Annotated in this window: 48 protein-coding genes (2 of these 48 cut by a window edge); 20 read left to right on the top strand and 28 right to left on the bottom strand. The window is 61.9% G+C overall.

The genetic code is table 11. From position 1 onward, the window contains the following. On the bottom strand, positions 1-433 hold the 5' portion of the coding sequence (locus MJQ68_RS13400) for a class I SAM-dependent methyltransferase (RefSeq protein WP_238751635.1). The gene continues 362 nt to the left of window position 1, outside the view; only the first 433 of its 795 coding nucleotides appear in the window; its start codon is at positions 431-433; the stop codon falls past the left edge of the window. Positions 434-455: 22 nt separating this feature from the next. Beyond that, a complete protein-coding gene (locus MJQ68_RS13395) occupies positions 456-1,247 on the bottom strand; it encodes a phosphatase PAP2 family protein (protein WP_238751634.1) in 792 nt (263 codons plus the stop codon). Between the two features lie 186 nt (positions 1,248-1,433). On the opposite strand from MJQ68_RS13395, the gene MJQ68_RS13390 reads away from it, so the two are divergent. The 5 genes from MJQ68_RS13390 to MJQ68_RS13370 all read left to right on the top strand — a co-directional run bounded on the left by MJQ68_RS13390 (position 1,434) and on the right by MJQ68_RS13370 (position 7,832). After that, positions 1,434-2,390 carry an alpha/beta fold hydrolase gene (locus tag MJQ68_RS13390; protein WP_238751633.1) on the top strand — a complete coding sequence of 319 codons (957 nt, stop codon included), beginning with the start codon at positions 1,434-1,436 and terminating at the stop codon, positions 2,388-2,390. Between the two features lie 251 nt (positions 2,391-2,641). Continuing rightward, positions 2,642-3,277 carry a peroxiredoxin gene (locus MJQ68_RS13385; protein ID WP_238751632.1) on the top strand — a complete coding sequence of 212 codons (636 nt, stop codon included), beginning with the start codon at positions 2,642-2,644 and terminating at the stop codon, positions 3,275-3,277. A gap of 111 nt (positions 3,278-3,388) precedes the next feature. Continuing rightward, positions 3,389-5,791, top strand: a complete 2,403-nt coding sequence (locus tag MJQ68_RS13380; protein ID WP_238751630.1) for a zinc-dependent metalloprotease — start codon at positions 3,389-3,391, stop codon at positions 5,789-5,791. A 50-nt stretch (positions 5,792-5,841) separates the two neighbouring features. Then, positions 5,842-6,474: a GTP cyclohydrolase II gene (gene ribA / locus MJQ68_RS13375; RefSeq protein WP_238751629.1), complete on the top strand. Its 633-nt coding sequence runs from the start codon at positions 5,842-5,844 to the stop codon at positions 6,472-6,474. A 299-nt stretch (positions 6,475-6,773) separates the two neighbouring features. Beyond that, positions 6,774-7,832, top strand: coding sequence for an App1 family protein (locus MJQ68_RS13370; protein ID WP_238751627.1), 1,059 nt, complete (start codon positions 6,774-6,776; stop codon positions 7,830-7,832). A 123-nt stretch (positions 7,833-7,955) separates the two neighbouring features. Here MJQ68_RS13370 and MJQ68_RS13365 read toward each other — a convergent pair whose 3' ends face one another. Genes MJQ68_RS13365 through MJQ68_RS13345 form a run of 5 tightly spaced genes read right to left on the bottom strand, consistent with a single transcriptional unit; the run spans position 7,956 to position 13,725 of the window. Continuing rightward, the gene (locus MJQ68_RS13365) at positions 7,956-10,325 is read right to left on the bottom strand and encodes an alpha-ketoacid dehydrogenase subunit alpha/beta (protein ID WP_238751625.1); all 2,370 of its coding nucleotides are present in this window, start codon (positions 10,323-10,325) and stop codon (positions 7,956-7,958) included. A 60-nt stretch (positions 10,326-10,385) separates the two neighbouring features. Further along, positions 10,386-11,204 carry a UDP-2,3-diacylglucosamine diphosphatase gene (locus tag MJQ68_RS13360; protein WP_238751624.1) on the bottom strand — a complete coding sequence of 273 codons (819 nt, stop codon included), beginning with the start codon at positions 11,202-11,204 and terminating at the stop codon, positions 10,386-10,388. Positions 11,205-11,235: 31 nt separating this feature from the next. Further along, a complete protein-coding gene (locus MJQ68_RS13355) occupies positions 11,236-12,264 on the bottom strand; it encodes an NAD-dependent epimerase/dehydratase family protein (protein ID WP_238751623.1) in 1,029 nt (342 codons plus the stop codon). Then, positions 12,254-13,324 (bottom strand): anhydro-N-acetylmuramic acid kinase, encoded by a 1,071-nt coding sequence (locus MJQ68_RS13350; protein WP_238751622.1) that lies wholly within the window; start codon positions 13,322-13,324, stop codon positions 12,254-12,256. The genes MJQ68_RS13355 and MJQ68_RS13350 overlap by 11 nt, the downstream gene beginning before the upstream one ends. A gap of 41 nt (positions 13,325-13,365) precedes the next feature. Further along, positions 13,366-13,725: a c-type cytochrome gene (locus MJQ68_RS13345; RefSeq protein ID WP_238751621.1), complete on the bottom strand. Its 360-nt coding sequence runs from the start codon at positions 13,723-13,725 to the stop codon at positions 13,366-13,368. A gap of 192 nt (positions 13,726-13,917) precedes the next feature. Between MJQ68_RS13345 and MJQ68_RS13340 the strand changes: the two genes are divergently transcribed. The 6 genes from MJQ68_RS13340 (at position 13,918) to MJQ68_RS13315 (ending at position 19,279) form a co-directional block, all read left to right on the top strand. Then, a complete protein-coding gene (locus MJQ68_RS13340) occupies positions 13,918-14,550 on the top strand; it encodes a 50S ribosomal protein L25 (RefSeq protein ID WP_238751620.1) in 633 nt (210 codons plus the stop codon). Between the two features lie 169 nt (positions 14,551-14,719). Beyond that, a complete protein-coding gene (locus tag MJQ68_RS13335) occupies positions 14,720-15,409 on the top strand; it encodes a hypothetical protein (RefSeq protein ID WP_238751619.1) in 690 nt (229 codons plus the stop codon). A 14-nt stretch (positions 15,410-15,423) separates the two neighbouring features. Beyond that, positions 15,424-16,188, top strand: coding sequence for a DUF92 domain-containing protein (locus MJQ68_RS13330; protein ID WP_238751618.1), 765 nt, complete (start codon positions 15,424-15,426; stop codon positions 16,186-16,188). Between the two features lie 14 nt (positions 16,189-16,202). Continuing rightward, complete coding sequence (gene gpmI / locus MJQ68_RS13325) at positions 16,203-17,756, top strand: 2,3-bisphosphoglycerate-independent phosphoglycerate mutase (protein WP_238751617.1); 1,554 nt, start codon at positions 16,203-16,205, stop codon at positions 17,754-17,756. A gap of 52 nt (positions 17,757-17,808) precedes the next feature. Then, positions 17,809-18,531 carry a peptide-methionine (S)-S-oxide reductase MsrA gene (gene msrA / locus MJQ68_RS13320; RefSeq protein WP_238751616.1) on the top strand — a complete coding sequence of 241 codons (723 nt, stop codon included), beginning with the start codon at positions 17,809-17,811 and terminating at the stop codon, positions 18,529-18,531. A 166-nt stretch (positions 18,532-18,697) separates the two neighbouring features. After that, entirely contained in the window at positions 18,698-19,279 is a 582-nt protein-coding gene (locus tag MJQ68_RS13315; RefSeq protein ID WP_238751615.1) for a hypothetical protein, read from the top strand. Between the two features lie 12 nt (positions 19,280-19,291). On the opposite strand, the gene MJQ68_RS13310 is transcribed toward MJQ68_RS13315, so the two are convergent. Beyond that, positions 19,292-19,738, bottom strand: a complete 447-nt coding sequence (locus tag MJQ68_RS13310; RefSeq protein WP_238751614.1) for a hypothetical protein — start codon at positions 19,736-19,738, stop codon at positions 19,292-19,294. A gap of 64 nt (positions 19,739-19,802) precedes the next feature. Here MJQ68_RS13310 and MJQ68_RS13305 point away from each other — a divergent pair, with 64 nt between their 5' ends. Together MJQ68_RS13305 and trhO are read left to right on the top strand one after the other, a co-directional pair. Continuing rightward, positions 19,803-21,299 carry a DUF5691 domain-containing protein gene (locus tag MJQ68_RS13305; protein ID WP_238751613.1) on the top strand — a complete coding sequence of 499 codons (1,497 nt, stop codon included), beginning with the start codon at positions 19,803-19,805 and terminating at the stop codon, positions 21,297-21,299. A 17-nt stretch (positions 21,300-21,316) separates the two neighbouring features. Further along, positions 21,317-22,348, top strand: coding sequence for an oxygen-dependent tRNA uridine(34) hydroxylase TrhO (gene trhO, locus MJQ68_RS13300; RefSeq protein ID WP_238751612.1), 1,032 nt, complete (start codon positions 21,317-21,319; stop codon positions 22,346-22,348). Position 22,349: 1 nt separating this feature from the next. Here the strand turns inward: trhO and MJQ68_RS13295 are convergent, their stop codons facing one another. The 12 genes from MJQ68_RS13295 to MJQ68_RS13240 all read right to left on the bottom strand — a co-directional run bounded on the left by MJQ68_RS13295 (position 22,350) and on the right by MJQ68_RS13240 (position 37,970). Continuing rightward, entirely contained in the window at positions 22,350-23,717 is a 1,368-nt protein-coding gene (locus tag MJQ68_RS13295) for an alkaline phosphatase family protein (RefSeq protein WP_238751611.1), read from the bottom strand. A 40-nt stretch (positions 23,718-23,757) separates the two neighbouring features. Continuing rightward, positions 23,758-24,921: a metabolite traffic protein EboE gene (eboE, locus tag MJQ68_RS13290; protein WP_238751610.1), complete on the bottom strand. Its 1,164-nt coding sequence runs from the start codon at positions 24,919-24,921 to the stop codon at positions 23,758-23,760. Positions 24,922-24,934: 13 nt separating this feature from the next. Further along, entirely contained in the window at positions 24,935-25,810 is an 876-nt protein-coding gene (eboC, locus tag MJQ68_RS13285) for a UbiA-like protein EboC (RefSeq protein WP_238751609.1), read from the bottom strand. A gap of 3 nt (positions 25,811-25,813) precedes the next feature. Continuing rightward, complete coding sequence (locus tag MJQ68_RS13280) at positions 25,814-26,704, bottom strand: TatD family hydrolase (protein WP_238751608.1); 891 nt, start codon at positions 26,702-26,704, stop codon at positions 25,814-25,816. A gap of 196 nt (positions 26,705-26,900) precedes the next feature. Next, a complete protein-coding gene (locus MJQ68_RS13275) occupies positions 26,901-27,722 on the bottom strand; it encodes an EboA domain-containing protein (RefSeq protein WP_238751607.1) in 822 nt (273 codons plus the stop codon). Positions 27,723-27,855: 133 nt separating this feature from the next. Further along, complete coding sequence (uvrB, locus tag MJQ68_RS13270) at positions 27,856-29,901, bottom strand: excinuclease ABC subunit UvrB (RefSeq protein ID WP_238751606.1); 2,046 nt, start codon at positions 29,899-29,901, stop codon at positions 27,856-27,858. 52 nt (positions 29,902-29,953) lie between these two features. Further along, positions 29,954-30,637 (bottom strand): tRNA (guanosine(37)-N1)-methyltransferase TrmD, encoded by a 684-nt coding sequence (trmD, locus tag MJQ68_RS13265; protein ID WP_238751605.1) that lies wholly within the window; start codon positions 30,635-30,637, stop codon positions 29,954-29,956. Positions 30,638-30,684: 47 nt separating this feature from the next. Beyond that, positions 30,685-31,728 carry an MBL fold metallo-hydrolase gene (locus MJQ68_RS13260; RefSeq protein WP_238751604.1) on the bottom strand — a complete coding sequence of 348 codons (1,044 nt, stop codon included), beginning with the start codon at positions 31,726-31,728 and terminating at the stop codon, positions 30,685-30,687. Between the two features lie 4 nt (positions 31,729-31,732). Further along, positions 31,733-33,250 (bottom strand): M20/M25/M40 family metallo-hydrolase, encoded by a 1,518-nt coding sequence (locus MJQ68_RS13255; RefSeq protein WP_238751603.1) that lies wholly within the window; start codon positions 33,248-33,250, stop codon positions 31,733-31,735. A gap of 21 nt (positions 33,251-33,271) precedes the next feature. Next, positions 33,272-34,621, bottom strand: coding sequence for a putative oxidoreductase C-terminal domain-containing protein (locus MJQ68_RS13250; RefSeq protein WP_238751602.1), 1,350 nt, complete (start codon positions 34,619-34,621; stop codon positions 33,272-33,274). A gap of 23 nt (positions 34,622-34,644) precedes the next feature. Further along, the gene (locus MJQ68_RS13245) at positions 34,645-36,039 is read right to left on the bottom strand and encodes a Gfo/Idh/MocA family protein (protein WP_238751601.1); all 1,395 of its coding nucleotides are present in this window, start codon (positions 36,037-36,039) and stop codon (positions 34,645-34,647) included. Between the two features lie 11 nt (positions 36,040-36,050). After that, positions 36,051-37,970 carry a ThuA domain-containing protein gene (locus MJQ68_RS13240; RefSeq protein WP_238751600.1) on the bottom strand — a complete coding sequence of 640 codons (1,920 nt, stop codon included), beginning with the start codon at positions 37,968-37,970 and terminating at the stop codon, positions 36,051-36,053. Between the two features lie 168 nt (positions 37,971-38,138). Between MJQ68_RS13240 and MJQ68_RS13235 the strand changes: the two genes are divergently transcribed. Then, positions 38,139-39,437, top strand: a complete 1,299-nt coding sequence (locus MJQ68_RS13235; protein ID WP_238751599.1) for a hypothetical protein — start codon at positions 38,139-38,141, stop codon at positions 39,435-39,437. Between the two features lie 35 nt (positions 39,438-39,472). On the opposite strand, the gene MJQ68_RS13230 is transcribed toward MJQ68_RS13235, so the two are convergent. Then, on the bottom strand, positions 39,473-40,231 hold the full coding sequence (locus tag MJQ68_RS13230; protein WP_238751598.1) for a bestrophin-like domain: 759 nt from the start codon (positions 40,229-40,231) through the stop codon (positions 39,473-39,475). A 9-nt stretch (positions 40,232-40,240) separates the two neighbouring features. Then, positions 40,241-40,999, bottom strand: a complete 759-nt coding sequence (locus MJQ68_RS13225) for a bestrophin-like domain (protein WP_238751597.1) — start codon at positions 40,997-40,999, stop codon at positions 40,241-40,243. Between the two features lie 151 nt (positions 41,000-41,150). On the opposite strand from MJQ68_RS13225, the gene MJQ68_RS13220 reads away from it, so the two are divergent. Continuing rightward, positions 41,151-41,894, top strand: coding sequence for a DUF3891 family protein (locus MJQ68_RS13220; RefSeq protein WP_238751596.1), 744 nt, complete (start codon positions 41,151-41,153; stop codon positions 41,892-41,894). Here the strand turns inward: MJQ68_RS13220 and MJQ68_RS13215 are convergent. From MJQ68_RS13215 to MJQ68_RS13200, 4 genes are all read right to left on the bottom strand, one after another. Next, a complete protein-coding gene (locus MJQ68_RS13215) occupies positions 41,891-42,100 on the bottom strand; it encodes a hypothetical protein (RefSeq protein ID WP_238751595.1) in 210 nt (69 codons plus the stop codon). The genes MJQ68_RS13220 and MJQ68_RS13215 overlap by 4 nt on opposite strands. 435 nt (positions 42,101-42,535) lie before the next feature. Continuing rightward, on the bottom strand, positions 42,536-42,973 hold the full coding sequence (locus MJQ68_RS13210) for a Dabb family protein (RefSeq protein WP_238751594.1): 438 nt from the start codon (positions 42,971-42,973) through the stop codon (positions 42,536-42,538). Positions 42,974-43,006: 33 nt separating this feature from the next. Next, a complete protein-coding gene (locus MJQ68_RS13205; protein WP_238751593.1) occupies positions 43,007-44,158 on the bottom strand; it encodes a hypothetical protein in 1,152 nt (383 codons plus the stop codon). A gap of 109 nt (positions 44,159-44,267) precedes the next feature. Continuing rightward, positions 44,268-47,225, bottom strand: coding sequence for a CotH kinase family protein (locus tag MJQ68_RS13200; RefSeq protein ID WP_238751592.1), 2,958 nt, complete (start codon positions 47,223-47,225; stop codon positions 44,268-44,270). A gap of 170 nt (positions 47,226-47,395) precedes the next feature. Between MJQ68_RS13200 and MJQ68_RS13195 the strand changes: the two genes are divergently transcribed. Genes MJQ68_RS13195 through MJQ68_RS13180 form a run of 4 tightly spaced genes read left to right on the top strand, consistent with a single transcriptional unit; the run spans position 47,396 to position 52,871 of the window. Next, positions 47,396-49,759, top strand: a complete 2,364-nt coding sequence (locus MJQ68_RS13195) for a hypothetical protein (RefSeq protein ID WP_238751591.1) — start codon at positions 47,396-47,398, stop codon at positions 49,757-49,759. An 11-nt stretch (positions 49,760-49,770) separates the two neighbouring features. Further along, a complete protein-coding gene (locus MJQ68_RS13190) occupies positions 49,771-50,496 on the top strand; it encodes a hypothetical protein (RefSeq protein WP_238751590.1) in 726 nt (241 codons plus the stop codon). A 3-nt stretch (positions 50,497-50,499) separates the two neighbouring features. Continuing rightward, positions 50,500-51,822, top strand: a complete 1,323-nt coding sequence (locus tag MJQ68_RS13185) for a cation:proton antiporter domain-containing protein (protein WP_238751589.1) — start codon at positions 50,500-50,502, stop codon at positions 51,820-51,822. A 14-nt stretch (positions 51,823-51,836) separates the two neighbouring features. Continuing rightward, positions 51,837-52,871 (top strand): alpha/beta hydrolase, encoded by a 1,035-nt coding sequence (locus MJQ68_RS13180; RefSeq protein ID WP_238751588.1) that lies wholly within the window; start codon positions 51,837-51,839, stop codon positions 52,869-52,871. Here the strand turns inward: MJQ68_RS13180 and murQ are convergent. Both murQ and MJQ68_RS13170 read right to left on the bottom strand, forming a co-directional pair. Beyond that, the gene (gene murQ / locus MJQ68_RS13175; RefSeq protein ID WP_238751587.1) at positions 52,827-53,627 is read right to left on the bottom strand and encodes an N-acetylmuramic acid 6-phosphate etherase; all 801 of its coding nucleotides are present in this window, start codon (positions 53,625-53,627) and stop codon (positions 52,827-52,829) included. The two genes, MJQ68_RS13180 and murQ, sit on opposite strands and share 45 nt — an antisense overlap. A gap of 102 nt (positions 53,628-53,729) precedes the next feature. Continuing rightward, positions 53,730-55,961, bottom strand: coding sequence for a T9SS type A sorting domain-containing protein (locus tag MJQ68_RS13170; RefSeq protein ID WP_238751586.1), 2,232 nt, complete (start codon positions 55,959-55,961; stop codon positions 53,730-53,732). A gap of 138 nt (positions 55,962-56,099) precedes the next feature. Here MJQ68_RS13170 and MJQ68_RS13165 point away from each other — a divergent pair, with 138 nt between their 5' ends. Beyond that, positions 56,100-57,671, top strand: partial view of a Na+/H+ antiporter NhaC family protein gene (locus MJQ68_RS13165; RefSeq protein WP_238751585.1) — the 5' portion only. The gene runs 381 nt beyond the window's last position; only the first 1,572 of its 1,953 coding nucleotides appear in the window; it begins with the start codon at positions 56,100-56,102; its stop codon lies off the right edge, out of view.

Here is a 57,671-nt window from a genome sequence, read left to right as displayed (position 1 = left end):
GCAGGTAGCGCCCTACGATGGCCGCCCAGCGGTCGAGGTCTGGCAGCCAGCCGATGGTGCCGTAGCTAGTGTACACCAGGTCGAAGGGTTCGTCGAGGTGGTCCGGTAGACTGTACAGATTGCAGCAGATGAAGCGGGCCGCGAGGCCGGTCTGCCGGGCCAGGTCCTGTGCAGCAGCAATGGCAGCGTCACTCAGGTCAACTCCGGTAACTGTAGCTCCCCGGCGGGCCAGCGAGAGGGTATCCTGACCGAAGTGACACTGCAGGTGAAGGATGCGTAGGCCCGTCAGGTCGGGGGGCAGGAGGGCGAGCTCGATTTCCCGCAGACTCTCCTCACCCTTCAGCCAGCCGGCTACATCATAAAAGGCGCTGTGCAGGTGAGCGGCCGTGCGGGCATTCCAGTGCGCGCGGTTGTGCTGCAGGTAGTCGTCCATACCGGCAAAGTACGGAATGGCTTTACCAGCGCAGACTCAGCCCCAGTCCGTCGCCAGCCATGCCTACGCTCCAGCCGGGCTGCGTGGGGGATTTGTGCCACTGCGGGATCAGGATACCGAGGGCGGCACCCAGGGCGTAGCCGGCGGCGATGTCAGTGGGGAAGTGCTTGCCGGCCCGATACCGGGCGTAACCCGTGGCCAGCGGCACGATGGCCGCGCCGGCCCAGATCGCTGGCCGCCAGGGGCTGTCGGGGTACAGGTCGTGAAAGACCTTGGCGGTAAAGAAGCTCAGGGCGGCGGCATTGGAGGTATGGCCGGAGACGAAGGACTGACGCGCATCGCTACCCATCTTCGCCCCGCTATCGACCTGCTCGTTGAAGGTCAGGGGCCGGTCGCGGCGGATCAGTACCTTGGTCATCTTGGTGAAGCCGTCGTTGAGCAGCATGGTCTGGGCGAGCATCGTGGCTAGGACTAGGCCCTTGCGGCGACCGCGCCGGCTGATGGCCAGCGTGGCGGGCAGTAGCATGGCGCCGCGCAGTAGCTCGTCCGATAGTACGCGGGCTACATCACACTCATTGCGGGTAGCCCCGCGGTCCAGAAACCAGACCTTGTGCCGCCGCTGCCCGACCAGCTGATCGAGCGTCAGCGGCCGGATGCGCGATTCAAGCAGGTGGCTACCGACGCTGAGTCCGCCGCCCAGACTGAGTAGCGAGACTTCCCGCTTCCACTCCAGGGCGTAGGGAAATTCCTGCGCGCCCACGCCGAGCGTGAGGAGCAGTAAAACGAATATAAACAGGTTTCTTACGGACAGCATGCACTACGGTAGTTTAGGGCCAAGGCATGCTGGGTTGTTGGCTATGTCGCTCCAATGATACGCATTTATTCGGTGTTTATCCGGTCTGACGGGATAAACCGTACAGCAGTTGACACATTAAACCCACGGTATGCGACTCGCTTTTGGTGTTGCACCACTAAATATATAGTGATACGTTTACCGCCCATGACCCTAAAACGCCTGACCTACCGCAGCATCGCCGCCGCGATCAATGGGTTATCGTACCTGCACCCCCGCCTGGCCGGTCGCTCCGCCTTCCACCTGTTCGCTACCCCACCCCCACCGCACATCCGCCCCAAGGAGCAGGCCTTCCTGGATACAGCGCGCCGCAACGATCAGCCTAGCGGCGACCACCTGATCCCCGTCTACGAATGGGGACCGGAGGACGGCCCCGTGGTCTTCTGCGCCTACGGCTGGGGCTATAACGTGGGTCGCTGGCGCCACTTCGTACCCCGGCTGGTCGCGGCAGGCTACCGGGTGGTGGCCTTCGACCTGCCCGGACACGGGCACTGCGCGGGTAGTCGCCAGCTGACCTACTTACGGGCCGCGGAGGTGGAAATGGACCTCATCCGCTGGCTCGGCGGCACCGACCTGATCCTGGCCCACAGCTTCGGCGGCAGCTGCCTGGTCGAATCGCTCGCGCTGCTCCCCCCGCAGCTGCGGCCGCGCCGGATCTGCCTGCTGGCGATCGTGTCGGAGGTCCGCTGGTTGTTCGCCGGCTTCGTACGCTTCATGGGTCTGCGGGACGTAGTGTACCGGCAGATGCAGGCCCGCATCGAGCAGTTGTCCGGCCGGTCACTGGATGAGTTCGACGTAGCTACCGTAGCCGCGCAGTTACACGCCATCCCTACCCTGCTGGTGCACGATCCCGAGGATGCCGTCACGGCCTACCGCAACGCACGGCGCAACCACAGTCACTGGCGCGGGAGCTGGTTGTACAGTCCGGTCGGAGCGGGCCATCATCTGGGTACCGCGGAGGTGACGGCGGCGGTGCTAGACTGGCTCATCGAGGGGGCGGTGCCCGCCGGTGCGGTGCAGAATACCGGGGAGTTGCAGCCACTACCCGCAGTGGTGGATGCTGCGGCGATGGAGGTGAACGGGGTGACTGATTTTTATGCGTAGGTGGGGGCTCGGTCGAGGGCTTGCAACCCGAGCGTCCGGGCCGTGGAGATTAGGCTAGTGTGAAGTGTGGCTTCTTGCGCTACTCCGGTCGCCGCTGAAGCGGCTCTCGCGCTCGGAGAGCGCCTCGGGACTGCGCTGCCGGAGGCAGCATCTTACTACCACCCCGATAGCTATCGGGGGAGACCGCTGCGTACTGTCAACCCGCTTCGGCCTGCCGCGTTACTTTATCTTTTACTCCAACCTAACTAACTATGCCACTCCGACTCGGCGAAACCGCCCCCAACTTCAACGCCCAGACCACCGAGGGCGAGATCAATTTCTACGACTGGTCCGACGGTAAGTGGATCGTGCTGTACAGCCATCCCAGTGATTACACCCCGGTCTGTACTACGGAACTCGGCCGCACCGCCGCCCTGAAGGAGGACTTCGAGCAGCGCAACGCCAAGGTGATCGCCCTGAGTGTAGATGATCTGGACAGCCACATGGGCTGGGTCAAGGACATCGAAGACACGCAGAACGTGACGATGAACTTCCCCATCATCGCCGATGCCGACCGCAAAGTCGCCCAGGCCTACGACATGATCCACCCCGAGGCCGATGAGCTCTTTACGGTGCGCTCGGTGTTTATCATCGACCCCCAGCACAAGGTGCGGCTTACCCTGACCTACCCCCCTTCCACGGGACGCAACTTCCAGGAGATCCTGCGCGTGCTCGATTCCCTGCAGCTGACCGACAACTACAGCGTCGCCACCCCCGTAGACTGGAAGGACGGCGAGGACGTAGTCGTAAGCCCCAGCATCAAGACTGAAGACATACCCGATAAATTCCCCAAGGGCCACAAGGAGATTCGCTCGTACCTGCGCACCACTCCCCAGCCTAACCGGTAACACGCTTTGCGTGATAGTTCTGTAGTATTGTGGTACTGTAGTCGTGCCCCGTGCCCGCTACAGAACTACAGAACTACCTACTACAGAACTACCCCGAACCAACCCCAGATTATGTTTCCAAAGCACCTACTGCTACTAGTGTTCCTTTGCACCTGCGTACCCGCCCTCAGCCCCCTGTACGGACAGGAGGAAGAGAAAGAGGATAAAAAAGAAAAGAAGGACAAAGACGCCTACAAAGATCTGCTCAAGGACGCGCAGCGGCAGACGGGTCTGTTCAACGTGATCCAGAAGGAAGGGAAGACCTACTTCGAGTTGCCGACGGCCCTGCTGGAGGAGGAGATTCTGGTCGTGAGCCGCATCAGCGGGCATGTGAAGGGCCTCAACTTCGGTGGAGCGGGTATGCGTAGTAGGCCGCAGCAGGTGGTACGCTGGCAGCGGCACGGGGAGAAGGTGCTCCTGCGCAGCGTGAGCTACAATAGCGTGGCGAGCGAGGACCTGCCGGTCTACCAGTCGGTCAAGAACAACAATTTCGAGCCCATCGTGGCCGCCTTCGAGGTGCAAGCTTACGGGCCCGATAGTGCGACGGTGGTGGTGGACGTGACGCCCTTTTTTACCAACGACGAGCCGATGATCGGTGCGCTGGGAGACGAGGACCGTAAGAAGTTCGGCATTAAGGGATTGGATAAGGAGCGCAGTCTGATCATGTCGGTCAATGCCTTCCCCAGCAACGTAGAGGTACGGCACGTACTGACCTACCAGGGCGACGAGCTACCCGACAATGCCGTGACCGGTACCCTGAGCGTAGAGATGAACCAGAGCTTCATCCTGCTGCCCGCCGAGAAGATGATACCCCGGAAGTACGACCCCCGCGTGGGCTACTTCAGCATCCAGCAGACGAACTACGGTCTGGACGCCCAGCGCGCCGAGACCGAACGCTTCATCACCCGCTGGCGCCTGGAGCCGGTCGACATGGCCGCCTGGCAGCGCGGCGAACTGGTGGACGTCAAGAAGCCCATCGTGTACTACATCGATCCCGCCACCCCCGCCGAGTGGGCCCCCTACATCAAGCAGGGCGTGGACGATTGGCAGAAGGCCTTCGAGGCCATCGGCTTCAAGAACGCCATCATGGCCAAGGATGCACCGACAAAAGAAGAGAACCCCGACTGGAGCCCCGAGGACGTGCGCTACAGCGTGATCCGCTACGTGACTACCGAGATCCAGAACGCGATGGGCCCGCACGTACACGACCCCCGCACCGGCGAGATCCTGGAGAGCGACATCATCTGGTACCACAATGTGATGAACCTGCTGCGCAACTGGTACCTGATCCAGACCGCAGCGGTGAACCCCGCGGCCCGCACCCCCAAGTTCGAGCAGGAGGTGATGGGTAAGCTCGTGCGCTTCGTGGCCGCCCACGAGGTAGGACATACACTGGGACTGCCCCACAATATGGGGAGCAGTCCGGCCTACACCGTAGAGCAGTTGCGCACCCCTGGCTTTGTCCAGGAGAACGGCGTGGCGCCTAGCATCATGGACTATGCCCGCTTCAACTACGTAGCTCAGCCCGAAGACGTAGGTGTAGGTCTGGACCCTAAGATCGGGGTGTACGACTACTACGCGATCCGCTACGGCTACCTGCCCATCCCCCAGGGCAACGAAGACAGCGTACTCAACGCAATGGTGAAGGAAAAGGCGGACGACCCCGTCTACCGCTACGGCCGTCAGACGCGCAATGGCCACGATGCCAGTGCCCAGACCGAAGACATTGGCGACGATGCCGTACTGGCCTCTACCCTGGGCATCGCCAACCTAAAGCGGATCGTGCCCGAACTACAGGGGTGGACGGCCGAGGAGGGCGGTGACTTCGACGACCTGGAGGAGCTGTACGACAACGTCATCGGCCAGCTGCGCCGCTACGCCAATCACGTAGCCAGCAACGTAGGCTCGGTGTACGAGTGGCAGCGCACCAGCGACGAAAACAAGATCGTGTACAAAACCGTGGGCAAGGAGCAGCAACAGGCCGCCGTACAGTTCATCAATCAGCAGGTGTTCACCACCCCCCGGTGGCTGATCAACGAGGATATCCTGCAGCGCATCTCCGCCAGCGGCGTAGCTGCTAAGATCGCCGGACTACAGCAGAGTGCCCTCAATACGCTGATGAACACCGACCGCCTGAATCGCCTGGCCGAGCAGCGCGCCCGCGGCACCGAAGCTTACGGCGTGATGGACCTGATGAACGACACCCGCAGCGGCGTCTTCACGGACGTCAACTTCGAAACCACCTACGGCCGTACCCTACAGGCTGCCTACGTAGACGCGCTGACCGGTCTGCTGACTAATGAAGATGTCACCGCCGACGTACGGGCTGGCGCCCGCGCGAATTTGGACGCCATCGAGCAGCAGCTCACGACCGGACAATCGGCCGAGAACGCACTGGTGAACGGTCACCGCGCGGCGCTGGGTCAGCAGATCCGTGTAGCCCTGACCGGGCTAGAGGTGATGCGCGGCAAGTAAAACCCCCCGGGGTCGCAGGCGTTAACCCGGTAGTATTCCAAGTAATTCTTATGCCCGAGCACGGCGACCCCATCCTACTCCCCCCCGCCGAACTGGCGGACGCTACCCGCCGCGCCGAGGCCCTGATCCCCACGCCCTACGGGACGTTCCGGATGCTGGCCTATGCCGGAGACGCCGAAGACTACACCCCCCACCTGGCCCTGGTGCATCCGGATATGGACCCCAGCGGCGAAGTCATTGTACGTCTGCACTCCGAGTGCATTACGGGTGATCTGTTCGGCAGCAAGCGCTGCGACTGCGGCGAGCAGCTCGATCGGGCCATGAAGGTCGCCGCTGCCGGCCGGGGCATTGTAGTATACCTGCGCCAGGAAGGTCGCGGCATCGGCATCATCAACAAGCTCAAGGCCTACCAACTGCAGGACCAGGGCATGGACACCATCGAAGCCAACCTCCACTTAGGTCTGGAGGTAGATGCACGCCACTACGGCATCGCCCAGGGCATCCTGCAGGACCTGGGTATCGGTAAGATCCAGCTACTGACCAACAACCCCCTCAAAGTAGACTCCTTCGACGACGGACCCATCGAAGTGGTGCGGCGACTGCCCATCATCGTCGACCCGGGCAAGGAGAACCTGCAGTACCTGCGCACCAAGGCCCTGGATATGGGCCACTGGCTGGGATGATGCATCCGGTAAAGGTGTATATCTATGGCTTGCGCAGTCTGAGTGGCACAGATAGCAGCAGTATACACATCTAACAGGACAGGGCAATTGGGGGAGGCATATTTCTGGAATAAGGTCGGTTATACACGCTATTAGCGATCGTCAAGCACGGTCGCATCTAGGGTTAGGTGCATGGGTCAGCGAAGTAGTGGCACGGGCTAAGGGCGCGGGGTCGCCACTACCAACGAAGTTATGGTAGAGGATGGCCGAACAAATCGGAGCGCCCCATCGCTAAACCGAGTACACGCTAAAAACTACATATGGCCCTCACCACGCTCACCAAAACACTTCACCGCAACTGGGACAACCTCGTCGACCGCCTCCGCTGGGGCCACGACAAACCCATCGACGTAGCCAACTACATCGGCTTCGGACGGCCCGATTACCTCTACCTCACCGGCCGGGTCTTGCGCGACCGCGGTATCGGCCGCGACGAACGCGATCAGCTGTTTCATAACCTGGTCAACAACTTTAAGCGGTTCAACAGTCGTGAGATCGACGATGCAGAAGTGGAGATCACCTGGGGCAACGAAGTGTTCAAGCGTACGACGGACAGCGAAGGCTACTTCCATATTGAGCATAGGTGCGAGCCCGATAACGCGCCGCACTTCGACGATCTGCTCTGGCAGGAAGCATCGGTGCGGGTAGTACGTACCCCCCTCAATGGAAGGGTCGACCACCTCAGCCACTCCGACGTGATCGTACCCCGCGAAGCCGAGTTCGGCATCATTAGCGACATCGACGACACCATCCTGAAAACTGACGTGACCAGCCGCTTCAAACTGAAGACCATGGTGCACACCCTGCTCAAGAACGCTGGTAACCGCCACGCCTTCGAGGGAGTAAGTGACTTCTACGAGGCGCTACAGGGCGGGCCCGACGCGAAGGGCTCTAACCCCTTCTTCTACGTCTCCAACAGCCCCTGGAACCTCTACGACCTACTGCTAGATTTCCTACACCTCAACCACCTCCCCCGCGGCCCGGTGCTGCTGCGCGACTTCGGACTGCCGGCCGAAGACACCGTACAATCCTACCAAACCCATAAGGCCGATATGGTCGATAAGATCCTGTCTACCTACCCCCACCTCCCCTTCATCCTCCTGGGCGACAGCGGCGAACACGACACGGACATCTACCTGGAAGCCGCCAAGAATAACCCCGACCGCATCCTCTGTATCTACATCCGCGACGTACAGCACGAAAAGCGCGCGCAGCGCATCGAAGACCTGATCGAGGATATCAGTACCATTAATGTAAAACTCGTTAGCAGCTACGAAGAGGCCGCGGAGCATGCCCGGGCTAATGGGTGGATCGTGTAGTTTTAAACACAGATTACACGAATTGGGGCACGGATTAAGCACAGATTATTTGTTGTACCAGGCGGCACGCCCTATACTCTGTGAAGTAATCCGTGCAAAGAATCCGCGTAATCCGTGTTTAACCTAAAACCCAACCAGCTCCACCACAGCTTCCACCACGTCCATCACCTGCGGCTTACTTTCGTAGTTGCCATCGTCGGCATAGGCGGGGCGGTGTACGGCGGCCGTGAGCGTGCGCACCGGGGCGTCCAGGTACTGGAATCCGCCCTGGGTTTCGATGATCTGCCGCTCGATGTAGGCCGAGGTAGCTCCGGGGGCGTCCTCATCCACGATCAGTAGGCGGTTGGTGTGCTTAAGGTGGTTGACGATGCGGTGCTCCAGGTCGAAGGGGAGCAGGGTCTGCACGTCGATGATCTCTACGCTGATCTCTGATTTTTCTAGTAGCTCAGCGGCCTCCAGACAAACGCGTACGCAGGCCCCGTAGGTGACCAGCGTGACGTCCGTCCCGCTACGCAACCGCTCGGGTACGCCTAGGGGTACGCGGAACTCCAGCAGGTTAGTAGGCTCCTTTTCGCGGAGCCGGTAGCCATTGAGTACTTCGATCACGATGGCCGGATCGTCGCCCTCCAGCAGCGTGTTGTACATGCCTGCCGCCTGTACCATATTGCGGGGAACGCAGAGGTGCATACCGCGCAGACTACCGATGAGGGGCGACAGGTAGGAACCGCTGTGCCAGACCCCCTCCAGGCGGTGGCCGCGGGTGCGGATGATGAGCGGACAGGCCTGCATGCCGTTCGTACGCCAGCGCAGCGTGGCTACGTCGTCGGTCAGCATCGGTAGGGCGTAGAAGATGTAATCCAGGTACTGGATCTCGGCGATGGGGCGCAGTCCGCGCATGGCCATACCCATGGCTTGACCCACGATGGTCCACTCCCGGATACCAGTGTCGAAGATGCGGTGCTTACCGAAGCGGTCCTGCAATCCGGCAAAACCCTGATTAACATCTCCGATCTCCCCAACGTCCTCCCCGAAGGCAAACAGTTCGGGCCGCTCGGCAAATTTGGCGTTGAAGTAATGCTGCAATATCTCATAGCCGGGTAGGGCCTTGGTAGTGTCCCCGTAGGCCGCAGCTATTCCACCCAGGCGCAGGGGGGAGCGGGGCGTATTGCTGAGCAGGTTACCGCCTACCGTAGCGGTGAGGTCCTGCTGGGCATCGCGCAGCCAGTCGCGTAGCTGGTCGGGAAAGTCTGCGCCCGACTGGAAACGTAAACGGCGCACGGCATCGATGAGCTCCGAGACGGGCAGGTTGTCACCGGTGATTTCCTTCGCCAGGGCGGTGAGTTCGGGGCTGCGCTGCCCCTCGGCGGGCAGTAGGGCGAGCAGTGCGTCACGGCGTGCCTGCCGGGGTACAGTGAGTTGTTCCCAGGCGCGGCGGCGGGCGGCGGCGATCTCCTTCTTAGCGCGGCGGTCTAGCTCGTCTAGCTCCGCGGCATCAGCTATACCGGCACCCAGTAGGTAGTGGCGGAACTGTAGCAGACAGTCCCAGGTCTTTTCCCACTCCAGGCGTTCGGCCGGCTTATAGCGCTCGTGGCTGCCACTGGTGCTGTGTCCGTTGGGCTGGGTTAGTTCGCTGACGTGTACCAGGGCCGTCCGGTGCAGCTCACGTACCCGCTTAGCTACCCGGGGGTAGAGCTCTACCAGGGCGGGATAGTCCCAACCCTTGACGGCGTAGATCTCGATACCGTTGCTGTCTTCTTCGTAAGTCAATCCGGCCAGTGCCTTGCTGATGCTACCCTTGGTGGTCTGTAGTTCTACGGGTACGGAGATGCCATAGCCGTCATCCACCACCGTGCAGAGCATGGGTACGCCCGTTACACCGGCCGCATTCATGGTCTCCCAGAACACCCCCTCGGAGGTGGAGGCATCGCCGATCTCGGTCCAGGCGATCTCGTTGCCATTGGTGCTTAGTCCTGCAGTGGGCAGCTCCCCCTGCTGCTGCCGGAACACCTTACTGGCGAAGGCTAGCCCGAGGCCGCGCGCCATTTGTCCGGCCGTGGGCGAGGTGGCGCTGCTCAGGTTGAAGCGCTCCGTCGTATCGATCCACTCGCCGTTTTCATCGATGGTGCGGCTGGCGTAGTGCCCACCCATTTGCCGGCCGCCACTGAAGGCGTCGTGGGCTGGATCGGAGTACAACTGGGCCAGCAATTGCTCGGGGGTGGCCAGATCCAGGGCCAGGAGAAGGGTGTGGCCGCGGTAGTAGTCTGCGCGCCAGTCGCCGTTCTGAATGGCGCGGGCCATGGCGATCTGGTAGAGCTCCTTGCCGTCGTCGCTGACACCGAACTTGGCCCGGCCGCTAAGGACGTCCTTGCGGATAATATTGCTAAGCTCGCGGCTGAGCCGACAGATGTAGTAATCGTGCAGCGCACGTTCGTAGTCCGATTCCGGAATTTTTCGAAAATCGGCGGGTCGTAGTTCCGGTTCTTTTAAAGCCAAGACAATAGGTTTATAGCGCGGTGGTTAGTCGCTGGTTAGGGCTGTCAAGATAGGCCTTTTTTACCGCCCGGGGCCGACCGACGGCAGGGGTGCGCGCGCCCGATTGGTGGTGGGGTTGCCGGGGGCAGGTGCGGCGGATTGCCAGGAGAGCAGCTCGGCCTGCTGTGGGTCCATACGCAAGTAGGTGTAGGCGTTGAGCCACTCCCCGAGGTTGATGTAGCGGGCTTTGTTGTCGGAAAGCGTGTAGTCAATGGGCAGGTGGCGGTGGCCGAAGATACAGTAGGCTAAGTCCGGATATTCGCGCAGTTTGCGCTCGCTGTAGGCCACCAGCCACTCGCGGTCCGGCCCCAGGAACACCTCTCTGGACGGCTGGCTTTCGCGGCTCTTGCTACTGAAGTACATGGCTAGCTGCACGGCCAGGTTGGGATGCAAGCGGCCGTAGAGCCACCTGGCCCAGGGTGCGTTGATGACTTTTTTCAGCCGCTTGTAGCCCCGATCTCCGGGTCCTAGCCCGTCACCGTGCCCGATAAGGACTCGCCGGCCGTAGATCTCGTGGATCACCGGTTCGCGGTACAGGGTAACGCCCGTTTCCTGCTCCAGATAGTCGTGCATCCACATGTCGTGGTTGCCGGTGAATACGTACACCAGTAGGCCCCGGTCGGTCAGTTCGGCCAGCTTACCCAGGAAGCGTACGTAGCCGCGCGGCACCGCCTGCTGCCACTCGAACCAGAACTCGAAGAGGTCTCCGACCAGGTAGATGGCGTCCGCCCCCTCGGCCACACAGTGATCGAGCCAGGCTACCAGCTTGCGTTCCCGCACCAGACTCGTGTCGCGGGCATCGGTCCCAAGGTGAAAATCGGAGGCGAAGAAGGTCGGCATAGGCAGCACAAAGAAACGGCTTAGCCCGCAGTCACCGCAGCGGCAGGTAGGTAGCCGGTAGCCCCTCCCCCATCCGCTGACTCATCCGAAAGGCCTGCCCCGTCTCCCTGATCGTCTCCGCAAGGGGGATGTAGTCGTGGCCGGTAACGGCAGGATAGTGACTCCCGTCGTAGCGGAATACCGCCTGTGCATTGCGGTGGGTCGCCTGGGTGATGAGGGGTGTGCCATCGGTCACCTTTGCCCGTAGGTGCTCCAGGGGCCAGAGCATGGCTGACTGCCAGGCCGCCAGGCCGTAGCGCGGCGGCGTCCCCCCTACGCTACCGGCAATGGCCGCGAGTACCTCCCGCCAGCTGCTGTTTTCGGCAGACAGTAAGAAGCGCTCCCTATCTACGTCACGATCCAGCAGCGAGAGGATGCCGTAGGCCACGTCGCGCACGTCGACGAAGCCAGCCGTGCCCCCGGGGTACAGGCTGGCACCATCCGCGGCGCGTCGCCATAGGGAGGGGGTGTTCGATCCGTTCCAGTCACCGGCACCGAGTACGGTAGACGGATAGGCGGCCGCGACCGATAGTCCCTCGGCCTGCCCGCGCCAGGCCTCACGCTCCGCGGCAAACTTCGAGCGGGCGTAGGGGGTATTGGGCTCTTCCAGGGGCCAGTGGTCGGCCAGTCCGGTAATGGGTCCGCCATCTACACGTTGTAGCGCGGCTACGGAACTGAGGTAGACCAGCCGCCGGGTACCCGCCTCTAACATCATATTGACCACATTGGCCGTGCCCTCCGCGTTGACCCTCATCAGCCGGTCTTCATCGCCGGATTGAAAGGACACCAGGGCGGCCGCGTGAATGACCGTGTCTATCCCGTTCAGCGCGTCGTACACGCTCTCGGGGTCGTTCACATCACCCTCAACCAGGGTACACCACTCTCCCAGTTCACGGAGTATGGCGGTGTCGGAGGTAGTCCGCACCAGGGCCCGAAAGGGTCGGCCAGCTGCTGCCAGGGCATGGGAGAGGTAGTACCCGATGAAGCCGGTCGCGCCGGTGAGCAGGAGCTTAGGCGGCATGCAGGGCGCCGTTGATGGTGTCGTGGCGTGCTCCGGTAGCGGAGGCCAGACTGTTGGGCAAGCCCTGCTGCCGCAGCAGAGCACAGAGCGCGATCAGGGCTGCTTCTTTGTAGTCGCCGGCCAGCCCGTCGGCTACCGCGACGCGCATCGGCTGGAGCGCCGCAGTAAGTTGATCGACGAGGAACGTATTGCGGGCCCCGCCTCCGCTCACCAGCAATTGCTGCGCACCGGCGGCCGCGCCCGCACTTACTTGTAGCAGGTCGTGGGCGATCGTACGGGCCAACCAGGTGGTAAATGTGTGGAGCCGGTCCGGCACGGACGCCTGGGTGTCACGTACAAGCGGCCAGAGCTGCTGCACGACCCACTGGTTGCTGAGCGACTTGGGGTAGGGCTGCCGGTGGTACGGCAGGGTGTCGAGGGAATCTGCTAGCTGCGGTAGCCAGTTTCCACTGCGGGCCAATGCGCCACCTGCATCGTAGGCCAGACCCCGTTCGGCGGCCAGCCGGTCCAGGATTTGACAGCAGCCGGTCACGTCGCCGGCGACGAACTGATCGCCGGCCGTACGAATGCTGAAGTTGGCGATGCCCCCTAGGTTGAGGAAGGCCTGGTGGGTAGGAAAGAGGTAGCGATCGGCTACGGGGGCGAGGGGTGCGCCCTGTCCGCCCGCCGCGATATCGGCACTGCGCAGCTCAGTGACTACGGGCAGCTGTAGCTGGCGGGCGATGTGTGCCCCGTCACCCAGCTGGATGGAATAGCCCTGGGCTGGATCATGATGGGTCGTGTGGCCGTGACAGCCCACGAGGGTAGGGCGTAGCTCAGGATGTTGGGTCAGGAAGGTAGCGGCCTGCTGGCCGATATAGGTACCCAGCGCAGCATGTAGCTCGCAGGTCTGGGGAGTGGTAAGTGTGGTAGCCTGCCGTAGCCGCTCCTTCCACTCAGGGGGGTAGGCAATGGTAGTGGCGGCGTCGATAGACCAGTCGGCAATATGCAGCGGTGGGCGGGCGGCAAGCGTGAAGCTGCAGCAGGCCAGATCGAGTCCGTCGAGGGAGCTGCCCGACATGATGCCGAGCACAGTATACCGGACGGGACGCACCGGCCGGACTACTTCAGGTTTTCGTTGAACGACATGGTGTACTTGGCCATGGCCTCGATCTCGTCGGCGTCGAGGATCTCCCCGAAGGCGGTCATAACGCCATTCTCACTGCCGTTGGTGATGATGTTGATGCGGTAGTCCAGGCTGGAGGTAGCCTCCTGTAGGTTGGCCGCGCCATTGGTGCCCATATCACCGTACAGGCCGTGGCAGGCGATACAGCGGATCTTCCAGATTTTTTTGGCGTCGATATCCTTAGCCTCAGCTACGGCGGGGGTGGTGCCGGGGGCTTCGGAGGCGGTGGCTTCTTCTCCGCCGCCGCAGGCAGCCAGGATGATAGCGAATACAAAGAGGGGGATGAGCCTTTTCATGATCGGAGGGTCTTTTGCCGGATATGTACCGGTCGGAAAGGTAAGTTAAGGGGTTGGTAAGTAGAAACGCCAGGGGGCCGCAATGTTGTAAAATCGTGCTGCGGGAAACTTTTTGGCCCCGGCCCTTCGCTAGCTTCGGTCTACAACGTATCTTTGCGGGCCGTAAGCGCAACTGCGCCAAAGTTATATCGTATGGAAACCATCAAAGTAAGCGGCGAGCTCCGCGAGACCGTAGGCAAAAAGTCATCTAAGGAATTGCGTCGTGCAGGACTCGTCCCCGCCGTAGTTTACGGTATCGGCGGCCCGAAGCACTTCACCGTCAAGGCCCTGGATCTGCGGGACCTGATCTACACCCCCAACTTCAAGCTGGCCGAGGTGAGCGTAGGCGGCGATACCTACCGGTCCATCGTCAAGGACTACCAGTTCCACCCCGTCACGGACGAGCTGCGCCACATCGACTTCCTGGCCCTGGAAGACGGCCGCAGCATCAAGGTACAGGTACCCGTCACCTTCAAGGGCACCAGCCCGGGCGTACGCGGTGGTGGTAAGCTGCAAGTCTCGGTCCGCCGGATCAAGATCAAAACCACCCCGGAGCACCTGGTCGACAACCTAACCCTCGACATCAGCGAGCTCGAGCTCGGCGACAGCATCCGGGTACGCGACATCGCGCCCATGGAAGGCGTCGAGATCATGAACCCGGGTGGACAGCCCGTCGCTACGGTAGAAGTACCCCGCGCCCTGCGTTCCGCCGCTACGGCCGAGAAGAAGGCTACGGAGCAGGAGGCCAAGGTGGCCGCCAAAGCGCCCGCTACCGAGGAGGCTTAGACAACTATTCGCTCCCCCAGGGAGCCATTCAGCCAGGGCTGGTATCCACGCGGGTGCCGGCCCTGGTTCGTTTATCCCCTTAAGCTGGTATACTCAGGATCATGATAAACACAATTTGTTTTATTCATCTGCGTAGCTTACTTTTGGTTTCTTACTGCGTGCCACTCCGATGAAAAAGCAAAAAGTAAACCGGAAGTATAACTTCCCGGACGCCGACCTCTACCAGATGGCCATGGACGCGATCCGCCTGGCCAAGCGCGACCTCGAGCACTTCAAGGCCGGCTACGAGTACGACTCCCACCGCCTGAAGGGCTTCCACGACCGCTGCCAACGCTTCGTGGGTATGCCGGACGACGACGAGCTGCTCGGCGACCAGATGGTCGTCACCGACAAGAAGTACGAAGCGGCGGAAAAACTGCAGCACGCCATCCGCTCCGTCATGACCCGCGTGCGCATGGCCTTCAGCAACCGCACGGGCCGCTACCGCAAGTTCGGCACCGCCAAAATGGGTGATATGACCGACGCCCAGCTGCTGTTCTGCGGCCGCCGCGTCATCCGCGTAGCCCGCGCGCAGTGGGATTTCCTGGCCGATACCGGTCTCAACGAGACTCACCTCGAACGCCTCGCCCAGGCCTGCAAGGCCTTCGAGCTGTCCATGAACATCCAGCAGGATAAGGTCGCCGACCGCGACATCAGCGTAGAATCCCGCATCGATCTCGGCAACCTGATCTACGACGAGCTCATCAAGGTCTGCGACATCGGCAAGGACATCTGGGCCGAAACCGACCGCGCCAAGTACGACGCCTACTGCATCTACGACAGCAATATGGAGCAGAAGCGGATCGCCAAGGGCAGCTAGGCCTACCTTTAGGCATGAGCAGCCACCTACTGATCGTACTGAGCTGGCTCACCGGCAGCACGGCATTCTACTACCTGACGGTCCGGCGCGGCAGCCTGACCGGGCCGGGCGCACTGGCCGCACTGGCCCTCGGCACCCTGGTCGCTACACGGGTAGGTCCGGCCTGGCTCCTCCCCCTCTTCGTTTTCTTCCTCAGCAGTGTAGTGATCGGTCGCCTACTACCCGTTGCAGCAGATGCCGGGGATAGCAAGGACAAGCAGCCCCGCGACCTGGTGCAGGTGCTCTGCAACGGTGGAGTCTACGGCCTCATCGCCCTGCTCGATCTGCACCCCGCCCTGCTGCTCGTGAGCATGGCCGTGGCCACCTCCGATACCTGGGCCAGCGAGCTAGGCAAGTACCTACGCCGCCCCACCTACGATGTACTACAGTGGCGGCGCGTACCCCCGGGCCTGAGCGGCGGCGTAAGTACGGGCGGTACCCTGGGCGGGGCCGCCGGTGCCATGCTCATAGCGGGGCTCGGTTACTGCCTCCTTCCCGACTACGGTGCAGCTATGCTGATCCAGGTCGCCGGCCTCGGATTTATGGGGATGTTGCTGGATTCGATCCTAGGAGCGACCCTGCAGGCCCGGTACCGCGATCCGGTCACCGGAGCGCTCAGTGATGTACAGCATCCGGGTAGCACCCTGTACTCGGGCTACCACTGGGTCACCAACGACCTGGTCAACGTACTGGCTATCGCACTGATGGTAGGCGCGGCGCTGACTACCTTCACGCCCTAAACCCGGCACCCCCCATGGACGCAGCGAAAACCCTACTTGTAATCCTCGACGGCTGGGGACTCGGCACCCGCCCCGAAGCCGACGCCCTGGCACTCGCGCACACCCCCACCTTCGACCGCATTTACCGGGATAATCCTCACGCCACCTTAGTGACCTACGGAGAGGAGGTGGGTTTGCCGGACGGACAAATGGGCAACTCCGAAGTAGGTCACCTCAATATCGGGGCCGGCCGGGTTGTGTACCAGAGCTTCGCTCGCATCAACAAGGCGATCCGGGAAGGAGAGCTGCAGCAATTGGAGAAGCTACAGGCTGCCCTCCACTACGCCCGTGAGCACGATAAGGCCTTCCACCTGATGGGACTGGTCAGCGACGGCGGCGTACACAGCCACATCAACCACCTGCTCCGGCTCACGGACATCGCCACCGCCGCGGGCAACGAAAAGGTGTACATCCACGCCTTTACCGACGGACGCGACGTAGCCCCCACCTCCGGCAAGGGCTACCTCGCTACCCTACTCGACCACATTGCCGACCAACCCACTAAACTAGCTACCGTCACCGGGCGCTTCTACGGCATGGACCGCGACACCCGTTGGGAACGCATCGCGGAGGCCTACCACGCCATGGTCAACGGGCGGGGGGAACGCAGCAGGGACGTACTGACCACCGTACAGTCGCACTACGATGCAGGTACGACGGACGAGTTTCTGCACCCCATCATCCTGACGGACGAGCAGGATCAGCCCGTAGCCAAGATTCAGCCCGGCGACGTGGCCCTCTGCTTCAACTTTCGTACCGACCGCCCCCGCCAGATCACCCGGGCCCTGACGCAGGAGGACTTTCCGGAGCAGGGGATGCACAAGCTCCCCGGGCTGCGGTACATCTGTCTCACGCAGTACGACGAGAAGTACCGTGACGTAGACGTGCTATTCACCCCCGACGACCTTACCAAAACGATAGGTCAGGTTGTCAGTGAAGCCGGTAAGACGCAGGTGCGCATCGCTGAGACCGAGAAGTACGCCCACGTCACCTTCTTCTTCAGCGGCGGTCAGGAGGATACCTTCCCCGGGGAGCGCCGCATCCTGATCGACAGTCCGCGCGACGTAGAGACCTACGACGAGAAGCCCGAAATGAGCGCCTACGGCGTAACCGCTGCCATCATCGAAGACATCAAGACCAATGCGCCGGACTTCATCTGCCTCAACTACGCCAATACGGATATGGTCGGCCATACCGGCATCCTGTCGGCGGCCATCCGCGCCGCCGAGGTTGTAGACGAGTGTCTGGGTCGCCTGCTGGACACCGCCCGCCAGCACGGCTACCATACCCTGGTCATCGCCGATCACGGCAACTCGGATGTGATGATGAATGCGGACGGCAGCGTGAATACGGCCCACACCACTAATCCGGTGCCCGTAGTCTATGTAGGTCCGGCAGAAGCAGAGATCAGCCTGCGCACCGATGGGAAGCTGGGAGATGTAGCGCCTACCCTGCTGCAGTTAATGGGCATAGCTGCTCCACGGGAAATGACGGGGCTCAGTTTGCTGGCCGACGCAACGGACCGGTAGCTTAACTAATGCGTACCGTTCGTGTTTCAGGGAGAAGTAATCACTTCAAGACATGAGAACACTCCTCCTCACGCTGCTGCTTGCCGTCGCTACCACCTCCTGCGATAGCCAACGCGCCACTACTACCACCGCAGAAACCACTCCTACCGCCAGCACCAACACCCAGCCCGGCGACGAAGACCTGGTCGGTGGCATCTCCATCGCCAACCTTGATGCGCAGTACCCCGATGCTGAAAAAGCCTACTTCGCCGGTGGCTGCTTCTGGTGTACCGAGGCCTCCTTTACCCGTATCCAGGGCGTCGAGGATGTCTATAGCGGCTACGCCGGCGGTGAACTCGAAAACCCTACCTACGCCGATAGCAACAAAAAGACCAGTGGCCACGCCGAGTCCATTGTAGTTTACTATGACCCCGAAGTGATCACCTACGACAAGCTGCTCGACATCTTCTTCGTCGCTCACGACCCCACCCAGCTCAATCGCCAGGGCCCGGACGTAGGTCCGCAGTACCGCTCTGCCATCTTCCCCCTCAACGCCGAGCAGCAACAGGCCGCCGAAGCCAAGATCGCAGCCCTCGACGCCAGCGGCACCTTCAGTGAGCCCATCGCCACCACCATCGAAGACCCCATCCAGTTCTGGGTCGCCGAGCCCTACCACCAGGACTACTACGAAAATCCTAACAACCCCAACCAGGGCTACGTACAGGGTGTCAGCCGGCCCAAGGTGGAAAAGGTGATGAAGGAGTTTAAGGATATTCTCAAGGAAGAGTATAAGTAGACCCCTTCGGGGGTAAGATCGCCTATCGGCTGTTAGACCGCTATCGCGGGTAGACGACTACACTGGTCAGACCATCTACCCGCAATAGCGGTCTACTCCCCGAAGGGGTCCACCCAGCGAAGCGATCTAACCCGCAGGGCCTAACCAAGCGAAGCGACCTACCCAAATGCACGACATAGAACCACACTTCCAGTGGCGTGACCGCTACCGCGCCGAAGACGACTCCGCCTCGCCCTTTTACGGTCGGCAGTACAGTGAGTTCGACTACTCCAATAAGGTGTACAACTACCTGCTGCACCCGCAGTGGGATGACTTCGGGTCGGAGACGCTGTACCTGAAGATCCTGTTCGTAGACTATGACGACCGCTATGCCATCATCGAGCTGATCGGGGAGTGGAACGATGCATTACATAATGACTCGATGCACCTCAAGCGGGAGGTGATCGACTACCTGGTCGGGGAGGGCATCAAGGACTTTATTCTCATTATGGAAGGCGTACTCAACTTCCATTCGGATGCCGATGACTACTACGAGGAGTGGTACAGCGAGGTGACCGACGCCGGGGGCTGGATCGCGATGCTCAACGTATTGGACCACGTGGCCGATGAGCTATCCGACGCCAGATTGGACAACTACATCCACTACGGAGACCTGCTCAACGGGCTGACCTGGCGGCCGCAGAAGGCCCGACGGGTACACGAAGCGATCGAGGGACTGCTGCAGACGGAGCGGCGGCGGGTATACTAAGTCGCGAGCCGCTTACGCCCGCTCGTTCTTCTGCTTTCTCAGCACCATGCGACCGCGGCGACGTAGGGTATTGAAGGTGAGGTCCGTCACCTCCTGCCAGTAGCCGCGCAACTCGCTGTTCCACAGGTCGGGCTTGTAGACGATCTGGTACTGCCGGCTAAACTCGGGCATGATCTCGTTGGCCGCGTCTCCGACGAAGGAAATTTCTACTAGGGAAATGGAGCGGTCGCCGTAGATGCGTCCGCTCAGGTCCATACGGAGTACTTCACCGTCCGGCAGGGTCACGTAGCTGCGGCCGGTGACCGTGCTGCCCTCCGTGGTGATGTAGAGCTGCATCGGCAGGGCCTCGTTGGAGTAGATGCCGCCGACGGTCATAGTGCCTTCCCAGAGTCCGTCGAGGGAGGTTTGGGCGAAAGAGAGGGTGGGTAGTAGGAGAAGAGAAAGTAAAAGAGCTTTCATACGCTCCCCTAACCCCTGCTGCGGCTATTTCGTTGAATACCGTACGCGACCTACCTTGTCCGCCGTGCCCGCCCCGCCCCAGTATACCGACCTACTTCGTGCCCTCACACTGGGTACCGCCCGCCGGGAACTTGCCCCCCAGATCGGTGAATGGCTGGATAGTCTAGCTGCCATCGACCCTACCGCTGACCAAGCCGAGCAACTGCTGGCTGCCCTGGGGCTGACCGAGCGACTGCACCGCCTGCAACCGCGGCCGACCGGCGCTACCAAAACACCCCACCCCACCCCCGCAGCAGAAACCCGCACGCCGCCCAGCCCCCGCCTGGCCCGTGGCCTGCAACTGATCCTAGAAGGTACTTACCCGGACTTGCTGGACGAGGCGATTGACTTGGTCCTTGCGCGCCAGACCTACGTGCCCAGCACGCTTTTACCCGCCCTGCACCCGCGCGCCGCCGCCCTGCTGAACGACGACTACCCCCGCGCGCAGCGCTACCTGGAGGCAAGTGGCGAACGGGGCAAGTGGCTGGCCGGACAGCACCCCGACTGGGCGCTACTACTACCTGACTACGACTACGCACCGGCCTATCACCACGAAACCCAACCCGCGCGCAAGGCCAGTATACTCGCCAACTGGCGCCGGGTGGACCCCGCCGCTGCCCGCGAAGCACTGGCCGGTACCTGGCCCGGACAAAATGCGCGTAATCAGGAAGTACTGCTAGCCGGACTGCGCGTCGGATTGTCGGCGGCTGACTGGTCCTGGCTACGGGATGCCCTGACGCCGAAACGCAAGGGGGTACGGCGCGCGGTAACCGAGCTGCTCCTACTAGCCCGCGAGCCGACTGCTCTAGCTGATTTTGCGCTCCTGGCCAGTGTGATCGTCACCGAGCGGGGGGCGCTGAACCTCTCCCTGCCCACGGATGAACTGAAGGACCTGTTTGCCACCTACGGCGGCACGAAAGCTCCGGAAGCACTACCGCACCGCTTGCTGCGCATCCTGCCTCCCCGGAGTTGGTCCGAGCTGACTGCCCTACCCTTGCCCGCCTTCTGGCTCGGCCGTACGCCGCTGGAACTACGGGACGCGGCGCGGGCGATCGTCAGCTTTCGGGACCCGGATACCGTACGGGAGTTCGCGCGCTTCCTGGTGCTGGAGCAGCCGGCCGGCTTTCCGACGGAAGTGGGGGGTGAGGTAATCCGACTGCTGCCCCGGGCTGATTTCGACGCGCTGTACGAAGAGCTGCTATCCAAATTTCCGAATGCCCTGCAACTGCGCAGCCTGCCCCGCTTGCTGGCGCTAAGTCGTGACACCCCCTGGTCTGAACGACTGAGTAAAGCCATGCTGCTACAGCTCATCGATGGACTCCACAGCCGCCAGCTCGACTACAGTGCCCAGCGCGAACTGGCGCAGCAGTGGAAATGGGCCATCCCCCTGGTGGATACCGCGATCTTTCCCTGGCTGCGGCAGCAGCTGCACGCTACGACGGAGCGCTACGATGCCTTCGGTAAGCTAGCAACGGAAATGCTGCAGACGACGGCCTTCCGGCGGGAGCTTCAGCGGGAGTAGTATCTTTGCGGCTGCTTATGGACCGTCCGCAAGAACTACGCAATCTCCTGTCCCGCGAGGAACTACAGGCCCGCCTGGATGCCGAAACCGAGCCCCGTACCACGCTCTCGTTCTACCGCTATGCCCACATCGCCGATCCCCAGACCTTCCGGGATGAATGCTACGCCAGTTGGTCACCGCTCGGTGTGCTGGGCCGGATCTACGTGGCCGCAGAGGGCATCAACGGCCAGCTGAGCGTGCCGGCCTCGCACCTGGATGACTTCCGGGCCGCGCTGTACAGCGTGCCCTTCCTGAAGGATACCCGGCTGAACGTAGCCATCGAAGCGGAGGCCAAGTCCTTCCTTAAGCTGGTCATCAAGGTGCGCCCCAAGATCGTCGCCGACGGGTTGAACGACGCCACCTTCGACGTCACCAAACGCGGTCGCCACCTGGATGCCCGTCAGGTCAATGCACTGCTCGAACGGGACGATACCATCGTGGTTGATATGCGCAACCACTACGAAAGCGAGGTGGGCTACTTCGAGGGGGCCATTCGTCCGGACGTAGCCACCTTCCGCGAGATCCTGCCGGTGGTGGAGGAATTGCTGGAAGACAAGAAAGACCAGGAGATCATCATGTACTGCACTGGAGGCATCCGCTGTGAAAAGGCGAGTGCTTACTACCTGCACCGTGGCTTCGAGCGGGTGAGTATGGTCGACGGCGGTATCATCGAGTACGCGCGGCAGTGCGAGCGGGAGGGACTGGAGAAGAAGTACATCGGCAAGAACTTCGTCTTCGACGGACGGATCGGGGAACGCATCACCGAAGACGTGGTCAGTCACTGCCACCAGTGCGGACAGCCCAGCGACCGGCAGGTAGACTGCGCCAATACGGCCTGCAATATCCTGTTCCTCCAGTGTGAGCGCTGCGCGGACGCCTACCAGCACTGCTGCTCTGCGGCGTGCCGCGACTTTGTTCAGCTACCCCCCGAAGAACAGGAGCGTCTGGCCCCTACCCTCACCTTCAACGGACAGCGAGCGGGCAAGGCCCGGCCGCGGAGCTCTGTGTAGTCTAGCTGCCGAACACACTACGCAGCAGCCAGGAGAACACCTCGGGGGCTTCGAGCCGGTCGGGCGTATCCATACCGCTGATGAATACGGGCTTATCCGCATCCGCTCCGGTGAGGTTACCGTGGGAGCCTCTGACGAGCTCGGCCTGTAGGGGCACCACGTCCATGAGCGTACGGAAGCCGAGTTTCTTGCCGGCAACCTTGAGGGCAATGCGGGGAATGATGAGCTTCTTGGCGGGATCGAGGAACATTTCCACTGGATCGTAGCCGGGCTTCTTGTGGATGTCCACCGTGCGGGCGTAGTCGGGTGCGCGGGCATCATCCAGCCAGTAGTAGTAGGTGAACCAGCTGCGGTCGTCGGCTACGGCCACAAGCTCACCGGCACGGGGGTGGTCGATCTTGTGGAACTTCTTGCCTTCTTCATCCAGCAAAAGTCCGATCCCCGGCACGCGTTGCAGCAGGGCGCGGACGTGGGGGATATCCTCCGGATCCTTGATGTATACGTGGGCGATCTGGTGGTCGGCCATCGCCACGGCACGGCAGGTGCCCACGTCGAGCAGTTCGGTGCCCCGCTCCTCGCGTACGCTGATCAGGCCGGCCTCACGCAGGATACGGTTGATGTGCACGGGGCGGTCTACACTGGTGATGCCGTATTCCGATACGATCTGCACCTGCACGCCCTTGCCCTCGTAGTATTCGATTAGGTCCTGGACTACGGTGTCGATCTCGCGCAGGTCCTGCTGCACACTGGGATGACCGGGGCCGTGGCGCTGCAGGTTGTAGTCGAGGTGGGGCAGGTAGACCAGGTTCATCGTAGGCCGGTGCCAGTCGTAGACCCGCATGGCCGCATCGGCGATCCAGCGGCTGCTGACGATATTCGTCCGCGGACCCCAAAAGCTAAACAGCGGAAAGGTGCCCAACTCGGCCTGCAGCTTCTCGCGCAGGTCCATGGGGTAGCTGTAGCAGTCGGGCAGTTTACGGCCGTCGGCCAGGTACTGCGGACGGGGCGTGACGCAGTAGTCGGCCGAAGAGTACATATTGTACCACCAGAATAGATTGGCCACAGTGAACGCCGAATCGCGCTCCCGGGCCACCTCCCAGATCTTCTTAGCCTGTACCAGGTGGTTGGACTGCCGCCAAAGTTTGATCTCCTGCTCGTCGCGGAAGAGCCAGCCGTTGGCTACGATGCCGTGGTCCCGCGGGTGCTTGCCGGTCAGGTAGCTGGTTTGGGCCGTGGTGGTGACAGCGGGCAGGACGGGGTCTACCGTCGTGATCGTACGGCTGCTGGCCCACTGACGCAGGAAGGGGGTATCGGGGCCGATGAGGCCTGCGCTTAGGCCTACGATGTTTAGGATGGCTACTGCTTGCATGGTAGGTTAAACACGGAGTACACGGATGTAGGGCACGGATTTAACGCAGATTTTTCAGCACCCAGGCTAGTTCGCGGTGGATGGAGTCGGTGAGGGTGAGGCGCTGGTGGTCGGGGAGGACGTCCCAGGTGTAGGTTTCTACCTCCAGGTGGTGGGTAAAGGGGTCGGCCCGCCAGAGGCGAAGGGTTTCTACAATGGCATCGTTGGTGGACTGGAGCAGGCCGTAGGAATCCGTGTAGATGGGGACGTGAAAGTGCGTCCTGAGCTCCTGGTACTGCTCGTTATCAACGGCCGCGAGCGCGGGTGCCAGGTCGGGGAAGGAGTGGATGCGGTTTCCTCCGTCCCGCAAGTTGACCTGGTGCAGGTAGGTGGGTTCGTCGTAGGGCTGCAGGGCTGCGCGTACGGATTGGCGGTCAGTAGTGCGCAGATCGGCCTTCAGGGCTGCGCTGATCTGGAGCTTGCCTACCGCTATGCCGCGTGCGCTGAGCTGGGTGAGTACCTCAGTGGGCGATTCATAGTTGACGGCGAAGTGGCATACGTCGTAGCACATGCGGAGGTGGCGGCGCACGAGCGTCTCTGATTTTCCCTGTCCGAGCAGGTAGTCCTGGTAGTAGGCGATGAAGCCCGGACCGTCCCCCAGTACTCCGTCGGGTTCGGGCTCGATGTCGAGGTGTAGTAGTTTGCCGGTGCGCTGGTGGATGGCGGCCAGGTAGTCCACCAGTTCCATCAGGTAGTGCGTGCTGACTTCCTTGGTCCGCCGCAGGGCCGCCGCGCTACGGTGCCAGGGTGCGTAGCTGAGGGGGGAGGTACTTACCCCGCCCGTCATACCCTCCGGCAACAGCTCGGCCAGAATGTCGAACAACTGCTTGGTGTACACGAGGCGATCGCTGGTGGTCCAGTCAGGAGTATGCACCCGATCCTTGACCACCTGCCCGTGGAAGTCGCCGTAGGGGAAGCCATTGAGGGTGAAGACATAGCAGTCATTCTCACTCAGCCACTCCTGGAATGATCTTAGCACCGGCGTTCGCGCCAGTTCCCTGGCCGCTTGTGCTGAGAGCCGGAGTCCGATGCCGAAGGGACCGGTTTGCTGCAGATTATCGCGTACCTGTAGGACGTACTGCAGACTCTCACAGACCTTGGCCCACGTCTCGCCAGAGTGGATGTTGGTGCAGTAGGTAAGGTGGCTTTCTGGGAGGGTGTGCAAGGGGTAAAGAGGGTTAAGTAACCGCAAAGAAACGCCCCAGATAAATAGACAGCGGCAGCAGCAGCAAAACCTGCAGCCCCGTACCCCAGCCCATGAAGCCGGCGGCCAGGCAGGCGTTGAGGGGGATGAGGGAGAGGACGCCGGTCTTCACCGCTTTTTTGATCAGCGCCGGACGGTTGTCTGCCAGGGCGGCCATCTTAGCTTCGGCGTTGATCAGGTACCAGAAGAGGAGGAACGGGAGGGCCGGCAGTAGCTCCGCACGGGTGTAGTACGGTAGTACCAGCAGGGCCACGGCGACCAGTGCATCCAGCCCCATTGCTAGTCGGATAGCTTGTTTGTTGTTGCCGCCTACCTCACCGCGACTGGTCAGTGTGATGGCCCCGATGAAGACGATCGGCAGCAGACCCAGGTACCAGTACTGGCCCAGCGCTACCGCACTCAGGCTCACGCCCAGCAGCAGGTTGCCGCCGCGGCACATACCCATGACCAGCGGACCGAACACCGGATGGTGCTTGGCTCGGGCATCGTAGACCAGCGCCAGCACGGCGATGGCCAGCGCGATGGCCCCGCTACTGCCGGATACGACCAGAGAAAAGGCGATGCCACCCAGGAGGAGCAGTCCGCCGAGCAGCACAGCCTCGGCCAGACTCACCTGCCCACTCGGCAACGCGCGTTCGGGCCGCTCGATGCGGTCCAGGTCCAGGTCGAATACGTCGTTGAAGACCACGCCACCGCCGTACAGTCCGATGGTGGCTAGGGCCAGGTAGCTCAGGTCGGGGTTCCAGTCGCCGGTCACGGCAGCCGCTACGCTGGCACCGGCGAGGATGTCGGCTACGGCGGTGACCAGATTGGCCGGTCGCATCAGGGTGAGGAGGGGTCGTAGGGCCATGGCTTAGTGGATGATCTTGTCGGCTTTGCGGCCGTTGCGCAGTACGCTGTTGCCGTTGAATACCTCGTTGCGGTCGATGTCGGGGGCGTCGATCCAGTCGCTTTCCTTCATCTGTCCGCTCTGTCCGTAGGCGGCCAGCGCATTGCCGTAAGTTACTTTCTTCACGTCTGCTTCGGAGATCCCGCGCTGTAGCATCAGGGCCGCGGTTTTGGGCACACTCAGCGGATCGGAGATCCCCCAGTCGGCCGAGCTGTCGACGATGATGCGTTCAGGACCGTAGTGCTTCATCAGATCCACCATCCGCTCGTTGCCCATCTTGGTGCCGGGGTAGATCGTGAAGGCCGTCCAGTAGCCCCGGTCGAGTACCTCCTTGGCGGTCTCCTCGTTGCAGTGGTCGATGACGACCTTGGTGGGGTCGCAGCCATGCTCCTCCAGCACGTCCATGCTGCGGTAGGTACCGTTCTTCTTGTCGCGGTGGGGGGTATGAATGAGGATAGGCAGGTCCAGCTCCTTCGCCAGTTCGATCTGCTGGCGGAAGTATTTGTCCTCGGCGGCCGTCTGATCGTCATAGCCGATCTCCCCGATCGCCACCACACCCTCCTTGGTGGCAAAGAGCGGCAGCAGTTCCATGACGGCTTCGGCCAGCGGCTCGTTATTCGCCTCCTTTGAGTTCAGCCCCATCGTACAGTAATGCCGGATCCCGAACTGCGAGGAGCGGAAGCGTTCCCAGCCCACGAGGGTACTGAAGTAGTCCTTGAAGGTCCCCACCTCCGTCCGCGGCTGCCCCAGCCAGAAGGCCGGCTCGATCAGGGCCACCACCCCGGCGGCGCGCATAGCTTCGTAATCGTCGGTCGTACGGGAGACCATGTGTACGTGGGGGTCTATGAATTGCATGGGACGGGGGGTTAGGGGGTTAGGGGGTTAGGGGGTTAGGGAGTTAAGGGGTTAAGGCGGGCGGGATAGGCGTTGTATGCGTTGGAGGTATGGGATGTGAGATACGGGGGCGGGGGCGCAGGTGCGGAGGCTTTTGACGGGTACAACTCTAAATGTTTCAGAAACACGCCACCGTTACTATCACATCCTCAACCCCTTAACCCCTTCCTACCTTAACCCCTTCCCCTTCCCCCACCTCCCGGCCAATCTCATTCCAGCTGGGCTGATCCGCGTTCGGATGCAGGACTTTCTCAACGGCGGCGCGCTCCAGAGGTGTACCCCTTGAGGTAGTTATCTCCAGGGCGGTGCGGGCGCGGTCGGTGACGAAGCCGTCGATGAAGCGCCAGAGTTCCGGACTGACGGGTCGGTGGGCACTGCGGCGTTCTTCAGCATAGTCGAGGAAGATATCGGCGAGCTTGGCGTTCTTCCGGTCCTCGATGCGGTAGATGCGGTACATGGGTCGTTGCATGAACATAGCCTTGAGTACCATGTGGTTCCAGGCGTCTTCGGAGAGGTAGCGGGCGGGGTAGGGATTTTCCAGTGCGATGGCATCGAATACCCCGACCATATTGGTGCGCAATCCTTCGCGGGTGCGGGGTACGAAGTCGGCGGCGTTGCCCAGGAAGTACAGCCCCTTGTAGAGGGCGATGAGTTCGCGGTAGTCGGCCGTGGCGAATAGGTCATCTAGTACCCTGACATTGGTGTCGGTGGGCAGGGCCGTCATCAGCAGTACGCGAGCGAGCTGATCGGTGCTCCAACTGGTGGCGCTGAAGTTGGGGTACTCGACGGTGAGTCGGCTAAGTTCGGCTTCGTTGAAGGTCAGTTCGTCCTTACCCAGGAAGCGGGGGCAGGCGCCGAAGGCGAGGTAGAAGGAACGGGGCTTAAAGTCTGCCCATAACGTATCGAGCTTAGCCTCCAGCCACTGCCGGGCTTCGGGGGGAAGGTGCGCCTGGAGAAGGTGGTGTAGGGTGTGGTTCATGTAGTGCGCGGGGTGAAGTCATTGCTAGCTAGCCAGGAGGACATGATCTAAGGTCCGTAATATCAACGAAGAACATATCTAATGTAACCAATAGGCTCCTGTATTCCAAAACCCATACCTACTCACCTGCTGCCTAGTTCTCCTTCAACGTCATACCGCCCATCTTAAGTTTGGCCTTCAGGGCGAACACCTCATCGCGGTACTGGGCCGCACTCATGAAGTCCAGCTCCTTGGCGGCTGTCTTCATTTTGCGCTCCGCTTCCTTGATGGCCAGCTCCAGCTGATCCTTGGTCATATGGGCCAGGATGGGGTCGGCGGCCAGACTGGGCTGCGTCTGCTCCACGTAGGCACGCTTGCCGTTCTTGCCGCGGATGTCGAGGATGGTGCTGCGGTTGATGATCTCCTCCCGCGTCTTGGCCATAGTGGTAGGCGTGATGTCGTTCTCCCTGTTGTAGGCCAGCTGGATGGCGCGCCGGCGGTTCGTCTCATCGATGGTGCGGCGCATGGAGGCGGTGACGACATCGGCGTACATGATTACCAGTCCGTTACTGTTGCGGGCCGCACGGCCGGCGGTCTGGGTCAGACTGCGTTCGTTGCGCAGAAATCCCTCCTTGTCCGCATCCAGTATGGCGACCAGCGACACTTCCGGCAGGTCCAGTCCCTCCCGCAGCAGGTTCACTCCCACCAGCACGTCGAATTCGCCGAGACGTAGGTCGCGCAGGATCTCGACCCGCTCCATCGTATCCACTTCGGAGTGGATGTAACGCACCTTGATATTCATGTTGGCGAAGTAGTTGGTCAGTTCCTCGCTCATCCGCTTGGTGAGGGTGGTGACCAGCACCCGCTCGTTGACCTTGCGCCGCTCGTCGATCTCCTCGATGAGGTCATCGATTTGGTTTAGGCTGGGCCGCACCTCGATGGGCGGATCTAGGAGTCCGGTGGGTCGGATCAGCTGCTCGACGATCTCACCGCCGGTTTGTTCTAGTTCGTAGTCGCCGGGGGTTGCCGAGACGTAGACCACCTGGTTGATCAGCGACTCGAACTCGGTAAAGTTCAGCGGACGGTTGTCCATCGCCGAAGGCAGACGGAAGCCAAAATTGACCAGCGAGAGCTTGCGCGCCCGGTCACCGCCAAACATGCCGCGCACCTGGGGGATGGTCACGTGGCTCTCGTCAACGATCAAAAGGTAGTCGTCCGGGAAGTAGTCCAGCAGGCAGAAGGGCCGGGTGCCGGGCCGACGTCCGTCGAAGAAGCGGCTGTAGTTCTCCACGCCATTGCAGTAGCCGAGCTCGCGCATCATCTCCAGGTCGAAGCTCGTGCGCTCGTGGATACGCTTAGCCTCCAGCAGCCGGCTCTCCCGCTCGAAGTAGCGTTCCTGCTCGTACAGCTCGTCCTCGATGTTGCGGATGATGCTATTGATGCGCTCCTTGGGCGCCACGTAGAGGTTGGCCGGGAAGATGGCGGCATTGCGCATCGACTCGATCTTCTTGCCCGACTCGATCTCGATCTTCTCGATCGACTCGATCTCATCACCAAAGAATACCACCCGGTAGCCGAACTCAACGTAGGGTAGGTTGATATCCACCGTATCCCCCCGTACGCGGAAGGTAGCGCGGCGAAAGTCGGTTTCGGTACGGCTGTAGAGGCTGTCGACCAGGTCGTACAGAAAGCCGTTGCGACTCTTGGTCTGCCCGACTTCCAGACGGATGATACCCGATTTATAGTCCTCCGGATTACCCATACCGTAGATGACCGAGACGGAGGCGACAATGATGATATCCCGCCGACCGCTGAGCAGGTTAGAGGTGGCCCGTAGGCGTAGCTTATCGACCTCCTCATTGATGGCCAGGTCCTTCTCAATGAAGGTATCGGAAGTAGAGAGGTAAGCTTCCGGCTGGTAGTAGTCGTAGTAGCTCACGAAGTATTCCACCGCATTGTCCGGGAAAAACTCCGTGAATTCACCGTACAGCTGGGCGGTTAGCGTCTTGTTGTGGGTCAGTACCAGCGTGGGCCGGTTGAGCTGGGCGATGGTGTTTGCCATCGTGAAGGTCTTACCCGAGCCGGTCACCCCCAGCAGGACCTGACCGCGCTCGCCCTCCCGTACGCTCGCGACGAGTTTTTCGATGGCCTGCGGCTGATCGCCGGTGGGGGAGAATTTTGACTTGAGCTTAAAGGCCATAGCAGGATACGTTTACTACGTTCGGAACCGTGGGGGTAACAAAATGTTGGTTTCACACATCGGGGGGCAGCAGGTCGGGCCGCCGCGCTGCCGTCCGCTCCTCGGCGCGCGCTTCCCGCCAGGTCTCGATGGCGGCGGTATTTCCACTCAGCAGGATCTCCGGTACCGCCCTACCCCGCCACTCCGCCGGACGGGTGTACACCGGCGGGGCCAGCAGATCGTCCTGAAAGGTATCGGTCAGGGCGCTGGTTTCGTCGCCAATCACGCCCGGTAAGAGGCGGCCGATGCTATCTACCACAACCGCCGCGGCCAGTTCGCCACCCGAGAGTACGTAGTCGCCGATGCTTATTTCTAAGGTCACGTACTCCTCCCGGATGCGCTCATCGATACCCTTATAGTGTCCGCAGATCAGGAGCAAGTTACCGAGCAGGGACAGGCGGTTGGCCCGTCGCTGGGCGTAGCGCTCGCCGTCGGGGGTGAGGTAGATGATCTCATCGTAGGTGCGCTGGGCCCGGAGCTCGTCGATCAGGGCGGCCAGGGGTTCGCAGCGCATGACCATCCCCGCGCCCCCGCCGAATTGGTAGTCGTCCACGCTGTTGTGCTTCCCCAATCCGTAGGGGCGCAGGTCGTGGACCTGGACGGTCAGCAGCCCCTTGTCCTGCGCGCGCTGCATGATGGAGTGGGACAGCGGACTGCTCAGAAGGTCCGGTACGGTAGAGATAATATCGATGTGCACGCGCGATCAGATTTACGAATGCGCAAAATACGCCGCACATCCGCGGCCTAGAACCACCAGGGCGCGTTGATCGGTGGCTGCAGCATACAGCGTTCGAATCCATGCTTGTCCATCAGCTTACTGGCCCAACTGATGGGCTCGGAGGGTGGCTCGTTGCTCAGGTCGTAGGTGCCGTGGTGCATGGGCCACCAGTACTCGGCCTTCAGGTCACGGTAGCCGGTGAAGGCCTCGGCCGGGTTGGCGTGGTTCTCGCGCATCATGTACTCGGGCTTGTAGGCACCGATCCCGAGCATAGCTACGTCGATGTTGGGGAACATATGCCCGATCTCGGCCCAGTAGTCCGTCTCGGCACTGTCTCCACCAAAGTAGAGGGTGGTGGGGGAGGATTTCTTGTGCCTAGGCTCGGCACCTGCGGCCGCGGCATCGGATACTTCCAGCATGAAACTGCCCCAGAGGACGCGGTTGAAGTCGCGCAGGCCGCGGCGACACCAGTGGCGGGAGGGCAGAAAGTGGATGGTGACGCCGGTGCCCGGCGTATCGTATTGCTGGTACCAGGCGGCCTCTTCGATGGGCGTATCGCCTACCCAGTCGCCGATCACGCTGGACATCCGCAGCGGACAGAGGATCTTGTGGATCGCATTATTGGCCGTGATGGTGCGGATGCACTGCTCGTCGACGTGGTCGCGGTGGTCGTGACTCAGCAGGAGGTAGTCGATGCCCCGCAGGTCATCGTAGGAGAAGGGCGGGTGCACGCGCCGGGGCACGAAGGGCATATCCGCCAGCTGCGGATCGGTGAGGTAGCGCAGGCCGTTGAGCTGGAACAGGAAGCAGGCGTGCCCGAGCCAGACGATCCAGTTGGCGCTGCGGTCCTTGAGGTAGCTGACGTCAGGACTGACGGGGGGCACCCACTGGTCGGCCTTCTTCTGTGCGCGCTGCCGGTTGGGCAGGGCCAGCATGCGCAGCACCTGACGCCACTTGGGCCGGAAGGGGTCACGTAGGTACTGAAACTCCCCGTCGAGGATCGGATTGCCGCGCCACCGATCGGCCTGCAGGGGGTGGATCGGAAGATCGGGGTTAAGCAAATACTCCATAGGATTACTCGGGATGGAGGGGTTCGTCCAGCACGCCGTACAGGCTGGTCACGCCACGAAAATAGTTCCTGAGCAGCAGATTCTCATTGGGACTGTGCTGGTTGTTGTCCGGATTTACGAGCGGTAACACGATGGCCGGCACGTCCAGGGTGTTCACGAAGGGGGCAATCGGCACCGAGCCTCCCATGGTGCGCACCAGCACCGGTGGCGCGTCGAAGGTGTGCATCAGCGCGCGCTGTAGCCAGCTTCCGGTGGGTCCGTTCAGGTCCGTACGGAAGGCCCCGTAGCTGGTGCTGCCGCTGAAGCTAGCTAGCCGCGGGTAGCTCGCCCGCTCCTCGTCCGTGGGCTCCCGCCCGTCGGGAATGAGGTGAAAACCCTGGTGCTCGATGTGCTCCTCGACGAGGCCGAGGAGGCGGTCGCCGTCGCTTTCCTTCACCAGACGCAGGTCCAGGTTCGCCACGGCCGTATTGGGGATGATGGTGCGGGCGGCACTGCCCACCCAGCCGCTCGACATGCCGCGGATATTCAGGCTCGGGTACTGCAGGGCTTCCTGGAGGTTGGCCCCTACCCCATCGGCCTGACTAAAGCCGATCTTACGCCGGATGTCGTTGATATCGTCCGGTACGCCGGCCATCATCTCGCGGGTCTCCGCGTCCAGCTCAATGCCGTCGTAGTAGCCGGGAATGGTGACGCGCCCCTCCTGATCCTTCATCGAGCCCAGCAACTGGGCCAGGCGCAGGGCTGGATTGGGGGCGTAGTTGCCGTAGTGCCCGCTGTGCTGGGGGAGCCGCGGACCGTAGACCGTCAGTCGCGCCGTAGCGATCCCGCGGGCACCCCCCATGAGGGTGGGCTGATTGGTGGCGTGCACCGGTCCATCGAGGATGATCAGGTGGTCGGCGGCCAGGGCCTCGCGGTGGGTCCGCACGGCGTTGGGCAGGTCAGGACTGCTGGCCTCCTCCATGGGATCGATCACGAACTTCAGGTGGTAGTCCGGCCGCTTTCCGTCGGCTACGAGTTGGTCCCAGGCCACCAAGAACATCATGATCGGCGCCTTAGCGTCACTGCTGGAGCGGGCGAACAGACGTACCTCAGTGTCCTCCGGCCGTTCGGGCAGGTCGGCTTCCAGGTACTGGACGCTGCCACTGCTGTCTACCTCCATCGTACCGTACACGGGCCGGAAGGGCGGGGCAAGCACCCACTTACTGGGGTCCACCGGCTGGCCATCGACATGTCCGTAGAACAATACCGTCTCAGCATCCGCCCGCTCGGTAGGGTAGCCTACCAGCAGCAGATCGATCCCCGCATTAGGTAGCCGCTGGGTCGTGAAGCCACGCTGGCCGAACTCCCGTTCCAGCCACTGCAGGTTAGGCTCCAGCTGTCCGTCGATGCGTGCATCATTCGGCAGGGCGAGGAAAGCCTCATACGCCGGCAGGCTGGCCAGCGTACGGCTATAGAGTGTAGTATCCTGGGCGCGCACGCCGGTGCAAAGGAGTAGAGCAAGGAAGAGTATCGTATACCGCATGCCCTAAATGTAAGCAGCTTCCTACCGACTCATCCCGTAGGCCCGCGTAGTCACGAAGTATTTGGTCAGCATATTCGTCCGCTCCCACTCCGGCATGCTACCCTGGGCGAGGTAGCGCAGGTACTGTTCGGTGACCTGCCCGAAGTGATCCTCGTGACCACTGCGCAGCTCCGGGGGTACGATGATCTCAAACCCCTTCGCTACGGGGTCGAAATAGAGGCCGGGAAAGCGGTCGTGCATATCTACCACTAGTTCGGTCATCTGTTCGTCCGTCAGTTCGCCCTTGGGCTCGATGTATAGCGTGGGCTGGTAGTCCTGCTCCGCATCCTGGCGGATCACCAGGTCGGCCTTGCTGCCGCGCATCGCCGAGTAGTGGGTATCGGCCGCGCCGGGCGGGGCTTCGTAGTTCCATATAACCGAGACCTTCCCGTGCACCCCCCGTACCGTAAAGTCGATCTCGCCATTGGCGTAGACGACCAGCTTGCCGTCCACTACGTCGGACTGTAGGTAGTCAGGAAATTCCGCCAGACCCGTGACCTGCTCAAACTGCTCAGGCGTAAGCGTAGTAGCCCAGCGCCGGGCACTGATCACCTCTATCTCCGTCGTATCGATGGGCTCATCCGGGAAGGTCTCCCAGAGGACGAGATCGACCAGATGAGTAGCCACGTCCACGACGCCCTCCCCCTGCTGCTCGACGTCGAAGAACCAGGCCGGACGCACGAGGGGCTGCCCCGAGACCAGCTTACTGAAGTGGTGCACACTCTCCTTCGAGATGGCCGGTGCTTCGACCGATCCTTCCAGCAGTTCGCCAAACAGTATCGGCTGCTGTGCGAACGCCCGCTGTAGCATGGTGGTGATCTCGAAACGCTCGGTCATGATGTCGTACACGAGTAGCCCCTTCGTTTTGGCCTCGCGCAGGGTCTGCTCCAGCAGGGTGTACTCCGCCGGGTCGATGACCATGGGTTTGTCGGCCAGCACGTTCAGGCCGTGGGCTACCGCGGCCTGAATGTATTCGGTCTTGCGGCCGTTGTTGCCCGATACGACGACGACATTGCCGGTGCTATCCGCGAGCATCCGCTCCAGGTAGTCTGGCCCGGTGTAGACCTCCTGTTGCCAGGCGGTGGGCTCCTCGCCGCTGTTGTAGCGCTCGATGCGCTGTAGGTGTTGTGTCACATCGTCTCCTGCCGGAGCGTAGACGTGCACCATAGAGTCTACCCCGGGATACATCCGTTTTTGCACTAGTGCGGCGTGGAAGTGCCCGGGGTCGAGGGTGATGAGCCGTACGGGAGGAGCGTCAGCGTCCACGGTAGATTCGCTTGGGGTAGCGCAGCCGGCCAGCAGAATGAGCAGTGCGCCGATGGGTAATTTCATGTAGTTCGATTAGTCTGTAGGGGCTATCCCATATCCGCCAGCGCGGGGATGTTCTCGTAGCCGTAGGGGAAGCGTTGGGAGCGCGACAGCAGCCGGTTGGCCGCATCGTTGTCGCGAAAGCGCTCCGTGACCGGATCCCAGCGCAGCTTGCCGGGCACCTTCATGGCGATGTGGGCGATCAGGCAGGCGGTACAGCTGCGGTGCGCCACCTCGGCGGGCGAGATGGTGAGCTGCCGCGACTGCATACAGTCCAGCCAGTTGCGGTGCTGCTCGGGACTGTCGTACAGCTGCACCTCGCCTTCCTTGATGACCGTATCCAGGCCGCCCTTGACCTGGGCGCTGAATGCATCCGAATCCCCCGTCGTAGGGTCCGAGGCCGTGACGGCACCGCTTCCGCGCGACACGAAGATGTTGCCCTTGCTACCAATGAAGTTGATGCCGTTCGGAAATTTGGTGTCGATCTGCATCTCTACCCCATTGGCGTACTTGGCCGTGACGTGGTAGTCGCCGTGCACTGTCCACAGTCCCTCGGTGGGGAACTTCGCCGTGGCTTCCACTTCGACCGGACCGGTATACTCCGTACCCATTCCCCAGTGGGCGATATCGATGTGGTGCACGCCCCAGCCCGTGATCATACCGGCGCCAAACTGCTCGCAGCGCAGCCAGCCGGGGCGGGAAAAGTCGTCCTGCGGGTGCACCCGGTCCACGGTATAGGGTACGTAGGGCGTGGAGCCCAGCCACATCTCGTAGTTCAAATTGGGCGGTATGTCCATCGGCGTGGCATTGCCGCCCGCCGGATCGCTGGGCAGACCGATCTCCACCCGGGTCACGGTACCGATGCGCCCGTTGCGCACCAGCTCGCAGGTCTGCCTGAACTGCGGCCAGGGATCCGTGGAGCGCTGCTGACTACCCAGCTGAAAGACTATCCCCGTGCGGTGCACGATGTCGCTCATCATGCGGCCCTCCTCGACAGTCAGGGAGGTGGGTTTTTGGAGGTATACATCCTTACCCGCCAGGGCCGCCTCGATGGCCGGCTGTGCGTGCCAGTGGTCGGGGGTGGAGACGATGACGCCGTCGATATCCGAATCAGCGAGTAGTTCGCGGTAGTCGTCGTACATCTGTACGTCTACCAGTTGATCGCTGCCGCTGTGCTGCCGGTAGTAATCCTCGATGAAGGCCTTGCCGAGCTCCTTGCGCTTGCTATCTACGTCGCAGACCGCGATCACCCGGGCTACGTCGTTCTTCATGGTCTCCGGCAGGTCGTGCCCCTTGGCGATGCGGCCGAAGCCGATCTGGGCGATATTGAGCTTGTTGCTCGGCGCGGTCTCGCTGCGCAGTACGTGGGCCGGCACGATGGTGGGGAACACCGCACAGGCGGCCCCGGCCAGGGAGCGTTTCAGTAAGGATCTACGGTTCATGATGAGGGACTTTATTCGGCGGCCCAGCGGATGCCACCCAGGATGTGTTGAAGATACAGGGGGTCGGAGTAATGCTCGATCCGGTGGCCCAGCGAGGTGTACCACTGCCGCCCGCCGCCACTGGTGTGGTACCAACTGGTGGGAAAGTAGTCGCCGAAGGTGTCGGCAGGATAGGTCGTTTTGCCCTCCTCATCGGTCACGGTAGTGAGGTCGGCGGCCAGCAGCACGTGGATGTTGGGATTAAGCTGCTTGAGGTAGTAGCACTCATCGTCCTCGATGTGCCAGGTCGGCGGCAGGAAGTTGGTGGAGGGATGGTCGGCGTCGAGCACGGCTACGTCGAAGTCCTGCCGCTTGGCGTGGCGGTGAAACTTGCCCCCCAGCATCCGGGCGAACCATGGCCATTGCCGCTCCGTCCCGCAAGCCGAGTGGATCCCGACGAAGCCACCGCCGCCGGCGATGTAGTCCTTGAGCGCCTGCCGCTGGGCCGGTGTGTCGAACACCCCGTTGTTCGTATTGGAAAAGACTAGCACGTCGAAGTCGGCCAGTCGCTCCGGCGTAAACATGGCCGGATCCTCCGAAGCCACTACTTCGAAGCCGTACTGCTCCCCCAGCCCCTCGATCGCCGCGATGCTGGCCGGGATGTTGTCGTGGACGAAGCCCTCGCCGTTCCGGGTATACAGCAGCACCCGCGTGCCCGCCATATCTCCCTGCCGGATGACCTGCGGGGGGTAGGCAAAGTCCTGCCAGTAGCGCTCGGCCTGCAGCGAGTCGATGCGACCGTCGTACACCCGCATGCCGTAGCGGAGCCGGTAGGAGCCGCCGGGCCGCAGGACGTAATCGCGGTCCTGCGCCGGATTGAAGTTGACGAATACATTCTCCACCCCACCGTTCTGCCCGGTCGGCCAGATCCGGATCTGCTCCGGCGCGTTGTAGTTGTCGGGGTGACTCATGAACAGGACCCCCGAGGTACCGTGCTCCGTAGGGCCGGACACATCCACCCAGCGTGCCCGCGTAGCGTTACCGTCGGATTTATCGTGGCCAGCGGAGGTAAGCAGCGTAGTATTGGCATCGTTCCAGCCGGCCCGTGCCCGGTAGCCGAAACCCTGGTAGCGGTAGGCCCGCACGGTGAAGGGCAGCTCCGTGGGGTTGGTCTGCGTGGTCTGGTAGTCGAGGTGGTAGCTGCCGTCCTGCGCGGGTATGACCCGGAGCCGCAGCCGCTCGTGTAGCAGGGTTTGGGGATCTTCGGTGACGGCACTATCGCGGAAGGCGAGGTAGGACTGATGGGCGGTCAGCCCCGCCAACAGCGCACCCTGCGTCGTTTCGCTTAGGCTGTCTACCGCCACGGTGCCCTGCCCCTTGACCAGGTTCCAGAAGTCCAGTGCGCGGCCATCGTACTCGGCGTGTGTCCAGGGGTTCCAGACCCCGTAGTGGTGGTAGTGGTCGGCAGGCTGGATACGGGTCAGCGTATCGCCACCGGGCGACAGCAGTGGATGAATAAACCCGCCGCGGGAGTAGATCGGATCCACGCCCGGGGGCACGGGGGCCGGCTCGACCTGGTAGGCCAGCAGGGTGCGGTTGGCGTGCGTCAGGGTGACGCGTCCGTCGCGCAGGTCGGCCGCGGTCGCGGGTGCAGGAGTTGGTGGCGCGGCGGCGGTCGTGGTGAGTACGTATTCCCGGGTGGACTCGGCCGGAGTATCGCCATCGAGTATCCAGCACAGGGTATTGCCGTCGCGCTGGCTGGTGACGGGCTGCTGCTGGGCCTTGACTACTTCGAGCAGGGTGATCGTGGTACCACGTTGTACCTCATCCGCCAGCGTAGTACACACCAGGGAGTTAGTCCGCTCGTAGGGTCCACTGTAGACGGTGAGGGTGGTGGGCGCCTGGGCATACCCGAGCAGGGGGAAGCAGAGGCAAAGCAAATGGCGGTACATGACGTAGGTTGTGGTAGTCCTGCTCAATATAGGTAATGGACATCGCTTCAACGATCCCGTTCCTTCCTGGTCTCCGGACCCGTGCGTTACCCTGCTTCCCCGACGCAGTGTATATTAGTCGCCGTATAGCACGGCTCCAGTTATTCCACACGACTAAATTCAGTACGAATGAGTAAGCTATCGTGGCTATGGATCGCGCTGTTGTGCGTATGTGCCTGCGAGAAAGAGGACGTGACGCCGGTAGCTCCGGACGACCTACCGTCCCGCGTGCAAGAGATCCTGCCGCCCGCCATTCTGGATTCTATGCTCAAGCTCGGTATGCCGATCTACCCGGGTGACGATCCGCCCCTGGTGGAGGGCACGTATGACGTATCCCGCTTCGTCCTGAAGAGCAGCAACCATCCGGGTGACTTCCCCGGCAAACTGTTCAAAGATTACGTGGTCACCTTCGAGGAGCAGAACAACGAACGCCACGAAGTAAAGGTGACCTATACCAATGGCAACGAGTCGGGTAAGGACGTAGGCAGCCTCATCTCCGGCACCGGCTGTCAGTTTTCCGTGTACATCGAATTCGATTCCTCGCGCATCGGCAACGCCACGGCACGGGTGGTCCACGTGCTATCCGGCACCATGACGGATGCGGGCATCCAGGGATTTCACTACGCTAATTTCATGGTCGACGACCGCAGTGATCCGACCGGCGTGTTCATCGAGAACGGACAGGGCCGGGTCATCCTGGACCAGGACGGGGATTCCCCCCGTCAGGGCAGTGATCAGCCCGTGTGGTACGACCGGCTACCGGACTGCCCGTGTGAACTGACGGACGCCATCGATGGGAAAGTAGAAAACTGCGGACGCTGGCAGGTGTGTCCCGAAGCATCCCAGGAGTTTCACTACGGAGCTACCCACGAGATTCGCTGGATCCCCGACGAATCACGTGCGCCCGGGCAGCAGTGCACTTACGATGCAGACCGGCGATTGATCACCGGAGGACTAGCGGCCGGCTCCCCCGACAAGACGTCGCCGCGCTCCTGCGGGGAGTTTACCTGGTCGTTGAAGGCGGTCTGCGACCACTACGCGCAGGACGTGATCCCCTGGGGAGCTACGAACGCAAAAGGGGAGCTTTGTCTAAGCACCAGTACCCGCCCGGTAACCTGTGAGCAATACCTGCGCGACTGGCCGGCCAACCGGGGCGATGGCTGCCAGGAGAACGTCATAGCGGGCATCGCCCACATCACCCGCATGGTGCGCACCATGCACTGCGATGACGTGACCACCCTACTGCGCTCCGTAGCCTCGTCCGAAGTGCTCCCGCAGAGCACCAAAGACTTTATCGCCGGTAAGGACGTGTCGCCACCCGACGATCTGCGGGCCGAGCTACAGGCACACCTCGACGCCCAGATCTGCGAGCGCATCAATACCGAAGCGGTCTGTAGGATCATCGAGCGTGCGATCCGCAACCTGTAACGAGATCCCTGTACCCATGCCGGTACGGGGGCCGCTCAGCGCAGCGCCTCCATGCTATCCTGCCGCACCTGGATCACGCCCCGCCGCGGCCGGTCCAGGTCGATGATGATGAACACCAGTAGGCAGATGAGCATGGTCAGCACCAGGGCGGGCACGCGGGAGCGGCGCTCGCCCAGTCCGCTGGAGTAGCCGATGAGCGCGCCGGTAGAGATGAAAAAGACGAACAGCAGGTAAAAGATCGCCGGGGGCACGTGCCGCTGCAGCGCATCCAGCCGACTGCCGTAGGCGTCGATCAGCTCGTTGACCGCCTGCAGAAAGTAGCCGGTCTTTACGGGGTTAGGGTTGGCGTCCGCGGCGGCTACACCGATGTCCCAGATGCGCTGCTGCAGGGCGCTGGTCGCTACGTTCAGGGCGCGGCGCTCGTCGCGGTGGGTGAGGTCTACCTGACTGCTCCGCAGCCGCAGTTCGATGTACTCGTCAATGGCCGCCTGGGCCTGTGCGTCGTAGGGTGCCGGCAGCAGGGCCGTACGCAGCTCGGCCGTACCGATGGCGTTGGCCTCGTTCACCTCCGCCCCGGAGCGGTGATCGTAGCGCTGGATGGACATGCTGAAGGTGAAACCCAGGATCAGGGCCAGCAAACCGAGCACGCCGCCCTGGATGGCCGAGGTCTGCGATTTGACGTCACTGTCCGACTGGGTCAGTCGGAAGTTACCCAGTCGGATACCGATCTCGTGGGCCAGCACGATCACGGCAAAGAGCATGGCGGCAATTACAACACTGTTGAGGCTGTACATAGGGGGCGTTTAGCGAAGGGCTTCCATACTGTCCTGCCGCACCTCGATGACCCCCCGGCGGGGCCGGTCCAGGTCGATGATGATGAACACCATCAGGCAAATAAGCAGGTTAAGCACCAGGGCGGGGACGCGGGAGCGGCGCTCGCCCAGACCGGTAGAGTACCCGATCAGCGCACCGGTGGCGATGAAGAAGACAAACAAGAGGTAAAAGATGGCCGGCGGCACGTGCCGGTTAAGTACATCGAGCCGACTGCCCTGGGCGTCGATCATATCGTTGACGGCAGTGAGGAAGTAGCCGGTGCGGACGGGATTAGGCGCCTCGTCGGCAGCCGCTACCCCGATATCCCAGATGCGCTGCTGCAGGGCGCTCGTGCGCACGTTGAGGGCCCTGCGCTCCACCACCTGCGTCAGATCGGTGTGGCTGCTCTCCAACCGCAGATCGATGTATGCATCGATGGCTTCCTGGGCCTGCGCGTCGTAGGGAGCCGGCAAGAGGGAGGTGCGCAGCTCGGCCGTACCGATGGCGTTGGCTTCTTCCACCTCGGCACCGGCCCGGCTATCGTAGCGCTGGATCGACATATTGAAGGTAAATCCCAGGATCAGGGCCAGCATGCCGATGATACCACCCTGAATGGCGGACGTTTGTGACTTCACGTCGCTGTCGGACTTGTGCTGCACCCGCTGTCCCATCTTCAACCCCAGTAGATCGGCCAGCAGGATGAGCGCGAAGAGGATCGCGACGATTAAGACACTATTGAGGTTGTACATATGGGGCGGCGGGGTATAAAGGAAGCGAAGGTACTATCTGCTGTTGTTTCGTAACATCATGTTTACGCACTGGTCGGGCGAACCAATCCTCCTACCGCAAGTTTGCTCGTACGGAGTCCGGCAGTTGCTGGCGGACCGTCCCAACCAACCCATGCTCGTACGCCCCCACCCCGCCGGCTGGCGGATCACGCTGCACCCCGCCCACGGATTCCTTGCCGCCGACCTGTTCGGGCACCTCGCCGTGGCCCTGCCCGAGGAGCTACTGCTTCCTACCCTGCTGGCGGTAGCCGAGCACGACGATCACCAGCTCGATTTCCGCACGGGAGACTACCTGACGGAGCGCGGTGCCCCCCGGGACTTCTCCCTGATGGATACGGAGGATGCCCAGCGCAGTCTGCAGTCCGAGGCCCTGCTGGCGGATGCACACCGCAAGCACGCCTGGACCTACCTGCTCCTCGGTATGCACTACGAATTTCTGTACGCCGGACAGTCCGTAGACGAGCGTCTGAAGGCCCTACTAAAGGATATCGCTACCCGGCGCAAACAGCTTCTACGACAGCGCCACTGGAAACAAAAAGTACTTGCTACAACCTACGGCTACCTACGCTTTTGTGACCGCCTGTCACTGATCTTATGTGGGGAGGACGTACCTACACTGGGCCGTCAGTTAGAAATAAATGATGCACTCGGTAAGGTCCACTACTTACGCCAGCAGCCGGATACCGAACGGCTGACCGTCACGCCCTGGCCGTTCACTACGGATCGCTTTACGGTGCGGGGGGAGTCCTTCGTAGTGCAGCAGTTGGCCTTCGCGAGCAGCGCGGCGCTGGGTGATGTGCTACGCGATACGGTAGCGGAGGTTCGGGAGTGGGAGTTCGTTCGTCAGGCCGACTAGCCCCGCCGCCGGGTGAGCCGCCGTCGTTCCATCTTAGTCACGTAGAAGAAAGTAGCCACGGTATACGTGGCCATGAGCCCGGCATAACCTAGCAGTACGGGAGCCATCTCGGACCGAGAGAACCGGGCGAAATTGGCGAAGATGAGCACGCTCCAGAACAGTATAAGGATGGAGATGATCAGAGCGATAGTGGCGTATGCTTTCATGGGTAGGGATGTTAATTCTGCAGACTGGTAGGCTTTCACCGGCACCCGCACAATAGTGCGGCCAATCGCTGCATAATACTGCGATAGCGGAAGAAGCCTAAGCGTACTATCTAATGCCCCACAGACCTCGCTTAGTATACTATTTACTGAAATTTGTACACCATGTTTTAACACACAACAAGGAGGCACGACACGCACCTAAAAGTATCAACATGACAATTATATCACTTACTCATTCTGCCGCTTAATAGACGGGAGAGTCGGGTCGATCGGTACATCCCCCTACTGGCCAGCTCAGTATACGTCTATCATAGTGAAGCGGGGGAAAGGAGGTTATAGTACCAGAGCACTTACACGTGCTCATAATGACAAGCAGTAGTGAAGTACATAGTACGTGCTATACGGTTACAATGGACCTACGTAAACTATCCAGCCCTACTCCTCCCGGGCCCAGTAATCCAGTACAAATACATCCTTTAGGTGCGGCTGCAATACGTCCACAAAAGCCTGGTGCGCGGGGTGCGGCAGGTACACCTCCCGGTCCGCCTCGCTAGCAAAGGTGACGAAGAAGGCGTGGGTAAAGTCTTTATTCAATCCCTCCGGACTATTGTTGGTGCCCCATTCGTAAGCGTGGATCTCCTCGATCTGCTCCGGCAGGGCACTGAAGGCGCGCTGCACCCGGTCGATATCCGCCGGGGTAGCGGTCTCCTTGAACGCGAAGAATACGGCGTGGCGTAGCAGGCTGTCGGGTGAGGTCACGGCGGGAGTTTCCATTACGGCGGGGGTATCTACGGTGGGCGGCGGAAGTTCTTCCTGACAGGCTACGAGCAGCAGACTGCTCAGCAACAGGACGAATAATCGGGAATAGTACATACTCCAAAGATAGGTGCGGGGTAGCCAGGTCCGCTAGGGCGCATAGAAGCGCAGCGGCACGAAACAGGTCGTCAGGTCACTGCCCGTATACAGGCGCACCGGTAGCTCGAAAGCTACGTAGTCCTCGGTGTACGCCGTAAAGGGCAGGAGGACCGGTGTACCGTATGCCCCCTCCGGCTGCAACATCAAGAAATTACGGTCGGTGGAAATCCCCCACCGCCCTTCCGCCTTGATGTCCTGCCCGCTCAGCAGGATCACCACCCCGTCGTCCCGAAATTCGAAATCCAGTGCCTTAGCCTCCGCCGGTGAAACCGTCTGGTGCAGCGGAAAGGGCGGCGGGGGGAAGCGCCCGCCGGCGTAGGGGGGACTCAGTGGAGCCCGCTCGATCCGCCCGCGCTGTAGCCTTGCCACCAGGTTCTGGTCGGCCTCCGTATCCGGCACCGGCGGGGCATAGAGCGTCCCCGGAAAGGGGCCCTCTACCCTATGGTCATCCCGCGCATCTTTGATCACGTATAGCTGCGGTTCACCCTCCTCCGTAGCGCAGACCAGTACGCGATGTATCTGCACCTGATGTTCCCCTATGGACTCGGCGTAGGACAGCCCGACGATCGGTCTGCCCCCTGCGTCGGCGATCGGCTGCTGATTTCTCCATTCTACTGCCTCCAGCGTAGGTCCCTCCCGCAGGGTAAAGGTTGGTATCGCCTGCCGTTCGGTACCGAAATACAGCAGCAGGGGCAGCCCTCCCACATCGAAGCGGTAGGTGTGTCCGGCCACGGTCGGCGGCAGCGCCTGTATCCGCGGGCCCGGTGGGTGGTACTGCATGACCCGATTTGGTGAAATACCCTGCGGTGTATGCATCCGCAGCTCCAGCGTACTGTCGTTCCTCATCTGGTACACCACGTAGAGCGAGTCGGCAAACCGCGCCGTGCTGTCCGCAGCATATGCCGGATAGCGTCGCTGTGCTGGGTACACGGGGGAATAGTAGTACATCGAGTCGCCCTCCAGCACCATGCGGGGTTCCAGCAGACTAGCCATACCCTGCGGCGGTGGGGGCAGGGTATCGTGTACCGGCCAGTAGTCGCCCTCCGGAGCCTCCCGCACTTCCCGGGCGGGGCCGCAGGTGCAGAGTAACAGCCCGATACATAGGTACCAAATGGCGTAGCTCCAGTAGTGGGTTGTAGACATGGGCGTTTGGGTCGGGACCGGCTCGATGGGCGGCGTACTCGAATTTTGTGTAGTATTCGGCCAGATGCAACTAGCCCCTAGTTTTGGTGGTCGGCTCCAATAGACTGTTTTATCGCACTACCGCAAACTGCCGCACCGCCCGCCAGTCCCCCGTTCGGGAAACCGCCGTGACTGTATAGAGGCCAGGAGGTAGCCCACCCACGTCCATCCGATAAGGGCCCGGGGCGGTGATCCGTTTCCGGTATACGAGCTGGCCCACTGCATTTGTGAGTTGTAGGGTATAGTGCCCCTGGTGTACCGTGGGTTGCAGGACTACGGTCGTAGCCGCCGGATTGGGGTACAGGCTGAAGAACGCTTGAACTACAGCGGGTTCCGTTTCGGAGACTAATTCAGCTTCATTCGCTGCATTAGGGCTTGCTACATCCAGATAGGTCCATTCAGGCCCGCCATTGGGAAGTCGACCGTAGCTCTCGTCGGTCTGCAGGGGTGGCACGTCTACGGCATCGACGAGATGGATGATCCCATCCGGTGCACGGTAGTACAGTCCGAGGTATTCGCCGGACCGGCTGAGCTTGAAATCGACGTGGAGGTCCCCCCGCTCCGGTGCCGCACTGGCGTGGAAGGTGGTGTAGCCCCCCGCTTCGATGAGTGTGGTGAGGGGGTCAACGCCGGTGAGCTGCCACTTCGTGGGGTCGGCGGGATCGTCCGTTACGTATAGTCCTACCGGACTGACGGGCTGCTCACCGGGATTATACAGCTCGAACCAGTCCGTGAGTCTACCGAGCTTATCGGCGTAGGTGCCGGCATTGTCGGTGAGCACTTCATTAATCACCAGCTGTGGCACCTGCGTGGCCTCCGCCGCAACAAATACGGCAATAGTACTGAAATCATGGTCCAGCACCACGTCAAGTCGTGGCACCGTGGCGGTGGTGTCTCCCTCCCAGTGGGAGAAGACGTAGCCGGGCTGCGGGATCGCGGTGAGCTGCACGGGGTAGTCGCGGGTGTAGCTACCCGTCCAGGGATAGGGCCGGCGCTGCCACCCCGGGGTGCGTGAATCCAGGTACAGGGTGTTTACGCTCACCCTGCCACCGGCCGGGGAGGCTACATCGACGGTAAGCTGATGGAGGCTTGTGTCCAGAGCAAACGTTTTGATGAGGCGGTCCCGTGCGAAGCCGGTACGACGGGTCACGAAATCGAGGGTGTGGGCGTAATGAGTCTCGTAGCGTTCCGCCGACTTGCCCCAGCGCGCCAGGTGGCGGCCTAGCTCGGGCTCGATAATTTGGCGGACGGCCTCCAACTCGGCGGCGACATAGCTGGGCGAGAATGAGGTATTGTACAGATCGAAAGCGCGGCGTATGAACCGCTCCCTGAAGTCCGGATGCCGGAGCAGATTCCGCAGCATCCAGGTATAGTCACCGCCGCCCCAGCCGCCCCAGCCCGTGGCCATGCTCAGGAAGTCGAAGTCTGGCTGCCCTACCGCCGCGGCCGTCTGGGTACCCAGACCGTAGTCGATGTCCCAGAGTACCCAGCGCCAGCGCCCGGCTGCGTGGCGCGGTCGCCAAAATTTGATGTTGTTGTTTAGCCAGTCCTGGTTGCCCACGAAGATCTCCAGCAGCTGGTAATCGATGAAGTTTGCCCGGTCGATGCGTGCGCTGGCCGTAGCGTAGTGCTCGTCCGTTTGCAGGTCGTGGGTCAGGAAGAATTCCCGCAGCGCCGTGTAGTCCACCCAGTCGCCACTCAGGGTATTCTGCTTGCTGCGCTCCGCGTAGTCATACTCCAGGAAGTCGACCTCCCGGGGCTGTAGGCCGGTATGGCTTTCCAGATAGTGCTCGTCCTGCCGCTCGCGCAGGTTGTACACGCCGAAGTAGGCGCCGTTCAGAAATACATTGACCGGCTGGTAGGCCGACGCATGATGATCCGGGTCGAGCTGCTGGTACAGCCGGTGCGCAAGGGCGTCCTTCAGGTGAATACCGCCCTTCTGGGTACCGTCGTTACCCGCATTGCGGAGGATCAGGCGGCGCAAGCTTTTCACTCCCGTAGTTCCGAACAGGGGGTAATCGATAGCGGACTGCCCGTAGCGGGCGCGGGCGTAGAGCCGCAGCGATTTCTGCCGGGCGGGCTCCGGTGCGTGGATCTTGACGCCCAGGTCAGCGGCGAAGGCGAGCTGCCGGTCCGTACCGAAGTAGGACATCCGGATCGGGCGCTCCTCATCCAACCGATACCGGGTATAGATGCCTCCGTCGCCGAATAGATTGGCCGGGTCAGTGACCAGACTTACTGTAGGCAGGGCCGTATCCTCCAGCAGGTAGGTGGCGGTGACGACCGGGCTGGGCAGTGCGCCGGCACGGTAGGATCTGGCCCGGACGGTAGTGGTCTGCCGCACGGTGAACGGCCCGGTATATGGTATAGCGGTACGGTCAGGTGGGCTTCCATCCAGGGTGTAGTACATGGTACCACTACCGGCTTCCGCCCGTATGACCACCGACAGGCTATCGCGGTAAAATCCTTCGGTATGGACGAAGCCTGGACCGGCCACCGTACCGGTATAGGCCGCTGCTGTAGCATTGCTTGTTCCCGGGCTGGCGGGGCTCAGGTAGTACCAGTTCGTGCGGTCCGTAGGGATCCTGCCCAGGGCCAGATCGGGCTGTAGGGCTACGGCCGGACTGGTGTCCATCACATCACCGCTGGGCCGCAGCAACCGGACCACCTCGCCGGCGGCGCGCAGTTTGAAGTCAGTGTGTAGCTCACCGTTCGGAGCTGGTGCACCGCGACCACTGGCCCATAGTAGGAGGTATCTGTCTGGAGCAAGTATCGTGTCCGGTAGTACCCATGCATCCGTGGGTGCATCACCATCCGTGAGCCGGTATCCTTCCAGTGGTACCGCTACGTTACCGCTATTATAAAGCTCGATCCAGTCGGAGTACTCTCCGTAGTGATCCCGTAGTCCGGTCGTGTTAGCGGTAACGAGCTCGTTGAGCACGATGGACTGCGCCGCGACCCACTGCCCCACCGGAAGGAGTACTAAGGCTAATGCACAGCGTAAGGTGAGGGGGCTGGAGAGGAACAAAAGCCAGATGGTTTGCGTGCCGCCAAGATAGGGCTCAGACCTACAGCTGCTAGCCGTCCAACGGACGGTTGCGGGCTTTACCCGTACCTGCCCCTACGGCTTTCGCACCCCGGCTATCGATATACAGTGTGGGCGAACTGCTTGCCGCCTGAGTACTATCTTACCGCGCTATGTCTACGATTCTACCCGCTTCTTTGGCTACGACGGCCGCCTCCAGTATTCAGCGCCTGACCGTAGACGGTCCCGTAGAAGAAATGGCGCAGCGTACCCGCGAGCTGGCCGATACCATGATCACCCGGGGAGATACCTGCCCCTCCGGCGAGGAGGAAAACCCGCTGGATCTGGACTGCCGGCTGCTACACTTCGTATGGGCCGAGCGCGCCAAGCACTTCATGATGCTTTACCGCGACGTGCAGTTGCAGCTTCAGGTAGCTAGTCTACTGGTCGCCGAAGGGCAGTCTACTCCCGAGGAGGTGGACGATCTATACGCCCGCTCCCGCTTCGCGCTCACCGAGGCCCTGGAGGAATGGGAACACGATCACCAGACCCAGCTGGAGCTGCTACAGCGCGACGAACGCAAGCGCCGCAAGCAGCTCAACGCCTGGAAGCTTCAGCACAATCCCTGGCCCGTGTACCGCCACCAACTCAACGAACTGGCGGGGCAGTCTGAAGACCTGGCGGAAGAATACACTAGCCTGCAGCAGGAGCAGCAGCACTTCACCCAGTTGCGGAACCTACTGGAGGAGGCCATCGAGGCCAGTCAGCAGGTGATCGACCGCGCGGCCCGTCGCGCCACCGAAGTCACCGAATACATCACCACCGGCGACCACGACCTGGAGCGGCCCGGCATGGTGGCCAGTAAACTGGACGACTACATCAGCGAAGAGGCCACCCTGCCCCGGCTTGATCGCTTCACCAATGCGATCACTACCAAGACCGCCCAGCTGGGCGAGCAGCGCGTAACGGTAGCTTCCGATGAGGGCATGCTGCGATACAAGGAGGTCAACTTCCGCCGCGCCACCGATCAGTGGGTATCGGCCCAGGCCATGCCCCTGCTCTACGAGCTCTGGGAGCTGAGCGCACAGGTCAGCAACGGACTCAACGTAGCTCTGGTCAACGTACGCAACCGCGCCCTCCTGCTGAGCAACGAGATCAAGGCCGGTCACGACGTTAGTTTCACGAACAATTCACTGGCCGAACCCTTCCGCACCTTCACCGAGCAGATCGCAGCGCGGCGGCGCGACTACACTACCCTGCGGCAGCGCCTGGAGGCCCGCATCGAGCAGGACCTGCGGCTGACGTCCGTATACCGCGCCGAGGCCGGTTTCCTACCGCTACCGCTACAGACCGGCATCAATGTATTTACCCGCCGCCAGGGCCGCCTGGTCAATACCGTACGCAACTGGCTGGGTGAGCACGTCACGGGTGTAAACCGCCTGCTGGGCGATGCGGTGCGTGAAGACCGCCTCAGTGTGAGTGAGCGCACCGTGCGGGTGATCCGCCAGCGGAGCGTCTCACCGGACAATGCCGCCTATACCAATATTCTGATGACCAAGGGCTACATCGGGGAATCTTTTCTGGTAGGCCGCGAACGCGAGACGGCCCACATGGCGCAGCTCGTCGACAGCTGGCGGCAGGGCTACCGGGGTGCCGTGGTGCTGACCGGCAACCGACTGGCCGGCAAGACGCTATTCGGTGAGATGATCACCAACCGCTACTTTGCCGGGCAGACCATCCGGCTGCAGCCCAACGCTCCCCTGACCGTGCAGGGCCGGCGTACTAAGACCAGCGGGAACCTGCGCGAAGCCCTGGCATTCGTACAGAAGTATACCCTGCAGTCGCGCCCCCTGGTGTGGATCGACGACCTGGAACTCTGGTGGGACAAGGACCACGGACTGGCCGAGAACGTGCGCGCGCTCGGCGAGCACATCGACGACTACTCCGGACGCATCTTCTACCTCGTAGCTACAACCAACGCCGTGTACCGCCACCTGGACCGCTTCATGGAGCTCGACCGGGTATTTCAGACCGAGATCAACCTGGACGACTTTGCGCTGGACGACATGCGCCAGGCCGTACTGCTGCGGCACGGGGCCACCCACAAGCAAATGGTGAATGCACAGGGCGAAGCCATCAGCGAGGCGGCCTTCGGCCAGCTCGTACGCCGCATTTACCGGGCCACGGACGGCAACGTGGGGGACACCATCAACCGGTGGGCGTACTTCACCGAGCGGTACGACGACACGCGGGTCTACCAACCGGTAGGCCGCCGCTACACATTACCCGGCTTTCTGACGCCCGATACGGCCACGATCCTTTCCACGCTCGTGCTCGAGAAGCGCAGCCGCGACTTCAGACTGCGCAGACTCTTCGGTCCGGCCTACGCCGAGCGCTACGGAAGCATTCTGCAGCGATTGATCCGCGTAGGGGTAGTGACCCGCAACAACGACGGCAGTCTGGAGTTAGCCGAGCGGATTGCCAACGACGTAGGCCGCATGCTCGACGCCGAAGATTACCTTACCTACCCCAACTAGCCCCCTGCCGCGTGGATCTACTGCTTTACTCGTACTTCTCCTGGACGGACCTGCTGCTAGCCGCGCTGATCCTCTACGGACTCTACGCCCTGTTGCTGCTGGCCCGCGAGCGCCTCGTGCGCACCAAGCGGGTGGAGGGCTTCCGGGCTACCGCCTACGCGATCGTAGCCCCCTTCCTGCTACTGTACCAACCCATCACGGTGCTGGTACTGGCCGTGATCTTCGTGTACATCAACCCCGTACTGCACGGTACGGTGCTGCTGTTTCTCGTAGCGGCGGGCTTCTCCCGCATCCGCGACTACCTCAGCGGGCGCATCGTACTGTTCAATCCCCTGATCGCGGTGGGCAAGCGCATGCGTACCGAACGGGCCAAGGGGGTCATCAGCCGCATCAGTCCCATCGGCATCTACCTACAGACCGGCGAGGGACTCCACTTCACCAACTATACCACCCTGCTCACCCAGGGCTATAGCCTGGTGACCGGCAAGGACATCGGGGGCTTCTACCAGCTGCACCTCACGCCGCCCAAGGATGCCAGTGCTCCCCTACAGACGCTGGCCGACCGCCTGACCACCACGCCCTACCTCGATCGCAGCTTCAAGCCCGAACTGTCCTATACCGGAAAGGAAGAACGACGCATCCAGGCCCGCCTGTCGGTGCGCGAAGAAAAACAACTCACGGAGCTGCTCGCGCTGCTCGACGAATGGGGATACCCCGCCACGCTTGCCAAACGCTAACCCATGGACTTAGCCAATCCCTACTACCTCATCATCGAGGCCTCGGTGATCATCATCCTGTCGTTCTTTTTCGGCGAGATCAGTAAGCGCACCAATGTACCCTCGGTACTGATGCTCATCATTCTGGGCATTTTTCTCCAGCAGGGCCTGCGCTACTTTGGCCTGGGTAACCTCAACTTCTTTCCGATCCTGGAGATCCTTGGTATCGTCGGGCTGATCATGATCGTCCTGGAGGCCGCCCTGGAGCTCAAGCTGGAACGCGACAAGTACCTGGCCATCGGCAAGGCGCTCATCGTAGCCCTGCTGGGTCTTCTGGCCTCTACCTGGGCCGCTGCGGAGATCCTGGAGTATTTCATCGAAGACATGACCCCCCAGTTGGCCTGGCTGTACGCCACTCCGCTATCCATCCTGTCGAGCGCCATCATCATTCCCAGCGTGACCGGTCTGAAGGGGCACAAGCGGGAGTTCCACATCTATGAGAGTACCTTTTCGGACATCATGGGCATCATGCTGTTCTACTTCATCAGTAGTCAGCTCCCCGTAGCACCTACCGAAGGAGCCGACGGTCTGGACGTCATCGAGCACCACGCCAGCGGACTCGCCTACCTGGGCAATATCCTGATCACCATCGTAGTCTCCCTGGTGGCCAGCTACGTGATCATCCTGATCTTCCAGAACATCAAGAGCCACGTCAAGCTCTTCCTGCTCATCGCGGTGCTGCTGCTGCTTTACGCCATCGGCAAGACCCTGCACCTGTCGTCGCTGATCATCATCCTGACCTTCGGCCTCATCATCGCCAATATGCGGCTGTTCTTTAAGGGTCCACTCCGCAAACTGCTCAACTACAAGCAAGCGCTGCACATCTATGAGGGGCTGCACGTAGTGACGGTAGAAACAGCCTTCGTGGTGCGCACCTTCTTCTTCGTCATCTTCGGTATCACGATCGTGCTGTCTTCCCTGCTGAGTCTGCAGGTGGCTATGGTGAGCGGGCTCATCATTCTCAGTATCTACCTGATCCGCTTCGTCATTCTGCGCATCTTTCTGGGTAGCGATATCCTGCCGCAGCTCTTCGTGGCTCCCCGGGGCCTGATTACGGTACTGCTGTTTAACGCCATTCCCCAGGAGGTACAGGTGGCCGGCTTCGAGCCTGGCGTGCTGCTGTACATCATCATCGGCACCAGCCTCATCATGACCTTTGCCATGATCGTAGACAAGAAGCGTACCACCTCTGCCATCCGCCGCGTGGCCTCCGCTCCCATCGGCTACGAACGCTGGAAGGCCCCCACCCTGGCCGACGCCATCGTCGAAAAGGAGCCGGAACACTAGCCGACCGCGCCCCCATGAAGATGGTCTACATCGCTGCCATACTGCTGGCCGTTATCGTCTTAGCGTACTTCCTCGGCCCCCGGATCGACATTCCGACCTACGCCGAAACCCTCCCCACCGTACCGCAGACGCTGGCTGACCTGGACCGCTACGTGCAGCAAGGAGAAGCCAGCCAACCCACCCGTCCTAATAACCAGGCCCGTATCGTGTGGAACGATTCCACCCCCCGGGTCACTGACTACGCCTTCGTCTACCTCCACGGTTTCGCGGGCAGCTACCGCGACGGCTACCCCGTGAACGTGAACGTCCCCCGCATTTTTGGCAGTAACGTCTACCTGGGCCGCTGGGCCGGACACGGTCTTCAAGCACGGGCCGCCCTACAGGATTTCAGTCCCGAAGCCGCCTGGCAGGATGCCCGCGAAGCCCTGGCCATCGGTAAACAGATCGGCCGACGGGTGATCCTGATGTCCACCTCCACCGGGGGCACCCTGGCCTTCAAGCTGGCGGCCGACTTTCCGGACGACGTGGCCGGCCTCATCAATATGGGCCCCAACGTAGAGGACGACCAGCCCGGCGCCTCCCTCCTCATGTCCCCCTGGGGGCACGAGCTAGCCAACCTGGCCAGTTTCGGCACCAATAAGAAGATCAGCCACGAAGAGCCCGGTGCCGCACAGTATTTCGATACCATCTACCCCTCCCGTGCGCTGGTCGATCTGCAGATACTCGTGCAGACCACCATGGGCGATACTACCTTCCGCAGGGTCCGTAGTCCGGTCCTGATACTGTATTACCACAAGAACGCACTGAACGAAGACGAGCACGTCGAAATAGACCGTTACCCGGAGCTGCACGAGCTCCTGGCTACCCCGCCGGACCAGGTACGCCTACAGCCCCTACCCACTCCCGAAACCCACTTCGTAGGTAGCGACATCAAGTCCAAAGACTGGATGGCCGCCCAGCGCGCCATGGTCGACTTTTGCACCGAAGTGCTCGGCATGCAGCCCCTACTGCCCGTCGATCACGTCGCGGACGCTGCCCTGCTCGAGTAGCCGCCGCCGGGCCTCGCCGTAAGCCAATCCCGTAGCCTCCACGATCATCTTGGTGCCGCGGTCCACGAGTTTGGCGTTGCTGAGCTTCATATCCACCATGCGGTTGTCCCGCACCCGCCCAAGTCGGATCATGACCGTCGTAGTGATCATATTGAGCACCAGCTTCTGGGCGGTCCCCGACTTCATGCGCGTACTACCGGTCACCACCTCAGGGCCTACCACTGCTACAATAGGATGCTCGCACACTTCGGTGACTGGCGCGCCGGGATTGCAGGTCACGCAGCCCGTAAGCAGACCAGCGGCCCGGGCTTCCTGTAGTCCGCCGATCACGTAGGGGGTAGTCCCCGATGCGGCAATCCCGATCAGAGTATCGTCGGCGTTCGGCGTGTAGGTAGCCATATCCTTCCAGGCCTGTCCGGCACTGTCCTCGGCCGCCTCTACGGCGTCGCGCAGGGCACGGTCCCCGCCGGCGATCAGTCCGATCACCATCCCGGGCGGCACACCGTAGGTAGGCGGACACTCACTGGCATCCAGCACGCCCAGACGCCCGCTGGTGCCCGCTCCGATGTAGAACAAGCGTCCGCCCCGCTCCATCCGCGGTACGATCGCTTCGACCAATCGGGTCAGTGCCGGGATGCAGGCCGCTACGGCCGGAGCCACCAGGCTATCCTGCGCATTGATGTAGGTAAGCAGCTCGGCGGCGGAGCGGGTCTCGAGGTGGCGGTAGGGGCCGGGCTGTTCGGTGATGCGTTGCATGGGGGGGGAAGGGGTTATGGAGATAAGGGGTTAAGGGGTTAAGGCGGACGTTGGAGGCGCTGTCGTACCTGGAGCAGGGCGGGAGCGCAGGTGCAGGGTAAGCTAGCGTAGCAGAACCTTCTGACTAGCGGTGCCCCGGGGGGTGGTGACGCGGATGAGGTAGATGCCAGAAGCCAATCCACCTAAATCCAGGGAGAAGCTCGTTTGCTTGGTGGCGGGTAAGCGGTATAGGAATTGGCCGATCGCGCTGTGTACCTCGATCCATTGCACCGGCGACCCCGGCAGGTGGCGAAGCTGGAGGGTACCCGTGGTGGGATTGGGGGAGAGGGCGAAGAAAAAGGCGGGCACGGGGCGGTCGAATAGGCCGGTAGACTGCTCGGCAGCCAGCTCGGAAGTGTAGTAGCTCAGGCCGCCGCGCTGGTTGCCGAAGACGAGGTCGAGGAGCCCGTCGCCGTCAAAATCGGCCGTGGCGGGGGTGGAGAAGGCGCCTAGATCGAGGCCGTCGACAGTGCGGCTGAGGGGGGTGAAGGCTTGGGTATAGTCCGTAAAGGTGTAGGCCTCCAGCGTGCCGGCGCGGTTGCCGGTGAGTAGGACGAAGCGGTCGGCGTAGGTGACTACCTGCGGAGCGGGGTGGCCGCTGCTCGAGCCTGGTGTATTGGTGTTGATGCCGCCGAGTTGCTCCACGTTGCCGGGGGTAGCGAAAAATGCGTCGAAGCGGGGGGCACCGGCCGTGCCCAGGTTGCGGTAGAAGCGGATGCGGCCGTCGAAGCCGCCCACGATCAGGTCGGTGAGGCCGTCGCGGTCGAGGTCGGCCAGGGTAGGTTTGCTGAGCTGGCCGGCGTCGAGGTCCATATAGCCGAATACGGGCTCGGCGAAGGTGGCGGGCCGGCCCGGGCCGGCGGTGTTCTCCAGGTAGATCAGCCGGCCACCCCGCTCGCCGACCATGGCGTCTAGGTCGCCGTCGCTGTCGAGGTCACCGAAGGCAGGAGCGAAGGCGGAGGTGACGTTGTTGAACCGGCTCAGGCCGAGGTAGTCCTCGTCCGCCGTAACGAAGGCCGCCGGGCCGCCGGGTTCGGTCACGTTGCGGATCAGCCGCAGCTGACTGCGTAGGGTGAGGCCGTCAACGTATTCCTCTCCGTTGCCTACTACGAGATCGGGCCGACCGTCGGCGTCAGCGTCGAAGGCGGCCGGCGCACTGTTGCTGCCGTAGTCGATGGACTGGCGGACAAACTGCTGGCTGTCCTGAAACACGAAGTCGGGCCGGGCCTCCGTTCCCGTATTCCGGTAGTACCAGCCTACGTCTATGTTCTCGGCATTGAGGGTCTGGCTGGGACTGGCAATGAGATCCCTCACCCCGTCCTGATCGATATCGACGTGGAAGATAGCGGGGAAGAAGTCTACTTCGACGGGGGTGCCGCCGGTGGGCCAGGTGTCGTCCTGACTGGTCACGTGGGCCAGTTGCCGCGTCCCGGTATTGCGCCCCAGCACGATGTACTCGAAGGATATGTCGCCGAGCATGACATCCTTGAGCCCATTGCCGGTCAGGTCGATACTCAGCGTAGTGGAGCCGGCGTGGCGGCGCTCGACCGTGCTTCCGCCGCCCCGTACGCTGCGGGCGCAGGCATTGGGGGAGTCGGATAGGGTCAGCTCCGGCGTAAGTCCGCTCTCGAAAAAGCCACCAAAGCACTCGCTGGCCAGGGTGTACAGCAGGGTGTCGGTCCCAAAGCCACGCTCCACGCTCTGGTTCTGGTAGTACTCCAGGTAGCCGCCGCCCACGCTGAAGGTGAGGATATCCAGGTCGCCGTCGCCGTCCACATCGTCTACGGCGGGGTAGTCGAGGTTGGTGACGAAGATGGGGGTGAGGGCATTGCCCAGTGGGTAGCTCAGTCCGGCATAAGTGGGCTGTGCGGGGTAGATCAGTAGTCCGTCCGCCGCCCGGCTGCCGCGGTAGACCTGAAAGCCGCCAAAGGCGCCGGAATAGGCAAATAGGTCCTGCACGCCATCGGCATCGTAATCGCGCAGCAGGATCCAGTAGGATAGGTCGTCAGGGAAACCGGCCAGGAGCTCGGGGGCCGGCTCGTAGTTTCCCTCGCCGTCGCCCCGCAGGGCCAGCAGGGCGTCGCCCGCCCGGTCGAACAGGACCAGATCCCCCAACCCATCGCCGTCCAGATCGGCCGCGCTGTACTGGGGGGCGTTGAGTCCGCCGAGCCAGGCCTGGGGGAGCAGCCCGCCCTGGTCATCGCGCACCTCCGGCAACTGTGGTTGCAGGCCCAGCTGCGCCGTAGCACTCAGAGTACCGAAGAGGAATAGCAGACAGAGGGAACGACGCATCATAAGGAGTAGGGCTGCTGTAATCTACGCTAGCTGCCCCCTAAAGTTTGCCCCACCGGACCGCTTTATCGGCGGGCGGACGCCCACCCGCCTGCGCCGCGCTTCGTGGCGTAGTGTATCTTGTCCGGCCAAGCTCGTCGTATGCCCCCCCCCACCCGCTCGCTCCTTCTGTTTGTCCTGCTGCTCCTTACCACCCTCGGTCACGCCCAGTACGGCAGCGTACAGGCAACGGAAACCGGCCTACTGATCCAGGGCGCGGACGCCGGTGCGCAGTTCATGATCAACGGCGATGCGGTTACGCCTAGCCCGGCCGATGGCGGATTACTGCTGGCCGTCGAGCCGGGGATGCAGCTTATTCAGTCTGGCGGAAAGACCGAGCTCTACCACCTGAGCAAGAATCCGGGGCCGGACCGGCTGCGCTACGTGCCGCTGTGGCTATCCATCCTACCGCCGCTGATCGCCATCGGACTGGCGTTGCTCTTCAAGGAGGTCATCATCTCGCTCTTTGCTGGTATCTGGGTGGGGGCCTTCATCGCTGGCGGCTTCCGCTTCGAGTTCTTCCTGGGGGTGATCAAGTCGCTGCTCACCACCATCGACACTTACATCATCAACTCCCTCAACGACGCCGGCCACCTGAGCGTGCTGGTGTTCAGTCTGATGATCGGCGGCATGGTGGCCATCATCAGTCGCAACGGGGGTATGGCCGGCGTGGTGCACCGCATGACCAAGTACGCCACCAATCCCCGCCGCGGACAGTTCGTCACCTGGCTGCTGGGCGTGGCCATCTTCTTCGACGATTACGCCAACACCCTGATCGTGGGCAACACCATGCGCTCGGTCACGGACCGCTTCCGCATCAGCCGCGAGAAGCTGGCCTACATCGTAGATTCTACCGCGGCCCCCGTCGCCTCGGTGGCCTTCATCACTACCTGGATCGGGGCCGAGCTGGGCTACATCGGCGACGGCATCGAGCAGGTCGAGCACTTCGCCGGTACTACGCCCTATGCGATCTTCATCGAGTCGCTGAAGTACAGTTATTACCCGGTACTCACCCTGGCCTTCATTCTGTTCCTGATCTTTCAGCGCAAGGACTACGGCCCCATGTGGCGCGCCGAAGACCGTGCCCGCACCACCGGACAGGTCAAGGCCATCAGCGCCAACGAGGCGGCGGTGAGCGAGCAGGAAGACCTCGACCCAGTGCCCGGTGCCCCCCTGCGCGCGCGCAACGCCGCCATCCCCGTAGCGGTAGTGATCCTCATGACGATCATCGGTCTGCTCAATACCGGTCTGGAATCCCTGGCCGGCAACATGGACGTGCCGATGAGCACCAACGATTGGGGCGCAGTCTGGGGAGCCCTCGACGGCAACTTCTTCGGCAAACTCGGACTCACTATCGGCGCGGCCGACAGCTACGTCGCCCTCCTCTGGGCCAGTATGAGCGGCGTACTCGTAGCCATCGCGCTCACCGTAGGCCAGCGCATCATGAACATCGAGCAGACCATCGGCTCGCTCACCGCCGGCTTCAAGGCCATGTTCTCGGCCGTGATGATCCTCACCCTGGCCTGGGCCCTGGCACTGACCACCGAAGAACTCCACACCGCCACCTTCCTGGTCGAGCTGCTCGGCAGCGCCCTCAATCCGTACTTCATCCAGCCCGTCATCTTCGTACTGGCCGCCCTGGTGAGCTTTTCTACCGGTAGCAGTTGGAGCACG

It is taken from the genome of Neolewinella maritima (assembly GCF_923081025.1).
Taxonomy (GTDB): Bacteria; Bacteroidota; Bacteroidia; order Chitinophagales; family Saprospiraceae; genus Neolewinella; species Neolewinella maritima.
The sequence above is the reverse complement of the archived record's forward strand: the minus strand, read 5'-3'. Positions and strand labels throughout refer to the sequence as shown.

Excerpts from the sequence above, each read along its gene's own strand:
- MJQ68_RS13395 (WP_238751634.1), bottom strand. The coding sequence starts at position 1,247 with ATGCTGTCCGTAAGAAACCTGTTTATATTCGTTTTACTGCTCCTCACG.
- MJQ68_RS13390 (WP_238751633.1), top strand. The coding sequence starts at position 1,434 with ATGACCCTAAAACGCCTGACCTACCGCAGCATCGCCGCCGCGATCAAT.
- MJQ68_RS13385 (WP_238751632.1), top strand. The coding sequence starts at position 2,642 with ATGCCACTCCGACTCGGCGAAACCGCCCCCAACTTCAACGCCCAGACC.
- MJQ68_RS13380 (WP_238751630.1), top strand. The coding sequence starts at position 3,389 with ATGTTTCCAAAGCACCTACTGCTACTAGTGTTCCTTTGCACCTGCGTA.
- ribA (WP_238751629.1), top strand. The coding sequence starts at position 5,842 with ATGCCCGAGCACGGCGACCCCATCCTACTCCCCCCCGCCGAACTGGCG.
- MJQ68_RS13370 (WP_238751627.1), top strand. The coding sequence starts at position 6,774 with ATGGCCCTCACCACGCTCACCAAAACACTTCACCGCAACTGGGACAAC.
- MJQ68_RS13360 (WP_238751624.1), bottom strand. The coding sequence starts at position 11,204 with ATGCCGACCTTCTTCGCCTCCGATTTTCACCTTGGGACCGATGCCCGC.
- MJQ68_RS13355 (WP_238751623.1), bottom strand. The coding sequence starts at position 12,264 with ATGCCGCCTAAGCTCCTGCTCACCGGCGCGACCGGCTTCATCGGGTAC.
- MJQ68_RS13350 (WP_238751622.1), bottom strand. The coding sequence starts at position 13,324 with ATGTCGGGCAGCTCCCTCGACGGACTCGATCTGGCCTGCTGCAGCTTC.
- MJQ68_RS13345 (WP_238751621.1), bottom strand. The coding sequence starts at position 13,725 with ATGAAAAGGCTCATCCCCCTCTTTGTATTCGCTATCATCCTGGCTGCC.
- MJQ68_RS13340 (WP_238751620.1), top strand. The coding sequence starts at position 13,918 with ATGGAAACCATCAAAGTAAGCGGCGAGCTCCGCGAGACCGTAGGCAAA.
- MJQ68_RS13335 (WP_238751619.1), top strand. The coding sequence starts at position 14,720 with ATGAAAAAGCAAAAAGTAAACCGGAAGTATAACTTCCCGGACGCCGAC.
- MJQ68_RS13330 (WP_238751618.1), top strand. The coding sequence starts at position 15,424 with ATGAGCAGCCACCTACTGATCGTACTGAGCTGGCTCACCGGCAGCACG.
- gpmI (WP_238751617.1), top strand. The coding sequence starts at position 16,203 with ATGGACGCAGCGAAAACCCTACTTGTAATCCTCGACGGCTGGGGACTC.
- msrA (WP_238751616.1), top strand. The coding sequence starts at position 17,809 with ATGAGAACACTCCTCCTCACGCTGCTGCTTGCCGTCGCTACCACCTCC.
- MJQ68_RS13315 (WP_238751615.1), top strand. The coding sequence starts at position 18,698 with ATGCACGACATAGAACCACACTTCCAGTGGCGTGACCGCTACCGCGCC.
- MJQ68_RS13310 (WP_238751614.1), bottom strand. The coding sequence starts at position 19,738 with ATGAAAGCTCTTTTACTTTCTCTTCTCCTACTACCCACCCTCTCTTTC.
- trhO (WP_238751612.1), top strand. The coding sequence starts at position 21,317 with ATGGACCGTCCGCAAGAACTACGCAATCTCCTGTCCCGCGAGGAACTA.
- MJQ68_RS13295 (WP_238751611.1), bottom strand. The coding sequence starts at position 23,717 with ATGCAAGCAGTAGCCATCCTAAACATCGTAGGCCTAAGCGCAGGCCTC.
- eboC (WP_238751609.1), bottom strand. The coding sequence starts at position 25,810 with ATGGCCCTACGACCCCTCCTCACCCTGATGCGACCGGCCAATCTGGTC.
- MJQ68_RS13280 (WP_238751608.1), bottom strand. The coding sequence starts at position 26,704 with ATGCAATTCATAGACCCCCACGTACACATGGTCTCCCGTACGACCGAC.
- MJQ68_RS13275 (WP_238751607.1), bottom strand. The coding sequence starts at position 27,722 with ATGAACCACACCCTACACCACCTTCTCCAGGCGCACCTTCCCCCCGAA.
- uvrB (WP_238751606.1), bottom strand. The coding sequence starts at position 29,901 with ATGGCCTTTAAGCTCAAGTCAAAATTCTCCCCCACCGGCGATCAGCCG.
- MJQ68_RS13260 (WP_238751604.1), bottom strand. The coding sequence starts at position 31,728 with ATGGAGTATTTGCTTAACCCCGATCTTCCGATCCACCCCCTGCAGGCC.
- MJQ68_RS13255 (WP_238751603.1), bottom strand. The coding sequence starts at position 33,250 with ATGCGGTATACGATACTCTTCCTTGCTCTACTCCTTTGCACCGGCGTG.
- MJQ68_RS13250 (WP_238751602.1), bottom strand. The coding sequence starts at position 34,621 with ATGAAATTACCCATCGGCGCACTGCTCATTCTGCTGGCCGGCTGCGCT.
- MJQ68_RS13245 (WP_238751601.1), bottom strand. The coding sequence starts at position 36,039 with ATGAACCGTAGATCCTTACTGAAACGCTCCCTGGCCGGGGCCGCCTGT.
- MJQ68_RS13240 (WP_238751600.1), bottom strand. The coding sequence starts at position 37,970 with ATGTACCGCCATTTGCTTTGCCTCTGCTTCCCCCTGCTCGGGTATGCC.
- MJQ68_RS13235 (WP_238751599.1), top strand. The coding sequence starts at position 38,139 with ATGAGTAAGCTATCGTGGCTATGGATCGCGCTGTTGTGCGTATGTGCC.
- MJQ68_RS13230 (WP_238751598.1), bottom strand. The coding sequence starts at position 40,231 with ATGTACAGCCTCAACAGTGTTGTAATTGCCGCCATGCTCTTTGCCGTG.
- MJQ68_RS13225 (WP_238751597.1), bottom strand. The coding sequence starts at position 40,999 with ATGTACAACCTCAATAGTGTCTTAATCGTCGCGATCCTCTTCGCGCTC.
- MJQ68_RS13220 (WP_238751596.1), top strand. The coding sequence starts at position 41,151 with ATGCTCGTACGCCCCCACCCCGCCGGCTGGCGGATCACGCTGCACCCC.
- MJQ68_RS13215 (WP_238751595.1), bottom strand. The coding sequence starts at position 42,100 with ATGAAAGCATACGCCACTATCGCTCTGATCATCTCCATCCTTATACTG.
- MJQ68_RS13210 (WP_238751594.1), bottom strand. The coding sequence starts at position 42,973 with ATGTACTATTCCCGATTATTCGTCCTGTTGCTGAGCAGTCTGCTGCTC.
- MJQ68_RS13205 (WP_238751593.1), bottom strand. The coding sequence starts at position 44,158 with ATGTCTACAACCCACTACTGGAGCTACGCCATTTGGTACCTATGTATC.
- MJQ68_RS13195 (WP_238751591.1), top strand. The coding sequence starts at position 47,396 with ATGTCTACGATTCTACCCGCTTCTTTGGCTACGACGGCCGCCTCCAGT.
- MJQ68_RS13185 (WP_238751589.1), top strand. The coding sequence starts at position 50,500 with ATGGACTTAGCCAATCCCTACTACCTCATCATCGAGGCCTCGGTGATC.
- MJQ68_RS13180 (WP_238751588.1), top strand. The coding sequence starts at position 51,837 with ATGAAGATGGTCTACATCGCTGCCATACTGCTGGCCGTTATCGTCTTA.
- murQ (WP_238751587.1), bottom strand. The coding sequence starts at position 53,627 with ATGCAACGCATCACCGAACAGCCCGGCCCCTACCGCCACCTCGAGACC.
- MJQ68_RS13170 (WP_238751586.1), bottom strand. The coding sequence starts at position 55,961 with ATGATGCGTCGTTCCCTCTGTCTGCTATTCCTCTTCGGTACTCTGAGT.